Origin of the sequence: Marinomonas spartinae (genome assembly GCF_016461715.1) — a bacterium.
In the GTDB taxonomy this organism is placed as follows: Bacteria; Pseudomonadota; Gammaproteobacteria; order Pseudomonadales; family Marinomonadaceae; genus Marinomonas; species Marinomonas spartinae_A.
Window position 1 is genome coordinate 115,344 of record NZ_JAEMUI010000010.1, and the last position, 43,065, is coordinate 158,408.

Genomic DNA, 43,065 nt, shown 5'->3' on the forward strand with positions numbered 1-43,065 from the left:
ACGTGAAATTGGGGCTTTTTTTATGAATTTTCTCAGTTCTGGTTGTCTTGTAATGGATGTATTATTCTAGAAACGGTCATGCTTCACTCCATAACTCATCATCAGGCTCTGGAAGGTTTTTCCGTTTATACTCAAGTTTAAGTGTTTCAGGCCATTGAATATCGAGTGCATCTTTCAATGTGTACGCGCTAACATGGGCGATGACTTGACCTTGCAGGTCAGTTTCCCAAGAATCCCCATTCCATAGAAGAAAGTCATAAACGCCTGCTGCTGGCCCTAATTTGAATGCAACAAAATATAAGCCAGGTGTGTCAGGGGTATCAAATTTCCAAGGCAATTCTGTCTTGATGTCATTTCTCCTCATGCTGCTCTTCTTTAAACATTACGACCGATAAAATACTCATCTAGTTATTATATTCTATTAAAATGAATCTTCTGTGCACTTACGTGAGCATGTCTTGCTTCCACTCTGGTGTTGCGCGAGTCTTTTAGGGCTGAGCATTCAGTCCGGTCCGTTCAAAGGAAAGATTCAAAGGAGAGTATGATGAAGATTGATTTTACAGGTAAAACGGCGTTGGTAACGGGGTCGACACAGGGCATTGGCTTTGCTACGGCCAAGCTGTTGCTTGAATCTGGCGCGACGGTGATCGTTAATGGACGATCCGAAGAGAAAACCCAGCAAGCGGCGCAGCGCTTGGGTGGAAATACCCGAGGTATTGCGGCGGATCTTGGTTCTAGTGAAGGCTGCCAAGCTCTGGTCGAAGCTGCGGGTGATGTGGATATTCTGGTCAATAATGCCGGTATTTTTGGGATGAAAGACTTTTTCGAAACCGATGATGAGGTTTGGGACGAATACTGGCAAGTCAATGTGATGAGCGCTGTGCGTCTTTCCCGTGCGTTTGCTCCTGCTATGATGAAAAAAGGCTGGGGGCGCATCGTGATACTGGCTTCTGAATCGGCCTTTAATATTCCTTATGACATGATCCATTATGGCGTTACCAAAACCGCCGATGTGTCCTTTGCCCGTGGTTTGGCGAAGCGTCTAGCGGGTACGGGGGTAACGGTAAACTCTATTTTACCTGGCCCAACCATGTCGGATGGGGTCGAAAACATGTTATCGGGTCCAGCAAAAGAAAGTGGTAAATCCATTGATGAAGTGGCGGCTGATTTCGTCATGCAAGCTCGCCCCAGTTCGATTATTCAACGCATGGCATCGGTGGAAGAAGTTGCGAATATGATTGTTTATGTGTGTTCTGATCTATCGTCTGCCACAACGGGCGCTAGCCTTCGTGTCGATGGTGGGGTGATGGATACGTTATAAAAGACATTCTGATCTCCTTGCAGTGCATCACTATTTAAGTCGCTGACATCACACATCATTAATAAGCCATTCTATTGTTTTGAATGGCTTAATTAGATGGTCTGTCTCTTCCCAAAGCTATGCTTAGGATAGCCTTTGGGGAGAGGATAACCATTGTGTTTACTATTAAAGTCATTGGAATCGATTTAGGTAAATCTTCACTTAAAGTATTCCTGAAACTTGAATTAACATGCGTGTTCCAGTGATAAACAACATCACGGCGAAGGCGCGTTTGAGAGATTGTTGATTCAGCCTAGCGGCGATTTTCGCGCCTACGGGAGCGAATAATATGGTTAATGGAATGATGAATACGAAGGCCGGGATGTTAACTAATCGCCAAGTACCTATCGGTGCGTCTGCGGGTGTTTGCCCTATTGCCAGCAAGGTTATAACACCAGGTAAGGCGATCAGTAAACCAAAGGCAGCGGCGGTGCCGACAGCTTTATGAGCTGAAACATTGCAGCTGGTTAGTAAAGGAACGCCTATGGTTCCCCCACCGATGCCAATCATGACGGACAATCCCCCCACCATAAGGGCCATAATCATTTGCCCTATTCTCCCTGGTAAGGATTGAACCAGTGCGGATGATTTAGCTCGAAAAAGCATGTTTAGACTGATAAAAATGGCGATGATACTGAACATCCAAGTCAAGAAGTCACCAGAAACTCGAGTGGCAACATAACTTCCTACAATGGAGGCTATTAGTATGAATCCGCCCCAGAATTTTAATAATGCGACATCAACATTGCCTTTTTTATGATGCGATCGAATGGACGAAATGGCCGTTGGAACAATGGTTGCCAGACTGGTTGCGGTTGCTATCGCCATGGCGGAGTTGGGGCTGACGCCAAAGTGTTGTAATAAAAAATACAATACGGGCACAATGACAATTCCGCCGCCCACACCAAATAAGCCCGCTAAAATTCCCGCTAGCACCCCAGTAGCCATAAGAGCTAGACCTATAGGCCATATCGCCATAAGTTGATCCATTTTGATTTCCTATTTCTTATATTGTTCAAATATACGTTTTATTGAATTTGATGACCTTAAAGGCCGAGAGCGCAACCATCCTTACGCGGTTCGGAACCACCGAGTAAGGTGCCTTTCTCCCAGTCAATAAAGATGGCCTGAGCACCACCGATAGGTGTTTCTGCTGGTACTATATGAAAGCCTCTTCGCTCCAGTTCATGAGTAACCTCTGCGGGTAAAGTGTGTTCGGCTTCGACATCTGTTGAGCCAGAAACAGGCATGACTCTTGGTAAGTTGATCGCTTCTTGTATGTCCATTTTACAGTCCAATATCTTAGACAATAAGTGTGCATGCCCCATGGCTTGGTAATATCCCCCCATGACACCAAAAGGCATGACGGCTTTGCCATCTTTGACTAACATGCCGGGAATTATGGTGTGCAGTGGTCGCTTATTGGGGGCAAGGCAATTTGGATGTGTTGGGTCAACAGAAAAGCTTTCACCACGATTATGAAATAAGACACCAGATTTCGGCGCGACAAACCCAGTACCAAAACTGTCAAATACCGAGTTAATAAAGCTCACACAGTTGCGGTCTTTATCAACAATAGAAATATAGACTGTATCCCTATGAACTGGGCTGGCAAACTCAGGTAAGTCTTGAATAGCATGCTCAAGATTGATCTTAGCGGCAAGCTCGTCGGCTAACTCGTCTGACAAAAGGTAATCTGTGGGCACTTTGGCAACGTTAGGATCGGCCAATAATGCGTCGCGAGCCGCATAAGCGAGCCTTGTGGCTTCAATTTCTCGGTGTAGCCTATTTGCAGATAATGCATCTTCTGTATCTTTAAATCGCGCTAAAATATTTAAAATCATCAAGGCAATGATGCCTTGTCCATTGGGCGGGCATTCGAAAACATCGTGATCTAAAAAGCGAGTTTTTATTGGCGTAACGTACTCTCCTCGAGCGTTGGCAAAGTCCTCTAGAGTATGAGATCCGCCGATGCTTTGTAAGTATTCCACCATGTCCTCTGCAACTGGGCCGTTGTAAAAGCCTTCTCTGCCCTGCTCTGCAATTTGTCTTAAGGTTGCGCCTAACTCTGGTTGCTTGTGTATTTCCCCTACTTTTGGTGCATGCCCTTTGGGAAGAAAGATTCGTTTTGCCGTGTCGTTTCTAGAGAGCAAGGGTTCTTCTAATGCCCAGTCATTGTGGACTCTAGGTGCAATGGCATAACCGTTTTCAGCCAGTTTGATGGCAGGAGCAAGTAAGTCTTTAAAAGGCAACTTACCATGGTCTTTATGTAACTGAGTCCAAGCGTCAATTGCACCAGGAATGGTAATGGCCCAATGGGACTGGCGTTCTACTTTACTGTCAGGGCCTTGTTGAAATTCTTTAAAATCCAAACCAGCAGGTGTTTTACCCGAGCCGTTATAGGCCAGAATATTGTCACTGCCTCTTAAAGAGAGTAAAGCGAAACAGTCGCCTCCTATTCCAGTTGAACAAGGCTCGACAACGCATTGTGCTGCGCAAGCGGCGATCGCTGCGTCAATAGCATTTCCTCCAGCGTTTAATATTTGTATAGCAATGAGCGTGGCTGTGGGGTGAGAGGTTGCAGCCATAGCTTGAGTGGTAACAATCGTTGAACGAGTTGGGCTCTCAAAATTTCTCATAATAAGTGTCTTTCATCATGTTAAAGAATCATTGTGATAACGGTGATTGATGATCTGGTTAAGTTCGTTTTCGTAAATAAGGTGGCGATAATCGATGCTCCAAAGCGGCGAGTCCGCGAATGATTAAAAAATTGATGGTTAGATAAATAGCACCTGCACAGACGAAAACCTCAATTGCTCGATAGGTTTCAGAAATTAAGCCATGGGCAATACCAGTGACTTCCATCAAGGTGACTACGGATGCGAGGGATGTGCCTTTTACCATCAGAATAATTTCGTTGCCGTAGCTAGGAATCGCCTGTCGTAAGGCTATAGGAAGAACGACAAGACGCATGGTTAAGTAATAAGATAAGCCCGAGGCGCGCGCCGCTTCGACTAATCCTTTCGGAACAGATTTAATTGCTCCGCGAAGAATTTCACTACCATAGGCGGCCGTGTTTAGGCTTAATGCCAGAATGGCACACCAATAAGGCTCACGGAAAAAACCCCATAAGCCAACAAACTGCAGATCTTTACGAAACTGACCTAAGCCATAATAGATAAGGAAAATTTGCAGTAATAACGGCGTTCCACGAAAAATAGCGACAAAGGTGCGGATTGGCAGAGTCACTAGACGTTGTTTAGTTTGTAGGAGCAGCGCCAAAGTTAGTGCCAAAATAAAACCTAAACTGACTGAAATTGCTGTTAGCTGCAAGGTCATTGGCAGTCCGGACAAGAGCTTGGGAATAATGATGAGATAAAATGAAAAATCCATATGATTGTCCTATTCAATAAGAAGAGGTTCGATTTTCTACGTATTTAAAAAAGAACCCCGTCAGGACGGTTATTACCAGATAGAGGCAAGCCGCTGCGGTATAAAAGATAAACGGCTCTCGGGTTGAGCCAGCGCCAATCTGCGCTTGTCGCATTAGCTCGACTAAGCCAATCACTGAAATTAACGCTGAGTCTTTGAGAATTAATTGCCAAACATTGGAAACCCCGGGTAAGGCTAAGCGCATTATCTGCGGCATTATGACAAATCGCAGTGTTGGCCACTTTGGCAAGCCTAGGGCTTGCGCGGCTTCCAATTGGCCTTTATCTAGGGCTAAGTAAGCGCCACGAAAAATTTCCGCTAGATAAGCTCCTGAGATAATGGCTAACGCCAACATGCCTGTGGCAAAGGTCGGTAAACCGATAAAGCCATCCCAACCTAATAATTTACCTGTTGATGTCAGTAACATACTGCCGCCGTAATAAAGCAAGTAGATGGTGAGAAGATCTGGAATACCTCGGAATAAAGTGCAGTAGCTGCGACCAAAGAGATTTAAAATTCGATACTTCCCAACACGAAATGTTGCAATGACACCACCAAATAGGATGCCAACTGAGAAGCTAGAAAAGGAAAGAAGAAGCGTGACTAAGGTGGCAGCCAATAGAGATTTCCCCCAGCCTCCGTCTCCAAAGCCAAGAAGATGTAATACATCAATCATATTACGAGCCTTTCTGAAATTTGATAAATAGGCTTCGAGATGAAGCGCTATAGCGGATGACTAAAAATGACACTAGCGGCATTGTTGCAGTTTTTGTAATAATCTCTTCCAAAGATAATTTGCTTTGGAAGAGAAAGAGCAATGATTTCACCGCTATGTGCGTGATTTAGCTGCCAGGTGTAATGTCTACTCCCATCCATTTTTCAGAAAGTTGTTTAATTGTTCCGTCAGCAATTGCAGATTGAATGGCGCTGTTTAGTTTCTCTCGAAGTTTGTCGTCATCTTTACGAACTCCTGCTCCGACACCTCGGCCAAATATACCGCCATAAAAACCGGGACCTGCAATCATAAAGTCCTGGAAACCATCATTTTTTAACGTTGCCGCTAGTACGGTGCGTTGTCCATAAATGGCGTCCACACGACCTGCTTCTAGATCAAGATCTCGCTGTTCAGTAGTTTTGTAGGTACGGATTTTAATATCATCGCCGAAGTATTTTTTTAGAAATTCATATAGCGTAGTGGAGGCTTGTACACCGACAGTTTTTCCTTTGAGCAAAGGACGTAATTTTTCTATTGCCGCTTGGGCTTTTTCTGTGTCGTTTAAAGAAACTTTCTCTGAATCGGTTGATTTCGCTAACTCACTGTCTTTTTCAACGGCAAAGCTTGAAGGATCAATTGCATAGGGCTGGCTAAAGCTCATCACTTCCAGTCGTTTGTCGGTGATGAACATGCCTGCCATGATGACATCGAATTTACCCGCCTTAAGTGCTGGAATCATACCACTCCAGTCCTGGGCAATAATCGTGCAATCCATCGCCATTTTTTTACACAGCACCTTGGCTAAATCTACTTCGAAGCCTGCCAATTGACCGTCTGATGTGGTGAAGTTCCAAGGAGGGTAAGCGCCCTCGGTAGCAATAGTAATGGAGTTTGATGCTGCATGAGCACCTTGATAAACACTTAAAGCGAGTAGTGTCGCGATCAGGTTAAACGTTTTTTTCATAACTTGAGTTCCTTTTGTTCCTAGCTGTTTTTTACAGTCTTTTAGGAGATTAATACTGCGGAGTTATTCGTCAGTATCGAGAATCAATCTACGCCGAAGGGCGAGGATTGGGGGTTGCATACTCGGCCAGCAAAGGGGCTGTTTCGAGTATGTGTTCTTTAATAACGTTTTCAGCCAAATTAACATCGCCAGATTTGAAGGCGTTGATTAGCTCTTGATGTTCTTGTCGTGAACTGATGGGTTTTTCGATTGAATCAAACCAAATGCGCATATAGGGTTCGATAATGATGTGCTGTGCCGCAATTTGCCGGATAAGTTTTGGTCGGCCTGATAGACGCACTATGTAATTGTGAAACTCTTGATGTTGAACGACCCAATCAGTGCCGCTTTTTGATCCGGCAAACTCCATTCTGTCGAGCAAAAATTCTAATTCGGTAATCACATCTTGATCTATGCGCGGCATTGCCAATCGAATGGCTAATCCTTCCAGTACCGAACGGATTTCAAAGTTTTCGTAGAGTTCATCAAGTGTCAGTCCGGCCACAATACAGCTGCGATTGGATCGCAAAATGACCAAACCATCTCCCGCTAAGCGTCTTAAAGCTTCTCTTACTGGCATCCGGCTGACACCTATTTGAGTGGCGATATCATCCGCGATCAATCTGGAGTTGGGCGGGTAATGTCCCATCCGCAACTTATTTTGAATGTAGCGATAAGCTTCTTCTTCTGCTGTTGCAGCTTGAGTTGTAAATAGCATGCTCACGATTTTCCTATCATTTTATAAATTGGATACATTTATCCAATAATACACAAATATAATATTTGGCAAGCTTTATTTTTGTATCCCCCCTTTGGGTAGGTATTAGAAAATGTAGGAAAAATCCAATTTCAGATGGCTAATCAATTGATTTATATTGAGAAAAATATTAAGAAGAAGGGAATATGAAAGGTGTCTTCCAAGAAATTTTTTAAATAGCGTGTATTGTTAGCTATTAGTTATAGCAGTGGGTTTATAAAGTTGTTGCGATACTGTCTTCGATGGGAGCTGTTGATTCTGTCCAGTCTGAATCTCACTATCTCTTCTATGGTCTGCGGTGAATTGATGATTGTCGCGTACCTCACCTGTTATCGGCTCTCGATTGAGCGGGTGAAGGTTGAAAAAATTACCACTAAGTTTAGTCTGCCTAAGTTACTTTATAGTTTAGTGAATAACAAAGCCCTGATAGGGATCGTTCTCAGCTCCTTGTGCCTGCTGGTTTGTCCTTTACTCGGTCAGCTATATTGGTATCGCTGTTTTTACTTTAGTTTGTTGTGTTTACAATGAGTAATTAGGTAACAGTTTTATTTATTTTAAGAAAATAGGAACAATAAGAGAGTCAAAGAGCCACTTTGTGTTAAGACGTGGCTCTTTTTGTTGTTAGTGGTAGGAAGCGCTTAAAGTGCGGCTTTGATACTGTCTTCGATGGGGGTTGTCGGGCGGCCGATGAGAGTAGATAGATCTTTGCTGTCGCTAAATAATCCGCCTTGAGAAGCACCTGTTTCTGAGTTCGCTAGAATGGCAGCGAAGCCTTCTGGTAAACCAGCACCAACCAGAATTTTAGCGTATTCGGCTTCTGGGACATTTTGGTAACTGACGGTTTTACCTGATACCTTGCTAATGGCTGCGGCGTACTCGCTGAGCGTAAAGGCGTTATCACCAGCCAATTCATATACTTTGCCTGCTTGGCCTTCTTTAACCAATACGGCTGCCGCTGCGGCCGCGTAGTCTGCACGTGCTGCGGTAGACAGTTTTCCATCTCCAGCACAGCCAACCACACCGTATTCTAAGGCTGTCGCGACACCCATGGTGTAGTTTTCTGAATACCAACCATTGCGAAGCAATACATAAGGTACGCCAGAGTCCACTAACAGTTTTTCGGTTGCAACATGTTCTTCTGCCAAAATAAGCGTAGATGTGTCGGCATTCAAAATACTGGTGTAAGCAATGAGTGATACCCCTGTTTGTTTGGCGGCATTGATGACATTGCCGTGTTGAGGTGTGCGTTGTCCGACTTCGCTAGAAGAGATCAACAGTACTTTATCTACCCCTTCCATGGCGGCGACAAGTGAATCAAGGTCGTTGTAATCGGCCTGACGAACCTGAATGCCCTTCTCTGCTAAATCCGCGTTTTTCTCTGGGTGTCGAACCGCTGCAATGATTTGATTTGCTGGGGTGGTTTTTAACAAGTTATCAATCACCAAGCGGCCTAATTGGCCTGAAGCACCTGTAATTAGCATCATGAGTTTTTCTCCTTTTCGTTTGAATCTGTTAAGGATAGAATATATCACTAACAAACTTTTGGTAAGTACATACAAAAAGGTAAGTATGAAAAATAATTCGATCTCTCATTCCATAGAGAAAAACAAAGTAGTAGAGAAAAAATCAGATATTGCCCATTCGTTTGAACGGGGGGATGTGTTTTCCGATAAGTGCCCTTCTCGTGCAGTACTCAACCATGTGACCAGCCGTTGGGGGGTATTGGTATTGGTAGCATTAAAAGATGGTCAAGTTCATCGTTTTAGTGAATTGCGCCGTGCGATTAACGGAGTGAGTGAAAAAATGCTCGCCCAGACATTGCAGACATTAGAGCAAGATGGCTTTGTTCTGCGGACATCTTACCCTGTTGTTCCACCCCATGTGGAATACAGTTTGACCACTTTGGGTTTTGAGGTCAGTGAGCGTGTCGCGGCCTTAGTGAATTGGCTAGAAGATAATATCCTGCTTATTTTAGAAGGGAAATCTCAAGTACAGTGAGAAAGAAAGTCCTATAACCTGCCATTGTTGGGCTATTCACTGGCTTATGGGCATGATTAAATCCAAGGGGTGATTATCTATTCAGATGATTCATGCAGATACCTGCCTTAAGGTTGTTTCCCCCTATCATAAAAAGAAGATGGATGCTGCTATGAAGGAATTAGCGCGGACCGCCACTTACTGTTCGATGTTTGTGGCTTCGGGTGCAGTAAGTGGAATACTTGGACCAAGTTTGATTTATTTGGCTCATCTGATTCATGCCTCGGTAGCAGAGATATCGGTGGTGTTTGGTGCACGCGCTATTGGCAACATTGTAGGTGCATTGATCGCAAGTCGCATGTTTGATCGCTGGCAAGGTCATCATTATCTTATATTGATGTTGATCTTGGTGATTATTGGCTTGGTGTTGGTGCCTTTTGCTGTGAGTTTAACCATGCTGGTTGCTTTGTTCTTTTTGCTGGGGGCGACCGAAGTATCGGTCAATGCGGGTGGCAACATGATGATGTTATGGTTACATAAGGAAAAAGTCGGATCCTATGTAACGGTTCTTCATTTATGCTATAGCTTGGGTTGTATGATCGTTCCGTTGGTTTTGGTCTTTAGCGAGTGGTTAGGCCAAGATTATGGCATGGGTTATTGGTTACTAGCATTATATGCGCTGATTTTTCCGTTTTTATTGTGGTGTCAACCTAGTCCCCGTTTTCAGGCTCGTGAGAGTGAGGTGGTGCCTGCTACCAAGCAGAAAACAACGTTTATTGCGTTTCTTATGATCATTTTCCTTTACGTTGGTTTTGAAATCACCATTGGTGGTTGGATTAGTACTTATGGTGTTCTTATGGGGAAAGACCAAAACCAAGCAGCTGTATTGGTCTCTTGGTTTTATGTTGGTTTGTCTGCTGGTCGTTTGCTCTCTGTGCCTTTGTTACGGTGGATGCCATTGCGTCATTGTCTGTATGGGCTGATCTTTATTAGTTTCATTGGCAGTGTGTTGATGTATACGGCTACCAATATTTCTCTTGTGGTGATTGCGTTGCTACTTGGTTTGGGATGTTCGGCGATCTTCCCAATGTTGTTTGCTTATGCCAGTAGTATTATGTCGTTAAACGGTAAGAGAGCGGGGCTGGTGTTTGTTTGCTGCGGCTTAGGTGCATTAGTCGCTCCTTCTTTGACAGGACCGATTATTGGTGAGTTTAGTGTCTCTGCGTTTCCTGTGGTGTTGATTGTGCTGGTGCTGTTAATAGGGATAAGTTGGCGTCGTTTTGACAAGATGACTACGTAAGGTCGATTCAATAGAAGTAGAGTAAATACTCACTTACCCTACTTCTCTTTATTTACTGGTATTTATGCAAGGTTGCGATAGCGAATGCCGATAGGTCTGTATAAACGTCGAAATAAAAATCGATGTCTTTGTATTGGGTTTCACGTCCATTCCCTGTAAGTACCAGTACAGGGGAACAGCCGCGCGCTTTGCCCGCTTCCAAGTCGCGTAGCGAGTCGCCGACCATGATGGCTGGGGTGGTTTCGAAGGATAGCCCCAGTTTGGTTTCAATGGCTTCAATCATGCCGCTCTTTGGTTTGCGGCAATTACAGTTGTCATCAGGACCATGCGGACAATATTCGATACCAGCGATCGTGCCGCCCTCTGCTTCCACTAATTGAATCATTTTGTCGTGCATGGCCTGCAATGTTGCTTCGTCATAATAGCCACGTGCAATGCCTGATTGGTTGGTGACCACAAAGACCTGAAATCCGGCTTTGGATAAAGCGGCAATGGACTTGATACTGCCAGGCAGTGGAATCCACTCATCCACAGACTTCACATACGCATCGGAGTCCTGGTTAATGACACCATCTCGGTCTAGTAGAATGATCGGCTTAACTTGCGCCATGTTATGTCCTTTCGCTGTTGAGTAAAATGAATAAGCTCTTATTAAGAGTAGGTTATTTGCTATCGCGAATGTTTGCGAAGCTGGCTTTGCGGCATGCCAAGCTTAAATCATCGGGCGTTAAGCCTATGTCTAAACCGCGTTTACCGCCACTTATGTATATTTTTTCTAGTGCTTGGGCGCTGTCGTCAATGCAGGTGGTTAGGCTTTTCTTTTGCCCTATCGGACTAATACCACCCACCAGGTACCCCGTGAGTCGTTCTGCTTCTTTGGGATCCGCCATACGAAGCTTTTTCACTTTGAAGGCCGCCGCTGCACGTTTTAGGTTTAAGGTACCAGTGACGGGAACAATCGCAACAAAAAATTGTTTGTCATCGCTCACCAATAAGGTTTTAAATACACTGCTGGCAGCGATGTTGAGTTTCTCGGCGGCTTCCTCTCCAAAGTTTGTGCAACTTGGATCATGTTCATATTCGTGTATAGAGAAGTCGATTTTAAGCTTCTTTAATTGATTGATGGCTGGTGTCATTTGCTTTCCTATTCTTTTTCTATTTTTTCTCTTGTCACGCTTATCTGTGTAACCGTTACTTTTGCCAAAACATTGGCGTGAATAATACCAGTAAAGTGAAGACTTCTAAGCGTCCAAGCAACATGGCAAAGCATAGCATCCATTTTGCTGAATCATTGATCCCAGCAAAGGTGCTGGAGACACTGCCTAAACCGGGTCCTAAGTTATTGAGGGTTGCCGCCACAGCAGACCATGCGGTTACTTGATCAACCCCTGTTGCCATTAAACCGATCATCAGTATGACATACACCAATAGATAGGCAGAAAAGAATCCCCATACTGCGGAGACGACTCGTTCTGGAATGGCTTTACCGCCGACTTTCACAGGAATGATAGCGTTGGGGTGGATTAAACGCTGAATCTCTCGTAGGCCCTGCTTAAGGATTAAGAGAATACGGATGACCTTCATACCTCCCCCTGTCGAACTGGCACAACCGCCCGCAAAGGAAGTGACGATTAATAGGAAAGGTAAAAAGTGTGGCCAAGTGGCGAAATTTGCTGTGCTAAAGCCAGAGGTGGTAGCAATGGAAACCGACTCAAAGACGGCGTAGCGTAATGAGGTGCCCCAGTCGTAGGTTGAGGTCATCCCTAATACGATCACCGATAAAGTGATGGTACAGGTCAAAATAAACAAGAAGAAGCGCGCTTCGGGATCCGCGAGATAGTGCCAAACGCTTTTATGGCGCCACGCATGAAAATGTAATGCAAAGTTAAAAGCGGAGACAATCATAAAAAAGGTGGCAATCATCTCGATGCTAATGCTATTAAAATAGCCAATGCTATCGTCGTGTGTCGAAAAACCACCAATTGCCACTGTGGAGAAGCTATGACAAATGGCATCGAATACACTCATGCCAGCCAACCAATACCCAAGGGCGCAGAGGATGGTTAATGTGGCATAGATGTACCAAAGTGCCTTGGCGGTTTCGGCAATACGAGGGGTCAATTTCGAGTCTTTGACTGGTCCAGGTGTTTCGGCTCGATACAGTTGCATACCTCCTATTCCTAACATCGGCATGATGGCAACCGCCAAGACAATAATCCCCATGCCTCCTAACCAGGTCAGCAATTGGCGATACAATAGGATGGATTTAGGCAAATTGTCTATGCCCGTTAGGATAGTGGCCCCTGTGGTGGTGAGGCCAGAAACCGACTCAAACAGAGCGTCGGTAAAGCTTAGATCGGGTTGTGAGGCAAGAAAGAAAGGTACAGAACCGAACAAGCCTAAAACCGTCCAGAATAATACTGTAATCAAAAAGCCATCACGGATTTTCAACTCACCACGATTTTTTCGTACCGGAAACCACAGCACAAAGCCGCATAGCAGATTGATGGCCATGGCATACAAAAAAGAGTCTAGCTCGCCATCGTGATAAATCAGGGAGACAATAATGGGCGGCAAGATCGATAGGCTGAACACCATGACCAATAACCCAATGACGCGTAAAATCACTCGAAAATGCATACTAGCTTCCTGGCACCTGACTGTCTTGAAGGTCTTGCTTTAAGGTCCTATTTTGGGTGAGTTTTTTAGAGAAGACTCGCCATGATTCCATTACTCGCCATGATTCCATTAAAAGAAAGACAGTCCGACTTGGAATAACTGCTCAACCGCAGGGATTTGTTTTTTGTTCGAGACAAAGATAATGACATGGTCTTCTGCTTGGATGATCACATCCCCTGTTGCCAAAATCACATCGTCCTCACGTACAATTGCGGCAATGGTCGCACCTTCCGGTAAGTTCACTTTGGCAATACTTCGGCCTACCACTTTGGAAGAGCGATAATCCCCGTGAGCCACCGCTTCTAACGCCTCGGCTGCTCCTTTTCTCATAGAGTGTACGTTGACCACATCGCCTCGACGAATGTAAGTCAATAAGGAACTGATTGTTGTTTGTTGGGGCGAAATGGCGATATCTATCATGCCCTCTTGGACAATATCCACATAAGCTGGGTTATTGATGATGGTCATAACGGTACGTACCCCCAATACCTTAGCCAACATGGACGACATAATGTTCGCTTCATCATTGTTAGTCAGGGCACAGAATACGTCCGTAGACTCAATGTTCTCTTCCTGTAAAAGTTCTTTTTTAGAGGCATCGCCATTTAGCACAATGGTCTTATCAAGCGTTTCAGACAGATAGCGACAACGTTCTGGATCACGTTCAATGATTTTTACGCGATATTCTTTTTCAAGGCTGTGGGCCAAACGCTCACCAATGTTTCCGCCACCGGCAATAATGATTCGGCGGTATGGTGTATCAAGGGGACGTAATTCACTCATGACATCCAATACATCTCGCTGCGCCGTTAGAAAGAACACTTCGTCGTTGGCATGAATACGTGTATTACCATCCGGCTTGATCGATGCGCCATCGCGATAAATCGCCGCAATGCGCGTTTGAATAGACGGCATGTGCTCTCGTAAATAGCTGATGGGTTGATCGATTAATGGGCCGCCTTTTTCGGCTTTGACGACCACTAGCTGAACTTTACCATTGGCAAATTCCATCACTTGTAGTGCGCCTGGGTAACGGATCAAACGGCTTAAATGTTTGGTGACTTCCTTTTCTGGACTGATTCTGACATCGATTGGCAGTGCCTGATCACTGAATAGCTCGGGGTACTTTGCATAAGCACTGGAGCGCACTCGACCAATTTTTGTGGGGGTTTTAAACAAAGTGTGGGCTACTTGGCAAGCCACCATATTGGTCTCGTCTTGGTTACTGACGGCAATAAGCATGTCGGCGTCATTGCACCCTGCCTGTTCTAGTACATCTGGATGTGAGCCACTGCCTTCGACTGTCTGGATATCGAGTCGATCTTGTAATTCTCTAAGGCGCACTAAGTCCGTATCAATAACCGTAATATCGTTGTCTTCATTCGCGAGATTTTCTGCGAGCGTTGCACCAACCTGGCCTGCTCCGATAATGATGATTTTCATAGTCTGCCTTAAAGCATGTCTTATTTATATTATTTAACTTAATGATCCATGGTATTAGGGATATAGAATAGTCCCTAAACTCATGCTGCCTATATGTTAGGCTTAATGCTCTTTACATCAAAATAATAATTAGCGCTATAACCTAGAAAAACACAAAAAATTTCATGATCCTTAGCCTAGAGCGAGTGCGCTGGTTTTGATCGAGTGTCAGTACTAAGATAGAGATGTTTCACATGGAACGTCTCTATTTTAGACTTAGGACTTTTCGTTTCTTAACACCCAAATTTCTAAGTGTATATCAGCCTTTTAGTTTGTCCAAAAGACGCTTTTGCAAAAATACAAAACGCCCTTTACCCCTTTACAACGTCAGCAAACAATCATTGCTTTTTCAGTAAACAATAGTAGAAACCATCGTGACCTTTTAGGGTAGGGAAAAGCTGGCGACCATGCTGGGCAGGAACCCCCCACTCCGTTTGTAAATCGGGATTCAATGTGTTCAGTGGTACTTCAATGGCGTCATCATGGGTCGCTAAAAATCCGGCGATTTGTTGTTCGTTTTCTTCTGGCATTAAGGAACAAGTTGCATACAAAAGATAACCACTAGGCTTCAGGGTTTGCCATACTTGATCGATTATGTGTTTTTGAATAGCCGATAATTCATCAATATCGGCGGGTTTACGGTTAATTTTAATATCGGGATTACGACGAATCACCCCTGTCGCGGAGCAAGGTGCATCGAGTAGAATTTTGTCAAATGCTTGGCCGTCCCACCAAGTTGATAGTTCGCTGGCGTCCGCACATTGCAGGTTTGCCATAAGACCAATGCGCTCTAAATTCGCTTCGATTTTTTCTAACCGCCAAGGTTCTAACTCGACGGCGGTGAGATCGAGGATGGCATTTGCATTTTGATGGCTAGCTTGATGGCTAGCGGCAAACTCAAGCAAGTGTCCTGTTTTCCCTCCTGGTGCAGCGCATGCATCGAGCACTTTCTCTCCGCTTCGAGGGGCTAGAATGTGGGCTGCGAGTTGTGCAGATTCATCTTGAACACTGGAAAAGCCTTTTTCGAAATCAGGTAACTCTGTCACTTTTATGGCTGACCTTAGATACAGAGCTGATGGCGATGCTTGACCAATGGTCGCATCTATTCCCTTTTCGATTAAGTTTTCAAGATATGTTTCACGTGAAACGACACTTGTGTTAACTCGAATACACATGGGTGGATGGCTGTTACTTGCCTCGATGATTTGTTCAAAGTGTTCAGGCCAATGTTTAACAAAGCGTTTGACTAACCATTTTGGATGATTATATTCGACGGAAGGCATAGCCTCTAATTGACCTATAATCTCATCCGCCTCACGTTGATAACGACGCAAAACAGCATTCATTAACTTGGTCGCCCAGTCTTTTTTTAGCGAACGACAGGCTTCAACGGTTTCATGCACCGCTGCATGGTCTGGGGTATTCATGTAGCCTAATTGATACAAGCCAAGTAATAAGGTGGCATACAAGTCCGTGTCTTTTTCCTCAAAGGGATGACTAAGCAAGTGTAAGGCGATGCTATTTAGAAGAGGATACTGACGGCAAACACCAAAGCACAGCTCTTTAAGCAGTGGAATATGCTCGCTAGAGACATCCTGTTGGTGACGAGCTAATTGCGTACTTAAGGCCCCCTGTTGGCTTAGTACACCGGTGATCACCTGTATGGCGACTAGACGAGCACTGTGTTGGATGGACGGTGCCCCATTGGTAGTGTTGTCTACGATCTTCTTATCAGGAAATGTCATGTTATTTACTCTACTGAACTGAGACCTAAACATTGGCCTATTTGAATGGCTTCTTTGTGTTTACCATTTAATGCGTCTTGGACTTTCATACGCTTGCCTCCTGGAAACTGAATCTCGGTAAGGCGAATGGTGCCATTGCCTGTTGCTACAATCACCCCCTGCTTACTGACCACCAAAATATCCCCTGGGGATGAGGTATCAGCACTCACATCGGCAAGCTCCGCTTGGTGGATCTTCATGACGCCTTGGCTACTTTGAGTATAGGCGACAGGCCAAGGGGATAACCCCCGTATTTTACGTTCGATTAATGTTGCTGGTTCATCCCAGTTGATTTCCGCTTCTTGCTTGGTCAATTTAGCTGCATAGCAACTTAACGAATCCTCTTGTTTCTCTGGTATCAGTTCCCCTACTTTGATTTTTTCCAAAGCATCAATCAGGGCACTGCCGCCGAGTTTGGCTAGTTTGTCATGAAGGCTACCGGAAGTATCGGTAATTTTGATATCGCAGTAGGCCTTTAATAACATGTCTCCCGTATCCAAGCCTTCATCCATTTGCATGATGGTTATCCCCGTCTCATCATCCCCAGCGATGACGGCACGATGTATTGGGGCAGCACCACGCCAACGAGGCAAAATAGAACCATGTACATTTATGCAACCCATTTTAGGAATGTCTAGCACTGCCTTAGGAAGAATGATGCCATAGGCCGCAACGATCATGATGTCGGCATTTAAAGCCGCTAATTCTGCTTTGTCTTTGTCTGCTTTAAAATTGAGTGGCTGAAAGACGGGAAGATGGTGGGACAAAGCTAATTGTTTCACTGGGCTAGCAAGGAGTTTTTGACCGCGTCCAGCCGGACGGTCCGGCTGTGTGTAGACACCAATGATGTGGTAATGGTTTGCATCTTGGTTGTCTAACAGTGCTTGTAGGCTGGCAGCCGCAAAATCGGGCGTGCCAGCAAAGACGATGCGAAGTGGCGACAATTTTTTAGTGTTTTGAGTCATGATGTTTTGGGTTCCTTAACAAAAAAATCAGGCCAAGGCCTGATTTTGAGAACGGTAAAATCGGAGTTAAGTGTTTCCGTCTAACCGCTTTTAAATAAATCTTGAAAGATGAAGCGATAGATAGCAATTAGTCGCGTTTTTTGGCCGCTTTTTGCAGCTTGGTCTTAATGCGATTACGCTTAAGTGGTGATAGGTAATCCACCATCAGCTTGCCGTCTAAGTGATCGACTTCATGTTGAACGCATACTGCAAGTAACTTATCGACTTCCATTTCAAAAGGTTTGCCATGTCGGTCTAACGCTTTTACTTTCACTTTTGCCGCACGGTAAATATGCTCGTAGTAGCCTGGAACCGACAAGCACCCTTCTTGGCACTCATTTGGTTCATCGTCGACTATCTCAAACTCTGGGTTAATAAACACCAAAGGATCCGTATGATCTTCTGAGAAGTCCATTACGACTAAGCGGTAGTGATAGTCTACTTGCGTTGCCGCAAGGCCTAAACCTTTTTCTTCGTACATGGTGTCAAACATGTCATCGATTTGTTTTTGCAATGCATCTGTAAATTCTGTAATCGGCTCTGCGACTTTGCGCAAACGCGGATCAGGGTATTCTAGTACGGGTAACACAGCCATGATCTTGTCCAGTATCTTCTTTGTCTATTCTAAGTCTCTAAATACGCAAGTGCTCACTGCGTATTCGTTTTTTGCGTGCTTATACACGGTTTGATATGTGTCTATTGTAACGCAACTTGCCCTATTGGGCAGCGCTATGATGGCGGTTTTTTGGTCAATAAAAAAGAATTGCTCCAATAGGTGTTGTCTATTTCTAGACATGTCATCTGAAAAATGCGATTTTCAAGGCCATGCTATAGGATGGTATATTTCAGTTTTATCTTTAATTTTATACAGCGCAAGGATCGCCACAGTATGACCACCTCTAATTTATCCGCTTTATCATCTTCCCTTTCAGATTCGAAGGGTTCTCATTCGAGTGATGCAGACTTAGTGAGTAACCCTTGCTCCTTACTGAGTGAAGAAGATTGGCTTTGTCTGAGTTTTCTTACTGGCATTGGTCCGTCTCGTCTCTCTCGTTTATATACCTACCTAGAGCACTTAGTGACAGATACGTCTGAGTTGCCTGAGTCAACTCACTCGCCCGTTTCAGGTGATCTATTTGAAAGTGATTTACCAACTGAGGCTGAGCTGCCCAAACAAGACTCTAATCATCCGATTACCTATGAGTTATTGCGCTCGTTAAAGTGGCCAGAAATAACCGTACGTGAAGCTATGTCCTATCTAGAGTATGGGCAGTTGACAGAGGAACAAAGTCAAAAACGTGAGATAAGTTTAGACTGGCTAGAGAAAGCTGATCATCATATGCTTTTTCAGCATCATCCAGCTTACCCTGATGCATTAAAACAGATATCGGTGGCACCGACTTTTTTGTATGTGGAAGGTTCATTAGAAGTTTTGTCTGAGCCAAAAGTTGGCATTGTTGGAGCGCGTCATTGTACCGGCTATGGTCGAGAAGCGACTTTGCAAATTGCTGAACAACTGGCGAAACGTGGTGTTTGTGTGGTCAGTGGAGGGGCTCGTGGCATTGATACAGCTGCCCATCAAGGGGCGCTTAATGCTAGAGCGACGCCGACCATAGCGGTAATGGGAACCGGGTTACTTCACCGCTATCCTAAGCAAAATGCCAAACTGTTTGAGTCGATTTTAACCCAAGGCGGTGCGTTATTGAGTGAATACCCTTTAATGACAGACGTCCGCGCGCACCTCTTCCCGCCTAGAAACCGTATTATTAGTGGGTTGAGTTCCGGTGTTTTAGTGGCGGAGGCCTCACCTAAAAGTGGTTCATTGATCAGTGCAAATTACGCCATGCAACAAAATAGAGAAGTCTTTGCTTTACCTGGTCGTGTGGTGGACGCCCAGTCGGAAGGTTGTCATCAGCTTATTCGTCAAGGGGCGATTTTGATTCGAAATGTTAATGACATTTTTACTGAGTGCCCTGCACTGCAGCAAATTGCCTCTGAAGGAAAGCTGCAGAATGTTTCACATGGAACATTGGCCAAAAAATCAGATTCTTATAGCAAAGCCAAAGTCGCTGATCTAGCTGACCTTAATGTGGATCAAAACAAACTTGGTAGTGATATGAAACGTTCATTAACCTCCTTGCCTGAACTTCTTTCAAAGGAAGCAAAAAAGGTTGCGACAATATTAGAAGAAGACACTCAAGCTTTGGATTTTGATGCGCTGATTCGTCACTCTCAGTTGACAGCACAAGCTCTCATGCAAGCCTTGATGGAGTTAGAGTTAAGTACCTGCATTGTAAATTATAATGGCAGGTACGAACGCTGTTAGGCGTGTTAGTTTTAGTTATTGTAGGCGTTGGAATTATTGTGGGACGTCAGGAAGATAGAAGTGCACCGAGAGAAAAACGTACCAGGAGAAAAGTGCACTAGCCTTGATCGCTGAAAATGTCTTTTTTCAATTGCCTAATATCACGTCGCTCTTTCTTGTTTGGTTTATGGTCTGACATGATTCGACCACCGAAAGATTTGTTTTGAATCGCACGCTTTTCTCTTTTTTCAATGGACTCAGGTGTTTCTTCATAAAGCATTTGTGCCTCTGGAGCCCCGCGACGTTGCTCACTGATGGCAAGCACTTTGACGACCTTTTCATCCCAGCCTAAGCGCAAGCCAATTAACGCCCCTACTTCCACGTTACGACTTGCTTTGCCTTTGGCACCGTTATATGTCACCTTGCCGCCATCGATGGCATCCTTGCAAAGTGATCGGGTTTTATAAAAACGCGCGGCCCAAAGCCATTTATCCAATCTAACTGCTTGTGGTGTTGACTGCTTTTCTGCTTTACTCATATGAGACAATATCGATCCAGTTTGTAGTTTATGTTTGAGGCTGTTATGCAGGATGTAAATCATCACCCTTTTTTCCAAGCTCTGCAAAAAATAATACACGATGCCGCCGATGTGATCATGCAAATTTATCAACGGGCGGATCTTGGTGTAGAGCAAAAATCCGACGACAGCCCTGTTACCGCAGCGGATCTTGCTGCGCACAATGTCATACTTGCCGGTTTGCAAACATTGACGCCAGCGATCCCTGTGCTGTCTGAAGAAGGAGTCGTTCCCTACTCTGAGCGCTCTAAATGGTCCTCTCTATGGATCGTTGATCCGTTAGACGGCACCAAAGAATTCATCAAGCGTAATGGTGAATTCAGCATTAATATCGCGTTGGTTAAAAATGGACAGCCGATCATCGGTATGGTGTATCTACCGACGACTTCCGAAGGCTACTTTGGGGTGACGCAATCGTACCAAGGCTTGCCCATCGGGGCGGTAAAATGGCATGGTAAGGACTTTGAAAGCATTAAAATGCGAGAGCCACGGGATCCAATCGTTGTAATGACCAGTCGTAGTCATGGCCCAGCCTTACCAGCCGATTTAAAAGAAACCCTTAAAGGCGCTTATGATCAAGTTCGTGAGCTCCCTAAAGGTAGCTCGATAAAAGGCTGTCGAATTGCCGAAGGTATTGCTGACCTTCATCTGCGTCGTGGTCCCACTAGCGAATGGGATACAGCAGCACAACAAGCTATCATCGAAGCGGCTGGCGGCATGCTGGTGACACCAGAGGGCAAACCCTTTCGCTATAACCAAAGAGAAACTCTCCTTAATGGGCATTTCTTCGTCTCAGGTAGTGAGCTTGCTCCTCATGTATTGGATTGGTATCAGCTCCATGATAAAGACGAAGAAGACTAATGGACGTTGCCTTGCCCACTCAATACCCTCAAAGCTTGTTGATTAAATAGACTCTTTATTCGAGTTTTTCAGGATAAGTAAGTGTTTACTTATCCTGAACGCATTTGAGTGAACCCTAGATAGATCAATGACCCACTATTTCGGACGAGCTTTAGCCAGAAGAATCAATTGTGCTCTCCTGGCTTTGGCTTATCTCATTGTTTCACGTGAAATATTTTTGAGTTGAAAAAGCCCTGGTACAAACATAGGGGCTATTTTACCTTGATAGAAAAATAAAACCGTTTGCCTCCAATACCACCTGTTGTTCTTCTATATTAGCGTTACCAAACTTAATACACTGACTAAATTCAGTGGTATTTTGATAGGTGGCAAATGTATTACTTAGGTTAAAGATACATAAGATGGTGTCACCCCGAACATATGCTAACAACGAGTCATCATCCTTGATAAACTGAGTCTTACCATTGCGCAGCGCTGGGATTTTTTTGCGAAATGCAAGCATGTCACGATAAAAATTGAGTACGGAGAATGGATCATTTTGTTGATCCGCAACATTTAATTGTCGCTGAGCGTCTTTGACGGGAAGCCATGGGGGGGAAGAGGAGAAGTCCGAGAACTCTGAGCTATCCCAGTTCATAGGGGTTCGACAACCGTCTCTTCCTTTGTCTTCAGGCCAAAACTCAATGCCTTGCGGGTCAACCAGTTCGTCATAGTTTAGATCTGCTTCCTGTTGGCCAAGCTCTTCACCTTGATACAAGCAGACAGAGCCTTCTAAACTGAGTAACAAGGCACAAGCCTGTTTAGCTAAAGCGGTTGGATCTTCAGTGTGTTTTTTCCAGCGACTAATATGTCGAACCACATCGTGATTAGAAAAGGCCCAACAAGGCCACCCATTTGGGGCGAGTCGGAAAAATTCGGTTACTTGTTTTGAAAAATGTTTAGGCGAAAATGAAGGGCTTAACATTTCAAATGAGTATGCCATGTGTAATCGTTGGTCTGTGGTATATTCCCCCATCATCTCTATCGGATGGTGGCTTTCACCGATCTCTCCAACGGATGTCGTTGCTTCATATTCATCGAGTAACGCTCTAAACTTTTTAAGAAAAACCAAGTTTTCGGGTTGGTTTTTTGAAAACAAATGGTACTGCATGTTGTAAGGATTCCAATCCGTTACAGACTTTTGACGAAAGTCTGCAGCATTATCCCGCAGTAATTTATCATGAAAATAATAATTCACCGTATCGAGACGAAAACCATCCACGCTCCGCTCTAACCAAAATCTTACAGTACTGAGAATCCATTCTTGGACATCAGGGTTATGGAAATTGAGATCCGGTTGTTGGCGTAAGAAATTATGAAAATAGTATTGTTTACGACGTGTGTCCCATTGCCAGCCGCTACCGCCAAAAATAGACAACCAATTATTTGGTGGTGAACCATCAGGTTTGGCGTCCGCCCAAACATACCAGTCTGCTTTATCATTGGTTTGATCTTGGCGGCTTTCCAAGAAATGAGGGTGTTGATCACTGGTGTGTGAGAGAACTTGATCTATGATAACTTTAAGACCCAAGCGGTGGGCCTTGGCAATCATTTCATCAAAATCTGCGAGTGTTCCAAAAGACGGATCTATATCCGTATAATTTGAAACGTCGTAACCCATGTCTTTCATTGGTGATGTAAAGAATGGCGATAGCCAAATAGCATCAACACCCAAGTCCGCTATATGATCCAAGCGGCTTGTAATGCCTGGGATATCGCCTATACCGTCACCATTACTATCCATAAAAGAGCGCGGATAAATTTGATAGGTAACACTGCCACGCCACCATTCTTGTTCAGTTAAATTCATTTTAAATAGCCTCTTGGTAAGATTTTGAAGGGTTTGGTAAGCCATTATTGTCAAATCGATGGAGATGTTTTTCTAACGGGCGAACACTTAGGCGAGTCCCCAATTTAATGCGTTCTTGTCCATCCAGACGTACAACTAAATGATCACTTGTACCTAAATCTATGAATACAAAAAAATCTGAGCCTAGGTTCTCTGTATGCATGACCTCCCCGCTCCATATCCCATTATGCTGATCGACAACAAGATGCTCGGGGCGAATGCCGAGGGTGTGGCAATGGTGTTGTTCTGCGATGTTACCAGTGAGGAAGTTCATCTTTGGTGAACCAATAAAGCTGGCAACAAAAAGAGATTTAGGTTGATTGTAGAGTTCTTCTGGTGTACCGACTTGCTCAATGTTGCCGTCTCTGAGAACACAAATACGATCCGCTAATGTCATGGCTTCCACCTGATCATGGGTAACGTAAATCATGGTTGTGTCTTTCATTTTGTGATGTAGCTTAGCTATTTCTAGTCGCGTATCTACTCGCAATGATGCATCTAGGTTAGATAAAGGTTCGTCAAAGAGAAAAACCCTTGGGTCACGGACAATCGCACGTCCAATCGCAACGCGTTGACGCTGTCCGCCTGATAACTGCTTTGGCAAACGATCTAGTAAATGCTCTATTTGCAACATCTTCGCTGCTTCAAGCACTCTATTTTTCATTTCTTGAGGTGACGTATTGGCGAGTTTTAATCCAAACGCCATATTTTTGTACACAGACATGTGTGGATATAGAGCATAGGATTGGAAAACCATGGCGATGCCTCGTTCTGATGGCACCTTGTGATTCATGGATACGCTATCAAATAGTAGCTCTCCAGATGTAATGTCTTCTAATCCACAAATAAGACGTAATAATGTTGATTTGCCGCAACCGGAAGGGCCGACAAAAACCATAAATTCACCTGCGTTGATGGTGAGGTCGACACCTCGGATAACGTCTGTACTGCCAAAGGTTTTTCTTAGATTTTTAAGTTCAATTTTAGCCATAATGAAGACTCCTTAGCCTTTCACGCCACCAGCGGTTAGGCCGGAGACAATTTTTCGCTGGAAAATCAGCACCAAGACCACCAACGGAACGGTGACCAGTACAGAAGCTGCCATAATGAGCCCCCAAGGTGTTTCGTATTGAGATGAGCCTGATAACATGGCGATGGCCACGGGGACCGTACGCATGCTCTCTGAGGCGGTGAATGTCAACGCGAATAGAAATTCGTTCCAAGCCCCGATAAACGCCAGCAACCCTGTGGTGACTAGGGCTGGCCACAGTAAGGGCATAAAAATTTGCGTGATAATGGTCCAAGGTGTGGCACCATCAACAATAGCTGCTTCTTCTATTTCTACCGGTAAATCTCGCATAAAGGTGGTTAACACCCAAACGGTAAAGGGCAAGGTAAAAATGGTATAGGACAGAATCATGGCCCAAGGTGTGTTGTAGATGCCAATAAATCGGATCAGTTCAAATAGACCTGCTAGAACTGCTATTTGCGGAAACATCGAAATGGCTAAGATGCTCATAAGCAATAACCCTCGCCCCCTAAAGCGTACTCGAGCTAAGGCATATGATGCAGTAACTGCCAGTAGCAACGCGCATGCAACTGTAGTGCTTGCGATGAAGACTGAGTTCAACGTGCTCCTGATAAACTCGCCGTTATGCAATATGTCTATGTAGTTACTGAAATTGAACGAAGAGGGAAAGTAGTTCACCTTAAATAGGTCTGTGCCCGTTTTTAGGCTGGTTAAAATCGCATAGTAAAATGGGAAAACCGAAATAAGGACGATGACCACCACCACAGCATAAAAAGCAGTCTTTTTGAGTAGCATTTTTCTTGTCATGATTTGTCTCCACTTAGGTCAATCTTGCCCAGCCAGATATAGAGCACGACAAACAGGGCAATAATGGCAAAGAGTAAGGTGGATTGGGCTGAGCCATAGGCAAACTTGTCAAAGTCAATGAGGTTCTCTCGGGAGAGGATTGACATGGTTTTTGTAGCGTTTGAGTTAGGTGTCAGTACATAGACCAAATCAAACATGCGTAAAGCATCAAGCGTTCGAAATATAACGGCAACCATAAGTGCGGGTTTTACCAAGGGTAAAGTGACTTGGAAGAACACTTTTATAGGATGTATACCGTCTATTTTGGCTGACTCATACATGTCTCTAGGGATCATTTGTAAGCCTGCGAGGCACAGCAGAGCCATGAAAGGAGTCGTCTTCCAAATATCGACAATGATTACCGATAACATAGCGGTATCAAGGTTGGCAGTCCAAGCCATTTTATGGTCAATCAAACCAATGCTTAATAACATGTTATTGATGATGCCGAACTGATCGTTGAACATCCATGCCCATATCTTTGCTGATACAATCGTGGGAATAGCCCATGGTATTAAGATCGCTGCACGTACTAGGCCTCGGCCTTTAAACTCTGCATTTAATACTAGGGCGACCATTAGACCGAAAATGGTTTCTAAAGAGACTGAAACCAGTGCAAATTTCACGGTATTCCATACAGCATTCCACCAAGCTGGGTCGGCCAAGGTTCCTGAATAAATGGTGTGTCCTGACGAAAGGGTTTTCCACGTCAAATAGTTTTTAAAACCAATCCACTCTCCGCCATAAAGGTTGGTCAAAGAAGTATTGGTAAATGAAAAATAAATTGAGCGTAGTAATGGCCAAGCTGCAACACAAAACAAGACAATTAGCATGGGAGCAAGGAACCAGAATGCCGCACGTAGCTTTTGGCGCTGTAAACTGGAGGTTCCTGGGGGGGGTAAGATAGCTTTGTTAAACATACAAGGGCTTCCTATGTCGAAAGGAAGGGATCAAACGATGATAAGTCTTTGAGTCCCGTCAATAGTCCGAATTACCAGTGATTGCCTTTTAATGTTTGAAGTTCGTATTCGAGTAATTCGAGGTTGTCTTTTGCTGATCCACTGCCCGCAAGTGTGTCGTGAACGGCGGAGAAAAACTTAGAGGAGACCTCGTTGTATTTAATTTTTGTGGGCGCGGAAGGACGGGGAACGGCGTGTAAAAACACGTTTTTCCATTGGGCAATAAAAGGTTCCTGTTGGTTTATGTCTTGATCATCATAAAGGGAAATAATGGTTGGTAAATTCGATGAATGGAGAGCTCGATACTTTTGTACTTCTTTCGAAGCGAGAAATTTCACCAATGAAATGGCGGCCTCTTTATGTTTAGAGTATTTCGAAACAGCCAGATTCCATCCACCTAGTGTTGCTGCTGACTTATTGTTTCCCCCACCGCTTGGCAAAGGCGCAATTCCAAATTTATTTTTAATAGCACTGTCATCCCCGTTACCTAGAGCATAGGCATAAGGCCAATTGCGCATAAAAACGGCATTACCTGTTTGCCAGACGCCTCGAGATTCCTCTTCTTTATAAGCTAAAACACCTTCTGGAGAAATATTACCTATCCAAGATTTTGCCATGTTAAGAGCGGCTACTGCTTTTGGATTATTGATTGAAATCGTACCGTCCGCTTCCACTATCTGACCGCCACCATATGATTTAATCCATTCTAACGCATTGCAAGTCAAGCCTTCATAAGCGCTACCTTGCCACACAAATCCCCACATATCAGGGTGGCCTGTCTCACGCTCCTTGGTTTGTATGTATTTGGCCGTCGCAGTGAGTTCTTGCCAGGTTTTTGGTACTGCTTTATGGTATTTTTCGAGAAGATCTTTACGATAATAAAGGGCGGGAGCGTCAGTAAAGATAGGAAGAGCGACCAGTCGCCCATTAGTTGTTTGTGATGCAATGATCGAAGGAAAGTTCTGCGCGACAATATCTTTTGTATAAGGTGTTAGATCAACGAAGTTATCGGCCAGTTGCGGGGCCCAAGTCACATCCGTTTGATACACATCAATATCTGGGTTCCCTGCTGCTAACCATAGGCGATATTGGCTAAATTGGTCTGTCGTCGACGATGGCATCGGCAGGACGGCCAGTGTATTTCCCGTGCGTTGCTCCCACGGTTTTACGAGTTTTTTCAGTACCTCAATATCTTTACCAACGGCCCCAGACGCTAGCACGACTTTAGCTGCGTGTGCGCTACCGGTAGTCGATGCCATTATCGAAAGGCATAGCAAAGACGAGTTTATTAACTGCCACGCTTTTTTCATGGTTATACTCCTATTTTAATTTTTGTTTTTCGAGTTTTATACTAAAACAGAACGTAAACGTTTACTCTTTTTTTAAAACTAAAGTAAACGTTTACTCTAGTCAACAAAATATCCGTTTTTTTAATTTTTTTAAGCCAGTGCGTTTGAAAGAAGCGTATTTTGCTCTAGTCGCTTGCGGGATGGATTTGCGATATTCTTATCGACATTTTTAAATCATTCAGAAGAGGCCCAATTCGCATGAGTAATAAATCTGTTACGATTCATGAATTAGCCAGTTTAGCTGGTGTTTCTATAGCATCGGTAAGTCGAGCATTAAATGGAAAACCTGGCATTAGTGAAGCTCTTCGTTCGCGAATTCTATCTCTGAGTGAAGAGATTAATTACAAACCGAATGTTATGGCTCGTCAGCTGATCTCTGGAAAAACGCCAGTTGTGGCATTATGTATGCCCCCTTCTCCTTATGAATTTTCTGATAGGCCTTATTTTGTTCATCTTTATCAAGCACTAACCTTATATCTGCATCGAAAGGGTTTAGTGCCAGTTTTATTTGCTTACGAAAATATTGAGGACGTGTTTTCGCAGGCAAGTTCTGCGATTTTATTGGGCGCTACTGAGGATGATCGTCCTGAAATTTTTGAACGCCAAAAGTTCCCCTATGTGACGTTAGAAACCGGGGTGGGTGCTTCTGTTGTGACTGATGAGGCAAATGGCGTGTATAAGTTGACACACTATTTGTTTAAAAAAGGTCGGAAAAAGATGCTTTTTTTAGGGGAAAATATCGATATTTCGACAAGCCAAGCGCGATTACGTGGCTACCGAAAAGCGATTGGAGAATTAGGGCTTGAAGAAAACTTTGATAATGTGTCTCGTCAAGTTAGCTCTTCTTTAAGTGCTTACCGTCAGATGATTGCGCATTTTCAATCATCTGAGCCTTTCCCTTATGACACTGTTATTTGCGCAAATGATGAATTAGCGGTTGGTGTTATTCAAGCTGCAGAGGATGCTGGGTACAAAGTTCCTGAGGATATCTCTGTAACGGGCTTTGATGACCTTCCACGATTCTCAAACAAGATTACAACGATCCATCAAGATATTCCCAAAATTGCAGAGGCGGCTGTCGATTTGCTATCAGAGCAATTAGATGGGTTGCCTCCGCGTGTCGTTGAAGTAATGACGCGTCTCGTTAGCCGAGAAAGTGCTTAGCTTTCTTGTAGCCCCTCTCCTTCCTTTCTAATCTTCCCTTGGTGCTCTTCGTAAATTTTTTGCTAAAAGGGCTTTTATTTTTTTGAGTAAACGTTTAACTTCTATAAAGTAAACGTTTACTATGTTTGTTTTCCATTATCAAAAAAATAATATCGAGGAGAAAAAAATGGCAATCAAAGTGACTGTATGGGGTGAAAACGTCCATGAAAAAACCAATGAAGTGGTCACCCGTATTTACCCAGATGGTATGCATAACTGTATCGCTGCAGGCTTGAATGAAGATCGGGATATTGAAGCATCGAGTGTTACTTTGCAGGATAAAGAGCATGGTCTTAGCGAAGAAAAATTAGAAAACACAGATGTTTTGATTTGGTGGGGGCATGCTGCCCATGGTGACGTTGCCGATAAGATTGTGGATCGTGTTCAGAAGCGAGTGCTCGAAGGAATGGGCTTATTAGTTCTACACTCTGGTCATTATGCCAAAATTTTTAAACGTTTAATGGGGACAACCTGCTCCCTAAAATGGCGTGAAGCTGGTGAACGTGAACGACTCTGGGTGGTTAATCCGGGGCACCCGATTGTTCAAGGTGTAGGTGATTGTATTGAATTACCTCACACAGAAATGTATGGCGAACCCTTCGCTGTTCCAAACCCTGATGAAGTGATTTTTATCAGTGCGTTTGAAGGAGGAGAAGTATTCCGTTCAGGTCTTGTCTATCGTCGTGGTAATGGAAAAATCTTCTATTTCCGTCCGGGCCATGAAACCTATCCAATTTACTATGATGAGAAGGTGAAACGCGTTCTAAAAAATGCGGTGAAATGGTCACAGCCTGAGGGTCGCCGTTGGATCGACTCATGTCCTTGTGTCCCTGTTGATCAAGCTCCAAACCCTATTGAAGTGAAAGGAGAAGGTTTGCATAAACCTGGTGAAGAGGGCTTCAAATAATGATTCGCATCGGCATTATTGGGACTGGCGGTATGGCGCGAGTTCACGTAGAAGAGTTTTCTAAAATTGCCAGTTGCGAAGTGGTCGCCGCGTGCGATCTAAATGCTTCGCGCCTTACAAACTTTGTTGAAGCTCATAATATTCCTTATGCTTTTGGGTCGGTAGAAGCGCTACTAAGCAGCGGCCAGGTGGACGCAGTCTCTATTGTGACACCGGATCCATTTCATAAAAGTATCTCAATACAGGCCCTAGAAGCGGGCATGCATGTGCTATGTGAAAAGCCGTTAGCACTTAATGCATTGGATGCCCAAGAAATGACGGATGTTGCGCACCGTGCTAAGCGCATTAATATGGTCAATTTGAGTTATCGAAATGCGCATTCCTTACAAAAAGCACGAGAACTTATTGCCGCAGGACGCATTGGTAATATCCGCCACGTAGAAGCCAGCTATCTACAGAGTTGGTTGGTTTCTCCAAAATGGGGTGATTGGAAAACGGAGGACGCTTGGCTATGGCGATTATCAAGTGCACATGGCAGTAAAGGGGTTCTAGGAGATGTTGGTGTTCACATCCTCGACTTTGTCCGTTTCCCTGTCGGTGATTTTGCTAGTGTGAATTGCAGCTTAACCACATTCGATAAAGCTGAAAATAATCAGATTGCTGAATATCACCTTGACGCCAACGACAGTGCTTTGATCACGGCTCGAATGAACAATGGAGCCATGGCGTCCATTCATGCCTCCCGCTGGGCAACTGGGCACCTTAATGATTTGCGCTTAGTGATTCATGGTGACAAAGGCGCAGTGAAAGTCTCGCTAAAATTAGACCAAGAATGGGATCGTTTGGAAGTGTGCTTAGATGATGACGTTATTGATTGTGTGTGGAAAGAACTTAAATGTGACCACACACCGAATATATATCAGCGTTTTATTCAAAGTATTCTGTCTGGCGTACAGGACCAGCCTGACTTCGAAGCAGGATTGCAGGTACAACGCGTGCTGGATGCCTGCGAACAATCAGATCAGTCAGGTCAGACGGTACTGCTTTAGATTGAGTCACTTTAGGAGACAGTGGGATGGCGATATTACGATGGGGAATGGTGGGCGGTGGAGAGGGAGCCTTTATTGGTGATGTTCACCGTATGGCCGCCCGTTTGGATGGAGGCTACCAGCTTGTCGCTGGTTGCTTTTCTTCCAGTCCTGAAAAAACAAATTTATCGGCGAAAGCGCTAGGAGTGGAAGTAGACCGCGCCTACTCTGACTTTAATACCATGGCTGAGGTGGAAAGCCAGCGAGAAGATGGCATTCAAGTGGTGAGTATTGTTACACCTAATTTTTTGCATTATGACAATGTTAAGGCTTTTTTAGACCGCAGAATTGCTGTGATTTGTGAAAAACCACTTACAGTTTCATTGCTCCAAGCTCAAGAATTACAGACTTTGGCAAAGAAGCAAAATACCTTTCTTGCTGTAACCTATAACTATGTTGAAAACCCGATGGTTAAGGTGGCACGAGAATTGGTCAAAAAGGGAGAGTTAGGTGAGTTGTTAATGGTCGATGCTTACTACCTACAAGATTGGTTGGCATTAGATATTGAAAGTACCGGTCAAAAACAAGCGGCTTGGCGTACTGATCCAGCCAAGACAGGGCGTGCTGGATGCCTAGGAGATATTGGTATTCATGCATATAACTTGCTGAGTTACTTGATTGGTTATTCTGCATCAAGGGTTAATGCAAGTTTGACTAGTTTTGTGGCGGGTAGACGTGTGGATGACCATGCGGATATTCAACTAGGCTACAAGGACAATATTCTGCAAGGTCGGATATTGGCTTCACAAGTGATGACGGGCCATGAAAATGATCTGGGCTTTCGTTTGACGGGGCGTAAAGCAACCCTTGAGTGGCGGCAAGAAACACCTAATGAGCTTTGGTTTAAACCACTTGGCGCACCGGCTCAACGTATGACTCGAAATGGTGCAGGTTATCCTGAATCGTTAAATGCTGTGTGCTATGTCCCCGCAGGCCATCCAGAAGGATATTTAGAAGCCTTTGCAAATGTCTATCAGAATATACGGATGGCTTTATTGGAGAAGGAACTTTCATATTATCCTAATATTGACCAGGCAGTTAAGGATATGGAGTTTGTAGAGGCGTGTTTACAATCGAACGATCAAGGTCATTGATGCGCTGTGGAATACAGTGTCTAGGAGATAAGAATAGTCAGTTTTACTCTTCTTATCTCCATGTTTCACTTAAAATATTTTTCAAAGTTTATCCTGTTTGGCTGCTAATATACCTAACTCGATCCAGGACGCCTTGATAGTGGAGAGAGACGTTGTTTCTACTTCCTTGACGGCTTCCTTCCAGCTATATCCGTCATTTAGCGTTTTTACTAATGCGATTTCGATGGGGTTGTGAAGATCGAGGACTCCTATTTTATAGCGGTGTCGGTAGACAAGACAGGTTTCTGGTTGCGGTAAAGGTATATCGACTTTGGGGTTATGTTTTAGATTGTTAAAGAATTGATTAATAGGATATTGGTGTTCGCATAAGTGGCTAACGGGGTTGATGACGAGTTGTTCTTCAGGCACGTGGACAGTGGCTTCTGTGTAGTCGTCAGTAATAGGCTGATCAAATAACACTGTCAGTAGATATTCAAATTGTGCTAACTCGATAATAAAAGAAGGCCAATCCTCCTCTTCTTCTATGTCGGTCGGTCTAGTGGTTAATAAGTATTCGGCAAATCGTTCACCTAGGTTGTTCAATGTGTAGCTATTTGAGGGATAGGTTCGTAGGTATTCCGAACAAAATAGATGAAATAGCGGTGCGCCAAGAGCGAGTTTTAATCCCCCAAACTGGGCCGCCATACATTGCTCTAATCTTGCCGTATAGCTGTGTTGATAGATGGCAAGATGCTGTGAGGCTGTTAAAGCGGGGGAAGCTTCAATGAAATGAGTAAAGGCCTGAGAGGACTGAGCAGGGTCGAGTAGAGCCTTCAAGAAGGCATTTTGAAAGGTTTTAAGCGTATCATCTTGCATCGGTCACTCTACTTATTTTCTAGTATTACTGACTAAAAAGTCGATTGGAGTAGCAATTGGTTGGTCGACTAAATGAGGGACGGTTGTGTTGCTGCGCTTAACATGACCGTCCACGAGAACGTGTTTGGCTTGGTGGAGCTCTTCAAGATAGTCTGAAAAATGGGGAATATTGCCATCCCATTCTAGACAGGTTGCCACGCCCCCTGTTTGTTGCCAAGCATATTGAAACAGCGGCCAAACTTCTTCCGAGACCTGTCTGTCATGGGTATCAATAATGTAGTTGCCACAATGTTGATGCCCTGCCAGATGCATTTGCCTGACTGCAGAAAACTCCAACCCTCTAAGATACGTCATAGGGTCAAACTGATTATTAAATGCTGAGACGTAAACGTTATTCACATCAAGTAGCATTTCGCATTGGGTACGACGAAACAGCTCGTTAAAAAACTCCCATTCTGGGATGACCGAATGTTTAAAATGCATATAGGTACTGGGATTTTCCACGACAAGGGGGCGTTTTAGAAAATCTTGGACTTGCAGGATTCGCTCACACACATGCTGTAATGACTCTTCTGTTAAGGGCAAGGGTAGCAAGTCGTGTGAGTTGATATTTAATACACCTGTCCAGCACAAGTGATCGCTAATCCACAATGGTTGGATATCGTCCGCGAGTTTCTTTAGATGCTGCAAATATTGCCAGTCAAGAGGATCCGTGCTGCCAATGGATAAGGACACGCCATGCATCACGATCGGATAGTGCTGCGCTATTTGATTGAGAATATGGCGAGGTCGGCCGCCAGAATCCATAAAGTTCTCTGATATGATTTCAAACCAAGCCACATCGGGTTGGTGTTGCAAGATCTCATGGAAATGTTGGCTGCGTAAGCCTAACCCCAACAGGTTTTGGATGTCGAGCTCACTTTGAGGGTGAGCTCCAGAACCCGCTAAGCTTACATTTTTCATAAGCGGATGATTGGTCATGTCGTTTTAATCCTTGTCCTTTTCGCAATGACACTCTTCTAGGGTATACTTTAATTCGGCTCGGCTTTTGTCGATCATTTCTTGGGCATTGGCTGCTGGATCGTTAAAGCCAAAAGAGCAATATTTGTCCCCAGAGTTCCCGCAAGAGTCATAACCCCCATCGAGAGTTTGTAACCACTTTTGTGGCGGACCATTTTTGTATGGGGATGGGCTGACGTTGCGTTTGGCTTTTTCCATACGTTGTTCAAACAGTTCTCTTGCTAAAAGCCAAACACTTTTGCCAGTGTTTGCTCCCATTGTGCTAATGCGTTCGGCTTGAATCGGTGTTGCACAGCTACCTTGGAAGGCGCAGTCATTTTCCCCTGGACGACATTGTTCTGCGGCATCGCCATAGAGTCCGCATCCGCCCTGCCCGCGACAGTTATTGAGCGTATGGCAAACATGCTGCTGAGTCGCACAATAGCCCATTCCGGCACAATCATTGGTGCCAAATCGATCGTGTCCTTTGCAGGCGTTTAATCCCATACAAGCATGAAGCTCCTTTGGGGCTGGTGTTTGATCGGTTGGTTTTGTAGGGTTGGGTGCTGAGCCACAGCCGTTGCTTGGTGTGCTGCCACAGCCATTTTGATTTGCTGACATGTAATTTTCTCCTCAATCTATTTAATCGATTTGGTTAAGCTAAAATGGCCTGTTCAGACTTGGCTAAGTAGCCTTCTAAGGGAACATTGGGTAGATCGTAGATGCGATCTTTCAGGTACGAAATATTGGGATAGGCGCTAGCGGCAATATTAAACAAGTCAATAATCTGTGCCTTTGGAGAGCTGGACGCACTGAAAACGTAGTTTTCAAAGGTGGGGGCTGCTTGGTATTGCAGGCCATCTTTGCCAATATAATTCATATTGGGCAGCTCGCCACACAGAGAGCCCAAAATCCACATCATGGATTTGTGAATACCAAACATGAAAATCTCATATTGGGTGTTTTGCTCAGCACTATAACAAGCCTCAGTCATGACATAGAGGTAGCTACTGACAGCATTGGTCAAGTTGGAAACTTTTTGAATGATGTCTGGGTAATCTGCAGTGTTGGGGTTGGTTTCGAAATTATTGATGAAGAGCGTTTTTGGGTCGAAGTCGTCACCAAGATAGTGTTTGAACTCATCATCGAGTTGCTGCATTTCACACCAAAGTTGATTGAATTTATCGAAGTGGGCCAACTCGCTGCGTTTCTTATCATCATAAGCACCTTCACCAAAGCGCTGACAATCCACGCAATCTTTGCCTCCGACGACTTTGAAGCCAGGACCATGATGCCCCTCGCCTTGTTCTACAATTTCATTTAATGCCTTTAATGCCGATGCTTGATCGATAACGTGAATGAGGTCGCCACTGTCCTCGGCATTTTCAAATTTTGGCTTGTGCTCTTTATTGTAATACAGAGTATCAATATCGTTTTGGGCGTAGTAGCCCATTTTGGGAACCAATTGTGGGCGTCTAGAATCATAGCTTTCTGCCCCTTTAAAGTATTTTTTAATACAATCTTCGATAAAACCGTAAAACTGTCCAATCGTCGTGTAAGGAAGAGGGCTGCCCTTTTTATCCGCCTCTAATAGCTTGTTAGGGCTTTCTATTTGCATAAAGGTATACAGTTGGTCAAAGCTCAATTTCGCGCGATTAATAGGAAAGCTGGGTTCGTGGCCTGGTAAATAAGCGGGCCAAACGGGAGGGACTTTATTGACTAATTGAGGTTTGCCTGCGAGTGCTTGTTTCACGTTGGAAGAAAGAGACATGTGTAGCATCTCTTCAATAACGACGCTCAGGATGGAGGCGCCCGCTTTATTGGCAAAAACCATTATTTTTGCAGAAAGTTCCTTGGCGATGGTGTCGACTTCTTGCTGCGTATAGAGCACTCCTGGTTTCTTCTCTTTGCTTAGCAACTGCGTCTTAATGATTTGACCAATATGGTTTTGGTCGGGGGTTCGGTTTATGGAGTAATAGGTAAAGAGATAGACAGGGATGGTGGCGATCTCAATCTCAATGGCTTGTTGCATTGCTTCAGAAAAATTCTCAGGGGTGACCTCGGTTGGCTGTGAGGCTAAAAATTTAGAAAGCATAATCTCTGTTTCCTTTGTCATAGGGCTATGTCGGTTTAACCTTGGAACAAAGTAATCTCTAGAGACGCCGCCGTCGATTACACGGTGTTACACTAAGAGAAATAAATGCTATTTCAGACCGCCAGCGATCTGTTGATGCTATCGTCAGGAATTAGGTAGGAAGAAAGGAGAAGAGACCTAGCCTTTCACTAGGTCGCTGTCGTCTTCTTTTTGGAAGCCGCTGTTGAGGCGATTGACGATGCGCTCTTGAGCGCGTTTTAAAAAGTCATTTTGCAGTGGTTGGGTAAACGAACGCGCAATCGCAACGGTACCCACCAGTGATACCACCGTTTCTTCTGCCAGTGTTTCCGCATCTTGGCTGCCGCGTTTTTTGAGAATGCCTGCAAGGCGCTCAACAAGACTATCGAAACAGGCTTGATAGGCTTGGCGCACCTTTTCTTCCGTGTGAGCAGCATCAGTAACAAGAAACTCCAGTGGTGATGGATGCTCCTTGTCATTTCGGCTCCAGCTAAGATAGCGGGTGACCATGGCTTTTAGATGGGTTTCTTTGCCTTCGGTTTGCTTGTCATCCCGAGCCCAAAAGGCGTGTGAGGCAGCGAATTGCATGGCCGCTTCATAGAGACTGCTCTTTCCAGAAAAATGCGCGTAAAAAGCGCCATGGGTCATGTTGGCTTGCTTCATGATCTGATGCAGTGTGACGCGATCAAATCCGTGGGCGCAAAACAGCTTTGCCGCCGATTGGAGAATTCTCTGTCGTGTCTTTTCTTTATGCTTTGGGCTGTATGGCATATTTAGTCTCCTAAATATTATCTTGATCATATATAACGCTACTTTAGCATGAAGACTTTCTTCTCGTCGAAATCATTTGCGAGATTGTTATTTGTTTTCTTTGATATTCATCACGACAGAATGAATATCAATAAGTGTATCTATTGCTAAGAGGTCATTATGTCGATTAAAGAGCGTATTGTCATTACTGGAATGGGGATCGTCTCTCCTTTAGGCTTAGGCGTCAGCGCCGTTTGGGACCGTTTAATTAAGGGAGAATCTGGTATTCGTCCTTTACCAGCTGAAATGGTCGAAAACTTAGGGACAAAAATCGCGGGCCAGGTTCCAAGCCATACAGAGCAAGAAAATGGCTTAAACGAAGACGATTACATGACGCCCAAAGAACGCAAACGTATCGATTTGTTTACTCTGTATGCTTTAGCCGCCGCAGAAGAAGCACTAAAACAGGCTAACTGGTTTCCTGAAACAGATGAAGAAAAGGAATCAACCGCAACAGTCATCGGTACTGGAATCGGTGGTTTGCCTGCGCTAACCAATGCCCACAATATTTTAAATGAGCAAGGCGCCCGTCGTCTTTCACCTTTCACAGTACCCAGTTTCTTAGCAAATTTAGCCGCAGGTAATGTCTCCATCAAATATGGCTTTAAAGGCCCATTGGGGGCTCCTGTGACAGCCTGTGCCGCTGGTGTGCAAGCCATCGGTGATGCGGTGCGTATGATTCTGACTGGCGAAGCGAAAGTGGCACTCGCGGGTGGTGCCGAGGGCTGTATTGACCCTTTGTCCATCGGCGGATTTGGTGCTCTAAAAGCCTTATCAACACGTAATGATGCACCTGCAGAAGCGTCTCGTCCGTTCGATAAAGACCGTGAAGGCTTTGTTATCGGGGAAGGTTCTGGGTTGATTGTGATCGAAACCTTAGAACATGCCTTGGCTCGTGGGGCCAAACCTTTGGTTGAGATTGTTGGCTACGGTACCAGTGGTGATGCTTATCATCTAACTTCCGGCCCTGAAGATGGCGATGGTGCGGCTCGTGCGATGAAAGCGGCAATTAAGATGGCAGGCATTGATGTGTCGCAAATTGGCTATGTTAATGCCCACGCCACTTCAACTCCGGTGGGTGATCGTGGTGAGGTTAATGCATTGCGCCGTGTATTTGGCGACTATGTAACCAAGGTTGCTATTTCTTCCACCAAGTCTGCGACAGGGCATTTACTGGGGGCGGCTGGTGGTATTGAAAGTATCTTTAGTGCCCAAGCCATTATGACCTCTATGTTACCACCTACCTTGAATATGCATCATGCTGACGAGGGTATGGAAGATTTGGATTTTGTACCGCTTGTGGCGCGCCAAAAAGAGGTGGAATACGTGTTGTCTAACGGCTTTGGCTTTGGTGGCGTCAACGCGGCTTTGTTATTGAAGCGTTATACGGCTTAACTTAAACTTTCGTACTAATGTATTGATCGTAAGTGAGTATTCACTTTTTTATTCATTATACGAGCGTAAATTCCATTTCATCAAATTTAAAAAAAGGCGATCCAATGAGGTCGTCTTTTTTTGCTATTTAATGCTTTTTTTTATGCATTAATGCAAGTAAATGTCCCAAATATCTTCTATGTAGCAAAGAAAAGTTATTTTTCTCCTGATATCTTTTTCCTCTCTTAATTAATGATTATATTGCCCTCATCATCGGTCAAATTGTAAGACACTAACACCTTTATCCAACATTACAATACATGGATATGGCGTTGTAATGATATTGAGATCCTTTGTTTTACCGTATTTAGTCATGATGATCTGACTAACTCTTTTAGGGAAGATTTCTTTATGCGTTTCTCCACTGTGTATTTTCCCTCGTCCGCTCCTGCTGCCACAAAGGTATATGCTTATCGAGCGGCGTGTGTTTGGTGTTTTATTTACGCTACAGCTTGGGCATTGGCGTCTTTTTCGCTGGATCCAGCGGTCCCCTATGATGCTATAGAGGCATTAAACTGGGCTGTTAATAATGAATGGGGTAGTCCAAAAAATCCTTGGATGATCGGGACTTTTTTCAAGCCTCTATACAGTCTGCATTCGGCTTCATTGTCGGCTTTTTATTGGTACGCTAGCCATTTCTTTGTTACTGGCATTGGCATGCTAGGCTGCTATTGTCTTGCTTATAAGTTGACGGATTCTCGGCCGTTGGCTTGGCTCGCTATGCTGACGTTGAATTTATCGACTGTGATTAACGTCGATGTGATTCCATATAACGATAACTTCCTGCTATTTGGCTCTTGGCCTTGGATCGGATTGTTGTTTATTAAGGCCGTGTATGACTCACCTAAGTGGTGGGTATTATTAGGGGTGCTGCTCGGTCTGGCGACCATGTCAAAATACACCTCTATTTGTCTTGTAGGCATGATCTTTTTCTTTGCCCTTATCGTTCCTTCGGTGCGCCGTTGTTGGCAAAGCCCCTACTTCTACATTGGTGTCGTATGCTTTTTAGCGCTCGTGTTACCAAATGTTTTCTGGTTGATCGATCACAACTTTGCCGCCGTTAAGTGGGTTGGCAGTGAAATGTCTCCCCATTTGAGTATGGAAAACTGGTTACCTTTTTTATCTGTTTTTTATCCTTTGCTGTTTGTCGCAGCATTATTAGGACGAAAAATGGGCCACTTGACTTGGCATGTTCCTGAAAAAGTGTACCTGAGTGCGGGAATTTTGTTGGCGCCTTTAGCTGTGATTATGGGATGGTTTAGCTTTCATCAAGGGGATCGCTTAACGGAATGGTTACAGCCCTTTTTTATGTCGGCACCAGCGGTTTTAGTCGGCTTTCTTTCAAAAGACGTTGGGCGGCATCTACGTCGCCCTTTTAATACTTTAATGGCCTTCGCGCTGATTCTGATTTCGGGTTATATCTTGGTGATGTCTTTGAACATAAAAAATGCCGGTAAGCATTTCAGTGGCATCAAAACCTTTAGTGATGAGGCGATTACTTTTTGGGAACTGAATACCGAAAAGCCATTAACACTGGTGGGCGGCGCGCAATTAGCCCAGTGGTTAACGTTTTATATAGGCTCCCACCCTCAAGTGACGAATAAATGGAGTGAGGAGGCACAAGATAGTATTTATAACCCCCATATTAGCGCTCAAGCGATCGAACGTCAGGGGGTACTCGTGTTAGGCAAGCTGGGTGAAGGATGCCAAAAGGGAGCCTTCTCAGACTTTACTAATGAATGGAAAGGCTTTAAACCCACGGTCCAAGAAGAGGTCACCTTTCAGCCATCTCCGAACAAAACCGCCCAGCGTGTCTGTTTAGGCATTGTTAGCCCCAACTAGGGGCTGTCGTAGCGTGGCGTTTTTATCCGTAAAAATGCCACGCTAGCAAAGGTTAGCTCATCAATTTATTCGGTAGCCAAGTTACGAGCTCTGGCATCAACATCACAATGATAAGCACCAAGAGTTTGATTAGAACAAACGGCGTGATGGATTTGTAGATATCCAGCATCGTAATGCCTGGCGGTGCGATGCCTTTTAAGTAGAACAAGGCGAAACCGTAAGGCGGGGTTTGTACCGCGATTTCAATGTTCAGGATCATCAAGATACCAAACCAAATAGGATCGTAGCCAAGCGACACAGCAATCGGAGTGAAGATGGGTGCGCACATCAAGACGATGATGAAGCCAAGCAATAACATGATGACCTGAAACATCATGATAACAACAATTGGCGGCCAACCTAAGTCCTGTGTGAATCCTGCGACCATGCTTTGAACGCCCATTAGCAAATGGAAGTTACTGAACACCGTCGCACCGAAGATAATCCCAAACAATGGCGAGAAGGCGTTCGGCAATTCGCCGATTAACTGTTCACGGGAGACGATTTTATAGCTTAAATTCGTAGGGATACCTTAGCATTTGACCCTAATCGCAACAATTATTTATTCTAAATATCGAATACTTATAAATTAAGATAAAATTAAGTTTATTCTTTGTTGATTTTTTGTAAATCAAATAATATTTTTTAAAAAAGAATATTAATAATAAAAAGGATTTAATAATAAAAAGGATGTTTTATGAAAATATGTCATATTTCCTCTTATTCAGGACAGTGGGATTTTGATGCTGTTGTTGTCGGGTCTGGTCCATCAGGCTCAGTTGTAGCTAATACTCTCGCATCCAAAGGAAAGAATGTTTTAGTTTTAGAATATGGCCCTCTAGTCTCCCCAGGAACTCTTCATTCTGAGCATCAAAAAAAATTCCCTAAAGCTTTTTCTCATTTAAACGAAAATAACTGTGATCCATGGACTGCATGTTGTGTTGGAGGAGGGATGGAGTTTTATGATGCAATTACCTTTCGTTATAGAGAGTCTGATCTAAAACCTAGCAAATACATTTCTTCAGATATGGATATGGATTGGCCAATATCACTAACTCAATTAAATCCTCATTATGATTGGATTGAGAAGAAACTAAACGTTTCTGGTACAGGATCTAATCCTGAATTTTACAAATCTTCAAGAGCTTATTTAATTTCTGAAGCAATGAAAAATTGTGACCTCAGAGCAAAGCAAATGCCTTTAGCAATTAAATCTGGACAAGATGGATGTAATTATTGTTCAGCTTGTGATGAAAGGTCATGTCCTACGGGGGCGAAAGCTTCTGTTATCTCAAGGTCGATACTTAATGATAAAGGGCTATCAGGTTCCATTACTGTATTATATGGAATTTTTGCTGAAAATATTGAAGAAAATATTGAAGGGTTAATTGATTCAGTAAATTGCATTATCCCATTTTCTGGAAGGAAAATATCAATTACAACACAAAAAATAATTCTGTGTTGCAATGCAATTCAGTCAGCAGCTCTTCTTCTTAGATCTAAAAGCAGTTTTAGTCCGGATGGTATTGGAAATAAAAATGATTTAGTTGGCAGAGGGTTGATGTTCAAGATAAGTGGTTACTCTGTAGGATATTTCGAAAAAAATGTCATACTTGATACTCCTTACTTTGGGCCACATGCAACAATATTTAATGACGATTTTTATGTTAACTCTTCTATACCATCTGGATTGGGAGGTCTTATTTATGAGGCGAATTTTTCAACCGCTGCAGACAATATAGGGAAAATACGTCTCCATTATATAGCTGGTGAAGAATCATGGAGTAAAAATAGAATTATGCTAGACTCTAAGTTTGATGGTTTTGGAATACCATATATAAAATTTTTATATGAAAACTCTAAAATGGATATGAAAAGGATTGAATTCTTAGCTGATATTTCTGAAAAAATTTTATTGAAGGCTGGAGCTGTAAGAATAGAGCGAGAGCCCTTTACTCATGCAAAAGGAAGTTCGCATCTTCATGGTACTTTAAGGGCTGGAGTAGACCCCAAAAAATCAGTTGTTGATTCAGGTGGAAAAGTTCATGGGTATAAAAACTTATATGTTATGGATGGTGGCGTTATGAATTTTTCTGGTAATAGTAATCCTACGCACACTATTATGGCTAATGCTAGAAGAATGGCTTTTGATTTAGTTGATAAGGAGGTGAGTATATGATTTCAAAAAATAAAAATGCAGTATTAGTCGAATGGGAAATAGAGCACAGATCTGAAATTGTTTTCAGCAGCTCTTCTGGTTGTAGTGCATTTGATAAAGATGGTAAAGAATATTTAGATTTAACTGCATGCAGTGGGGCTGCACCTTTAGGAATGAATAGTTTTCTTTTTTTTAAATATAGTAAAGGAAAAATTGAAAAAACCTCAGACTTTTTACCATCACCAGTAAGCGTTGAAAGGCATGCACTGAAAGAATTTTTTTTGAAAAAATATTTTAATCATCCAAGATCATTTTTTTTAAGAACAGGTTCATGTGCTACTGAAGCTGCTGTAAGAATTGCAAGGCGTACAACTGGTAAAGCAATAGTTTTAGTCTCTGGATTTCACGGGTGGCATGAAATTTTTCAGCAGCCTCCATGGGATGAAAAAAATCCTTGTTTAGATAATAATATTATAGATTTTAAATATGATTTAATTCTTTTAGAAAAATATATTTTTGAATTAAATGGGAAGATATCATCTATATTTATAACTCCAGAACCATCAATATTTACACCTGATTATATTAGAAAAATTAGTGAAATTTCTGAAAGAAATGGAATAATTTTTATTGTTGATGAAGTTCTTTGTGGTCTTAGATATTCTTCCGAAGGCTATTGTTATAAACATAATATTAGGGCTGATATAATAACAATAGCTAAAGGTTTGGCTCATGCTACCGCTATGTCTGCCGTTATTGGTACAGAAAAGGCCATGTTTGGAGCTGATTTATCATACCTGGGCAATACTTATTTGAGAGAAAATAAAGCTTTTGCTTTAGCTAATTTAACTCAATCATTTTTTGAAGAATATGACGTAATAAATGAATTAAGAACTAAAGGTGATAGATTAAAAAGACTTTTTATAGATTGTATTCTTAAGCATAATATCCCTGCTAAGGTTATAGGGGATTCAACAATGTTTGATGTGGTGTTTAGTGATGATAACCTGGGATGTAATTTCTCTAAACTAGCCATGTTAAATGGAATATATATAGGATATCCAGCTACTTATATGAGTTCATATGCTATGAATGATGATTTTTTCGATGAACTAAAGATTCGTCTTAATTCAACACTTGAAGAGTTGTCAAGAGAGTTAAGTAATGAATTTTTTGAAAAAGAGTCGATTGTTTCATATGCTAAAAAATCATTTA

39 protein-coding genes and 1 pseudogene are annotated in these 43,065 nt (G+C 43.6%); 13 read left to right on the forward strand and 27 right to left on the reverse strand.

Annotated features, from left to right (window positions below; translation table 11 throughout):
* Positions 1–76: 76 nt before the first annotated feature.
* Positions 77–364 (reverse strand): hypothetical protein, encoded by a 288-nt coding sequence (locus tag JHD45_RS11055; RefSeq protein ID WP_199476578.1) that lies wholly within the window; start codon positions 362–364, stop codon positions 77–79.
* A 177-nt stretch (positions 365–541) separates the two neighbouring features.
* Between JHD45_RS11055 and JHD45_RS11060 the strand changes: the two genes are divergently transcribed.
* Complete coding sequence (locus JHD45_RS11060) at positions 542–1,321, forward strand: SDR family oxidoreductase (protein WP_325097287.1); 780 nt, start codon at positions 542–544, stop codon at positions 1,319–1,321.
* 201 nt (positions 1,322–1,522) lie between these two features.
* On the opposite strand, the gene JHD45_RS11065 is transcribed toward JHD45_RS11060, so the two are convergent.
* The 7 genes from JHD45_RS11065 to JHD45_RS11095 form a co-directional block, all read right to left on the reverse strand.
* On the reverse strand, positions 1,523–2,350 hold the full coding sequence (locus tag JHD45_RS11065; RefSeq protein WP_199476579.1) for a sulfite exporter TauE/SafE family protein: 828 nt from the start codon (positions 2,348–2,350) through the stop codon (positions 1,523–1,525).
* A 56-nt stretch (positions 2,351–2,406) separates the two neighbouring features.
* Complete coding sequence (gene ggt / locus JHD45_RS11070) at positions 2,407–3,999, reverse strand: gamma-glutamyltransferase (RefSeq protein WP_199476580.1); 1,593 nt, start codon at positions 3,997–3,999, stop codon at positions 2,407–2,409.
* Positions 4,000–4,057: 58 nt separating this feature from the next.
* Positions 4,058–4,753, reverse strand: a complete 696-nt coding sequence (locus JHD45_RS11075) for an ABC transporter permease (RefSeq protein WP_199476581.1) — start codon at positions 4,751–4,753, stop codon at positions 4,058–4,060.
* Between the two features lie 13 nt (positions 4,754–4,766).
* Complete coding sequence (locus JHD45_RS11080) at positions 4,767–5,468, reverse strand: ABC transporter permease (protein ID WP_199476582.1); 702 nt, start codon at positions 5,466–5,468, stop codon at positions 4,767–4,769.
* Positions 5,469–5,634: 166 nt separating this feature from the next.
* Complete coding sequence (locus tag JHD45_RS11085) at positions 5,635–6,471, reverse strand: transporter substrate-binding domain-containing protein (protein WP_199476583.1); 837 nt, start codon at positions 6,469–6,471, stop codon at positions 5,635–5,637.
* Positions 6,472–6,559: 88 nt separating this feature from the next.
* Positions 6,560–7,228, reverse strand: coding sequence for a GntR family transcriptional regulator (locus JHD45_RS11090; protein ID WP_199476584.1), 669 nt, complete (start codon positions 7,226–7,228; stop codon positions 6,560–6,562).
* Between the two features lie 677 nt (positions 7,229–7,905).
* Entirely contained in the window at positions 7,906–8,751 is an 846-nt protein-coding gene (locus JHD45_RS11095) for an SDR family oxidoreductase (RefSeq protein ID WP_199476585.1), read from the reverse strand.
* 85 nt (positions 8,752–8,836) lie between these two features.
* On the opposite strand from JHD45_RS11095, the gene JHD45_RS11100 reads away from it, so the two are divergent.
* Both JHD45_RS11100 and JHD45_RS11105 read left to right on the forward strand, forming a co-directional pair.
* Positions 8,837–9,265 carry a winged helix-turn-helix transcriptional regulator gene (locus JHD45_RS11100; protein ID WP_199476586.1) on the forward strand — a complete coding sequence of 143 codons (429 nt, stop codon included), beginning with the start codon at positions 8,837–8,839 and terminating at the stop codon, positions 9,263–9,265.
* Between the two features lie 151 nt (positions 9,266–9,416).
* Complete coding sequence (locus JHD45_RS11105) at positions 9,417–10,544, forward strand: MFS transporter (RefSeq protein ID WP_199476587.1); 1,128 nt, start codon at positions 9,417–9,419, stop codon at positions 10,542–10,544.
* A gap of 52 nt (positions 10,545–10,596) precedes the next feature.
* Here JHD45_RS11105 and gmhB read toward each other — a convergent pair whose 3' ends face one another.
* From gmhB to def, 7 genes are all read right to left on the reverse strand, one after another.
* Positions 10,597–11,154 (reverse strand): D-glycero-beta-D-manno-heptose 1,7-bisphosphate 7-phosphatase, encoded by a 558-nt coding sequence (gene gmhB, locus JHD45_RS11110; RefSeq protein WP_199476588.1) that lies wholly within the window; start codon positions 11,152–11,154, stop codon positions 10,597–10,599.
* Between the two features lie 52 nt (positions 11,155–11,206).
* Positions 11,207–11,680: a Cys-tRNA(Pro) deacylase gene (gene ybaK / locus JHD45_RS11115; protein WP_199476589.1), complete on the reverse strand. Its 474-nt coding sequence runs from the start codon at positions 11,678–11,680 to the stop codon at positions 11,207–11,209.
* Between the two features lie 55 nt (positions 11,681–11,735).
* Positions 11,736–13,184, reverse strand: a complete 1,449-nt coding sequence (locus JHD45_RS11120; RefSeq protein ID WP_199476590.1) for a TrkH family potassium uptake protein — start codon at positions 13,182–13,184, stop codon at positions 11,736–11,738.
* 108 nt (positions 13,185–13,292) lie between these two features.
* Positions 13,293–14,666, reverse strand: a complete 1,374-nt coding sequence (gene trkA, locus JHD45_RS11125; RefSeq protein ID WP_199476591.1) for a Trk system potassium transporter TrkA — start codon at positions 14,664–14,666, stop codon at positions 13,293–13,295.
* Between the two features lie 377 nt (positions 14,667–15,043).
* Positions 15,044–16,450: a 16S rRNA (cytosine(967)-C(5))-methyltransferase RsmB gene (gene rsmB, locus JHD45_RS11130; RefSeq protein WP_199476592.1), complete on the reverse strand. Its 1,407-nt coding sequence runs from the start codon at positions 16,448–16,450 to the stop codon at positions 15,044–15,046.
* 5 nt (positions 16,451–16,455) lie between these two features.
* Positions 16,456–17,454: a methionyl-tRNA formyltransferase gene (gene fmt, locus JHD45_RS11135; protein ID WP_199476593.1), complete on the reverse strand. Its 999-nt coding sequence runs from the start codon at positions 17,452–17,454 to the stop codon at positions 16,456–16,458.
* A gap of 127 nt (positions 17,455–17,581) precedes the next feature.
* Entirely contained in the window at positions 17,582–18,088 is a 507-nt protein-coding gene (def, locus tag JHD45_RS11140; RefSeq protein ID WP_199476594.1) for a peptide deformylase, read from the reverse strand.
* A 294-nt stretch (positions 18,089–18,382) separates the two neighbouring features.
* On the opposite strand from def, the gene dprA reads away from it, so the two are divergent.
* Positions 18,383–19,819: a DNA-processing protein DprA gene (dprA, locus tag JHD45_RS11145; RefSeq protein ID WP_199476595.1), complete on the forward strand. Its 1,437-nt coding sequence runs from the start codon at positions 18,383–18,385 to the stop codon at positions 19,817–19,819.
* Positions 19,820–19,916: 97 nt separating this feature from the next.
* Here dprA and JHD45_RS11150 read toward each other — a convergent pair whose 3' ends face one another.
* On the reverse strand, positions 19,917–20,336 hold the full coding sequence (locus JHD45_RS11150; protein WP_199476596.1) for an RNA-binding S4 domain-containing protein: 420 nt from the start codon (positions 20,334–20,336) through the stop codon (positions 19,917–19,919).
* Between the two features lie 45 nt (positions 20,337–20,381).
* Between JHD45_RS11150 and cysQ the strand changes: the two genes are divergently transcribed.
* Positions 20,382–21,236, forward strand: coding sequence for a 3'(2'),5'-bisphosphate nucleotidase CysQ (gene cysQ, locus JHD45_RS11155; RefSeq protein WP_199476597.1), 855 nt, complete (start codon positions 20,382–20,384; stop codon positions 21,234–21,236).
* A gap of 256 nt (positions 21,237–21,492) precedes the next feature.
* On the opposite strand, the gene JHD45_RS11160 is transcribed toward cysQ, so the two are convergent.
* The 5 genes from JHD45_RS11160 to JHD45_RS11180 form a co-directional block, all read right to left on the reverse strand.
* Positions 21,493–23,085, reverse strand: coding sequence for an alpha-amylase family glycosyl hydrolase (locus JHD45_RS11160; protein WP_199476598.1), 1,593 nt, complete (start codon positions 23,083–23,085; stop codon positions 21,493–21,495).
* A 1-nt stretch (position 23,086) separates the two neighbouring features.
* Positions 23,087–24,115 carry an ABC transporter ATP-binding protein gene (locus JHD45_RS11165; RefSeq protein WP_199476599.1) on the reverse strand — a complete coding sequence of 343 codons (1,029 nt, stop codon included), beginning with the start codon at positions 24,113–24,115 and terminating at the stop codon, positions 23,087–23,089.
* Between the two features lie 12 nt (positions 24,116–24,127).
* Positions 24,128–24,961, reverse strand: coding sequence for a carbohydrate ABC transporter permease (locus JHD45_RS11170; protein WP_199476600.1), 834 nt, complete (start codon positions 24,959–24,961; stop codon positions 24,128–24,130).
* A complete protein-coding gene (locus JHD45_RS11175) occupies positions 24,958–25,920 on the reverse strand; it encodes a carbohydrate ABC transporter permease (RefSeq protein ID WP_199476601.1) in 963 nt (320 codons plus the stop codon). The genes JHD45_RS11170 and JHD45_RS11175 overlap by 4 nt, the downstream gene beginning before the upstream one ends.
* A 71-nt stretch (positions 25,921–25,991) precedes the next feature.
* Positions 25,992–27,269, reverse strand: coding sequence for an ABC transporter substrate-binding protein (locus tag JHD45_RS11180; protein WP_199476602.1), 1,278 nt, complete (start codon positions 27,267–27,269; stop codon positions 25,992–25,994).
* Between the two features lie 237 nt (positions 27,270–27,506).
* Here JHD45_RS11180 and JHD45_RS11185 point away from each other — a divergent pair, with 237 nt between their 5' ends.
* The 4 genes from JHD45_RS11185 to JHD45_RS11200 all read left to right on the forward strand — a co-directional run bounded on the left by JHD45_RS11185 (position 27,507) and on the right by JHD45_RS11200 (position 31,600).
* A complete protein-coding gene (locus JHD45_RS11185; protein WP_199476603.1) occupies positions 27,507–28,472 on the forward strand; it encodes a LacI family DNA-binding transcriptional regulator in 966 nt (321 codons plus the stop codon).
* Between the two features lie 166 nt (positions 28,473–28,638).
* Positions 28,639–29,418: a ThuA domain-containing protein gene (locus tag JHD45_RS11190; protein WP_199476604.1), complete on the forward strand. Its 780-nt coding sequence runs from the start codon at positions 28,639–28,641 to the stop codon at positions 29,416–29,418.
* Positions 29,418–30,467, forward strand: coding sequence for a Gfo/Idh/MocA family protein (locus JHD45_RS11195; RefSeq protein ID WP_199476605.1), 1,050 nt, complete (start codon positions 29,418–29,420; stop codon positions 30,465–30,467). Before JHD45_RS11190 ends, JHD45_RS11195 begins: the two co-directional genes overlap by 1 nt.
* Before the next feature lie 26 nt (positions 30,468–30,493).
* Entirely contained in the window at positions 30,494–31,600 is a 1,107-nt protein-coding gene (locus tag JHD45_RS11200; RefSeq protein ID WP_199476606.1) for a Gfo/Idh/MocA family protein, read from the forward strand.
* Between the two features lie 81 nt (positions 31,601–31,681).
* Here JHD45_RS11200 and JHD45_RS11205 read toward each other — a convergent pair whose 3' ends face one another.
* The 5 genes from JHD45_RS11205 to JHD45_RS11225 all read right to left on the reverse strand — a co-directional run bounded on the left by JHD45_RS11205 (position 31,682) and on the right by JHD45_RS11225 (position 36,338).
* Positions 31,682–32,455 (reverse strand): DNA-binding domain-containing protein, encoded by a 774-nt coding sequence (locus tag JHD45_RS11205; RefSeq protein WP_199476607.1) that lies wholly within the window; start codon positions 32,453–32,455, stop codon positions 31,682–31,684.
* Between the two features lie 12 nt (positions 32,456–32,467).
* Complete coding sequence (locus JHD45_RS11210) at positions 32,468–33,436, reverse strand: DUF692 domain-containing protein (RefSeq protein ID WP_199476608.1); 969 nt, start codon at positions 33,434–33,436, stop codon at positions 32,468–32,470.
* A 6-nt stretch (positions 33,437–33,442) separates the two neighbouring features.
* Positions 33,443–34,075 carry a hypothetical protein gene (locus JHD45_RS11215; RefSeq protein ID WP_199476609.1) on the reverse strand — a complete coding sequence of 211 codons (633 nt, stop codon included), beginning with the start codon at positions 34,073–34,075 and terminating at the stop codon, positions 33,443–33,445.
* A gap of 34 nt (positions 34,076–34,109) precedes the next feature.
* The gene (locus JHD45_RS11220) at positions 34,110–35,549 is read right to left on the reverse strand and encodes a ferritin-like protein (RefSeq protein WP_199476610.1); all 1,440 of its coding nucleotides are present in this window, start codon (positions 35,547–35,549) and stop codon (positions 34,110–34,112) included.
* Positions 35,550–35,726: 177 nt separating this feature from the next.
* Complete coding sequence (locus JHD45_RS11225; protein WP_067011832.1) at positions 35,727–36,338, reverse strand: TetR/AcrR family transcriptional regulator; 612 nt, start codon at positions 36,336–36,338, stop codon at positions 35,727–35,729.
* A gap of 159 nt (positions 36,339–36,497) precedes the next feature.
* Here JHD45_RS11225 and fabF point away from each other — a divergent pair, with 159 nt between their 5' ends.
* Both fabF and JHD45_RS11235 read left to right on the forward strand, forming a co-directional pair.
* The gene (fabF, locus tag JHD45_RS11230; protein WP_199476611.1) at positions 36,498–37,772 is read left to right on the forward strand and encodes a beta-ketoacyl-ACP synthase II; all 1,275 of its coding nucleotides are present in this window, start codon (positions 36,498–36,500) and stop codon (positions 37,770–37,772) included.
* Between the two features lie 390 nt (positions 37,773–38,162).
* The gene (locus JHD45_RS11235; protein ID WP_199476612.1) at positions 38,163–39,653 is read left to right on the forward strand and encodes a glycosyltransferase family 39 protein; all 1,491 of its coding nucleotides are present in this window, start codon (positions 38,163–38,165) and stop codon (positions 39,651–39,653) included.
* 52 nt (positions 39,654–39,705) lie between these two features.
* Here JHD45_RS11235 and JHD45_RS11240 read toward each other — a convergent pair.
* Positions 39,706–40,137 (reverse strand): annotated as a pseudogene (locus JHD45_RS11240) (TRAP transporter large permease subunit); the annotation flags it as partial.
* Between the two features lie 252 nt (positions 40,138–40,389).
* Here JHD45_RS11240 and JHD45_RS11245 point away from each other — a divergent pair.
* A complete protein-coding gene (locus JHD45_RS11245) occupies positions 40,390–41,871 on the forward strand; it encodes a GMC oxidoreductase (protein ID WP_199476613.1) in 1,482 nt (493 codons plus the stop codon).
* A partial coding sequence (locus JHD45_RS11250) for an aminotransferase class III-fold pyridoxal phosphate-dependent enzyme (RefSeq protein WP_199476614.1) occupies positions 41,868–43,065 on the forward strand: 1,198 nt, incomplete at its 3' end. The genes JHD45_RS11245 and JHD45_RS11250, both read left to right, overlap by 4 nt.

Bases quoted from the DNA above. Each gene is read 5' to 3' on its own strand.
- JHD45_RS11055 (WP_199476578.1), bottom strand. From the start codon at position 364: ATGAGGAGAAATGACATCAAGACAGAATTGCCTTGGAAATTTGATACC.
- JHD45_RS11060 (WP_325097287.1), top strand. From the start codon at position 542: ATGATGAAGATTGATTTTACAGGTAAAACGGCGTTGGTAACGGGGTCG.
- JHD45_RS11065 (WP_199476579.1), bottom strand. From the start codon at position 2,350: ATGGATCAACTTATGGCGATATGGCCTATAGGTCTAGCTCTTATGGCT.
- ggt (WP_199476580.1), bottom strand. From the start codon at position 3,999: ATGAGAAATTTTGAGAGCCCAACTCGTTCAACGATTGTTACCACTCAA.
- JHD45_RS11075 (WP_199476581.1), bottom strand. From the start codon at position 4,753: ATGGATTTTTCATTTTATCTCATCATTATTCCCAAGCTCTTGTCCGGA.
- JHD45_RS11080 (WP_199476582.1), bottom strand. From the start codon at position 5,468: ATGATTGATGTATTACATCTTCTTGGCTTTGGAGACGGAGGCTGGGGG.
- JHD45_RS11085 (WP_199476583.1), bottom strand. From the start codon at position 6,471: ATGAAAAAAACGTTTAACCTGATCGCGACACTACTCGCTTTAAGTGTT.
- JHD45_RS11090 (WP_199476584.1), bottom strand. From the start codon at position 7,228: ATGCTATTTACAACTCAAGCTGCAACAGCAGAAGAAGAAGCTTATCGC.
- JHD45_RS11095 (WP_199476585.1), bottom strand. From the start codon at position 8,751: ATGATGCTAATTACAGGTGCTTCAGGCCAATTAGGCCGCTTGGTGATT.
- JHD45_RS11100 (WP_199476586.1), top strand. From the start codon at position 8,837: ATGAAAAATAATTCGATCTCTCATTCCATAGAGAAAAACAAAGTAGTA.
- JHD45_RS11105 (WP_199476587.1), top strand. From the start codon at position 9,417: ATGAAGGAATTAGCGCGGACCGCCACTTACTGTTCGATGTTTGTGGCT.
- gmhB (WP_199476588.1), bottom strand. From the start codon at position 11,154: ATGGCGCAAGTTAAGCCGATCATTCTACTAGACCGAGATGGTGTCATT.
- ybaK (WP_199476589.1), bottom strand. From the start codon at position 11,680: ATGACACCAGCCATCAATCAATTAAAGAAGCTTAAAATCGACTTCTCT.
- JHD45_RS11120 (WP_199476590.1), bottom strand. From the start codon at position 13,184: ATGCATTTTCGAGTGATTTTACGCGTCATTGGGTTATTGGTCATGGTG.
- trkA (WP_199476591.1), bottom strand. From the start codon at position 14,666: ATGAAAATCATCATTATCGGAGCAGGCCAGGTTGGTGCAACGCTCGCA.
- rsmB (WP_199476592.1), bottom strand. From the start codon at position 16,450: ATGACATTTCCTGATAAGAAGATCGTAGACAACACTACCAATGGGGCA.
- fmt (WP_199476593.1), bottom strand. From the start codon at position 17,454: ATGACTCAAAACACTAAAAAATTGTCGCCACTTCGCATCGTCTTTGCT.
- def (WP_199476594.1), bottom strand. From the start codon at position 18,088: ATGGCTGTGTTACCCGTACTAGAATACCCTGATCCGCGTTTGCGCAAA.
- dprA (WP_199476595.1), top strand. From the start codon at position 18,383: ATGACCACCTCTAATTTATCCGCTTTATCATCTTCCCTTTCAGATTCG.
- JHD45_RS11150 (WP_199476596.1), bottom strand. From the start codon at position 20,336: ATGAGTAAAGCAGAAAAGCAGTCAACACCACAAGCAGTTAGATTGGAT.
- cysQ (WP_199476597.1), top strand. From the start codon at position 20,382: ATGCAGGATGTAAATCATCACCCTTTTTTCCAAGCTCTGCAAAAAATA.
- JHD45_RS11160 (WP_199476598.1), bottom strand. From the start codon at position 23,085: ATGAATTTAACTGAACAAGAATGGTGGCGTGGCAGTGTTACCTATCAA.
- JHD45_RS11165 (WP_199476599.1), bottom strand. From the start codon at position 24,115: ATGGCTAAAATTGAACTTAAAAATCTAAGAAAAACCTTTGGCAGTACA.
- JHD45_RS11170 (WP_199476600.1), bottom strand. From the start codon at position 24,961: ATGACAAGAAAAATGCTACTCAAAAAGACTGCTTTTTATGCTGTGGTG.
- JHD45_RS11175 (WP_199476601.1), bottom strand. From the start codon at position 25,920: ATGTTTAACAAAGCTATCTTACCCCCCCCAGGAACCTCCAGTTTACAG.
- JHD45_RS11180 (WP_199476602.1), bottom strand. From the start codon at position 27,269: ATGAAAAAAGCGTGGCAGTTAATAAACTCGTCTTTGCTATGCCTTTCG.
- JHD45_RS11185 (WP_199476603.1), top strand. From the start codon at position 27,507: ATGAGTAATAAATCTGTTACGATTCATGAATTAGCCAGTTTAGCTGGT.
- JHD45_RS11190 (WP_199476604.1), top strand. From the start codon at position 28,639: ATGGCAATCAAAGTGACTGTATGGGGTGAAAACGTCCATGAAAAAACC.
- JHD45_RS11195 (WP_199476605.1), top strand. From the start codon at position 29,418: ATGATTCGCATCGGCATTATTGGGACTGGCGGTATGGCGCGAGTTCAC.
- JHD45_RS11200 (WP_199476606.1), top strand. From the start codon at position 30,494: ATGGCGATATTACGATGGGGAATGGTGGGCGGTGGAGAGGGAGCCTTT.
- JHD45_RS11205 (WP_199476607.1), bottom strand. From the start codon at position 32,455: ATGCAAGATGATACGCTTAAAACCTTTCAAAATGCCTTCTTGAAGGCT.
- JHD45_RS11210 (WP_199476608.1), bottom strand. From the start codon at position 33,436: ATGACCAATCATCCGCTTATGAAAAATGTAAGCTTAGCGGGTTCTGGA.
- JHD45_RS11215 (WP_199476609.1), bottom strand. From the start codon at position 34,075: ATGTCAGCAAATCAAAATGGCTGTGGCAGCACACCAAGCAACGGCTGT.
- JHD45_RS11220 (WP_199476610.1), bottom strand. From the start codon at position 35,549: ATGCTTTCTAAATTTTTAGCCTCACAGCCAACCGAGGTCACCCCTGAG.
- JHD45_RS11225 (WP_067011832.1), bottom strand. From the start codon at position 36,338: ATGCCATACAGCCCAAAGCATAAAGAAAAGACACGACAGAGAATTCTC.
- fabF (WP_199476611.1), top strand. From the start codon at position 36,498: ATGTCGATTAAAGAGCGTATTGTCATTACTGGAATGGGGATCGTCTCT.
- JHD45_RS11235 (WP_199476612.1), top strand. From the start codon at position 38,163: ATGCGTTTCTCCACTGTGTATTTTCCCTCGTCCGCTCCTGCTGCCACA.
- JHD45_RS11245 (WP_199476613.1), top strand. From the start codon at position 40,390: ATGAAAATATGTCATATTTCCTCTTATTCAGGACAGTGGGATTTTGAT.